The sequence below is a fragment of the Capnocytophaga sp. oral taxon 903 genome (assembly GCF_013394785.1).
In the GTDB taxonomy this organism is placed as follows: Bacteria; Bacteroidota; Bacteroidia; order Flavobacteriales; family Flavobacteriaceae; genus Capnocytophaga; species Capnocytophaga ochracea.
The window spans coordinates 547,501-605,171 of sequence record NZ_JABXYW010000002.1; the positions used below are offsets into that span (position 1 = coordinate 547,501).

The following is a 57,671-nucleotide window of genomic DNA, read 5'->3' on the forward strand; positions in this document are numbered from 1 at the left end:
CTACTCTGGGAATCACTTTTGTTTTCTTCTCCTCCGCCTACTTAGATGTTTCAGTTCAGCGGGTTTGCCCATCTTTACGATGTAGTACATCTTCAATGTACTGGGTTGCCCCATTCGGATATTTGCGTATCAACTCGTATGTGCCAATCCACGCAACTTTTCGCAGCTTATCACGTCCTTCTTCGCCTCTGAGAGCCTAGGCATCCCCCATACGCCCTTACATAACTTTTCGCGCTTGTAGTCCTAGTCAATTGACAATTAACAATTGATAATTGACAATTATCTAGGTACCTCTCGTTCTCTTTGATTCTTTTTAATATTTTTTCGTTAGATTATCAATAAATCCTTATTGATCTCTTATGCTCTTTATCCCAATATGTCAATGTACGGTTTCCTCCCCCTTCCCCTCCCAAGGAGGGGTGTTTGTGGGGAAACTGTTGTGGAGAATAAGGGATTCGAACCCTTGACCCCCTGCGTGCAAGGCAGGTGCTCTAGCCAGCTGAGCTAATTCCCCATTTTCAGGTGTTAGGGGTTAGGGGTTAGGTGTTAGCACCCGTAGCTCTAACTTCTTTTTCTCTGCTTTGTAGTCCCAGGCAGACTCGAACTGCCGACCTCTACATTATCAGTGTAGCGCTCTAACCAGCTGAGCTATGAGACTTTGTTCTAATTAGCAAATTTGTAAATTAGCAAATTTGCAAATTTTATTTTGTTGTCAGCAAGATTTAAAGAATGAGGCTCCTTTTTATCAATTTGCTAATTACCAAATTTTCTAATTTGCTAATTAAATCGGTCGTCTCTAGAAAGGAGGTGTTCCAGCCGCACCTTCCGGTACGGCTACCTTGTTACGACTTAGCCCCAGTCACTAGTTTTACCCTAAACAGCTCCTCGCGGTGACCGTCTTCAGGTACTCCCAGCTTCCATGGCTTGACGGGCGGTGTGTACAAGGCCCGGGAACGTATTCACCGGATCATGGCTGATATCCGATTACTAGCGATTCCAGCTTCACGGAGTCGAGTTGCAGACTCCGATCCGAACTGTGACCGTCTTTATAGATTCGCGCCTGCTCACGCAGTGGCTGCTCTCTGTAACGGCCATTGTAGCACGTGTGTAGCCCAAGATGTAAGGGCCGTGATGATTTGACGTCATCCCCACCTTCCTCACGGTTTGCACCGGCAGTCCCATTAGAGGGCTCGACTTAACTCGTTAGCAACTAATGGCAGGGGTTGCGCTCGTTATAGGACTTAACCTGACACCTCACGGCACGAGCTGACGACAACCATGCAGCACCTTGAAAACTGTCCGAAGAAAAAGGTATCTCTACCCCTGTCAGTCCCCATTTAAACCTTGGTAAGGTTCCTCGCGTATCATCGAATTAAACCACATGCTCCACCGCTTGTGCGGGCCCCCGTCAATTCCTTTGAGTTTCATTCTTGCGAACGTACTCCCCAGGTGGGATACTTATCACTTTCGCTTAGCCACTCAGATTACTCCAAACAGCTAGTATCCATCGTTTACAGCGTGGACTACCAGGGTATCTAATCCTGTTCGCTCCCCACGCTTTCGTCCATCAGCGTCAATTAATTGTTAGTAATATGCCTTCGCTATCGGTGTTCTGTGTAATATCTAAGCATTTCACCGCTACACTACACATTCCAACTACTTCACAACCATTCAAGACCAACAGTTTCAAAGGCAGTTGCTTAGTTGAGCTAAGCGCTTTCACCTCTGACTTACAAGCCCGCCTACAGACCCTTTAAACCCAATGATTCCGGATAACGCTCGCATCCTCCGTATTACCGCGGCTGCTGGCACGGAGTTAGCCGATGCTTATTCATAAGGTACCGTCATCAAACTACGCGTAGCCCTTATTCTTCCCTTACAAAAGCAGTTTACAACCCATAAGGCCGTCATCCTGCACGCGGCATGGCTGGATCAGTCTTCCGACCATTGTCCAATATTCCTCACTGCTGCCTCCCGTAGGAGTCTGGTCCGTATCTCAGTACCAGTGTGGGGGACATCCCTCTCAGAACCCCTATCTATCATAGCCTTGGGGAGCCGTTACCTCTCCAACTAGCTAATAGAACGCATACTCATCTTTCACCACCGTAGCTTTAATAAGTGCACGATGCCGTGCTCTTATACCATAGGGTATTAATCCAAATTTCTTCGGGCTATCCCCCAGTGAAAGGCAGATTGTATACGCGTTACGCACCCGTACGCCGGTCTCAGTCACCCGAAAGTAACTTCCCCCTCGACTTGCATGTGTTAGGCCTGCCGCTAGCGTTCATCCTGAGCCAGGATCAAACTCTTCATCGTTAAAATCTTTTATATCTTCTAACCGATTCTTAAGTTATTGACTTCAGGTTTCACTCAATTCTTTAAATCTTCTTTGTGCTGTACAACATTATGTCAAGGTACGTGTTGTTCTTTCCGCTCCAAAGGCACTACTCTCCTCTTTTGCGGGTGCAAAGGTATAACCTTTTTATTTTCCTACAAAATTTTTATATACTTTTTTTTGAAAAAGTTTTATGTATTTTGGTAAGTGGTTGATTATAAAGTTTATAATTTTTCAACATTTCTTTATTTGTCCTACAAAACCCACCGTTTTTTTCATCGTTATAGCAATTATTGTGGTTGATATTTCCCTTTTTTGTATTGCATCTGTATCACATCTTCTTTACTATCAACCACCCTTTCAGCGCAAAATCCTTCCGCATCACGCTCTATTTTTATATGCTTAGTAACACGTGTCTCCTCTATGGTATAGAAACCTCGCACCTTATGATCTGAAATATGCAATTTGCTACTCATCTCTTTTTTTTCTCCCTCACAAGGAGTTTTTGCAGTTCCTCCCCTCGAAATATCAGCCGTATAAGAAAATATATCAGTGCTTAACACTTTTTGCAACTTCCTCCCTTTAGTAATAAAATAGGTGAGCACCTCCGAGCCCATAGGCTTATTTTTATCGGCATTCGAGAAAAACACCCTCACCTGATAGGCAATCGCTTTCTTCCCCAACAGTGGCGTCTGAGATGCCACTTCCAAACCCTGTAAGCGCCCTCTATCACTGTCTTCCCATTCACCTTCACCTATGTAGTAGTTATCTATCATCTGTTTCTGAAGATTGTACAAAACAACATAAACATCATAAAGCATTTTGTCCTTACTTCTTTTCTTTAAAGGAAAAACCACGAGCTTATGTATCGTATCTTCTTTTAGCCCTCGCTCCGTATAAAGTGCCCAATACACCTGACGTCTGTCGAGCTTAAATTTCGCCTCAATAGCTTTAAAAATAGCACTTTCATTTTGCAATTGTTCTTGTGCTACACCACACATCGGCAGTAATAACAGTAGGTATATAAACTTCTTCATTTTTTAATATTTTATTGATTGCGTCCTTGTTCTTCTGGATACAGTTTATAAACAGGCTCACTCTGCCAATATTCCTTCGTTTCAATATCCATAACCGTAAGGCGTCCTTTGAAGCCCGCCCCTGTATCTACATTTGCTACTCCGTTTATAATAAGAGGTTTATCAGTTCCCAAGCGCGTGGTAGGTGTATGTCCTATATAAATTTCATTATAGAGTTTCAAACGGTTAGGATAGTACTTATCCGTTTTAGGAAGACTAACGCTACAAGCAAGTTCCCAAAGCGTTCTATCCCAATAGTACATCTGTTCGAAATGCTCGTGAGCAATCCCCCGCAAATTAGTAAATCCCGCGTGAAGAAAAAGCCTATTTTTGCTATCCAAGTAGTAATTTTCAAGCGAGTTTATAAAATCAATATGAGCCTTTTTGCGCTCTGCTGAAACATTCCGATAAGCCTTTTCAGTAGCTTTTCCTCCGTGCAAACGCCAAAGAGTATCCATCTCTTTCCCTAAAAGAAACTCACGGCAAAGCGCATCGTGATTCCCTCTGAGGAACAAACAACGCTGTTTCTTTTGGTATCCGATGAGAAAATCCATCACCTCGGGAGTCTCACTCCAACCGTCAGCGTAATCACCAAGGAAAATAAGGTAGTCATCAGCTTGTATATCAGCCCTTTCAAGCACCTGCACCAAAGCGCGTAAAGCACCGTGTATATCGCCTATAACAAGAGTTCGCATAGTGTTTAATTTTGCTATTATTCGTCTGTGAAAAGTTCGGCAAAAGTAGTAATTTTTTTTCAATTATCAGAAAATCTCTAATTTCTCACCCGCCTATCGCGCTATAACCTCACATTACCTCCGTCATTCGTCCCCACATTCCCCCTCATTGAGGTAGCCAGCGACAGCTGGGTATGTGAGAAGGGGGAGGTTATCCCCTAGTGCCTATGGCCTAAGACCTATCACCTCTTCCTATTTCTTTCGCCTCGAAACCCCGTTTTTAACATTTTTAGCCTTGTTGTATTATATTATGAATCAATCACTTATACACCCTTTCTATACCAATCGTCCAAGATTCGTATAAGCTTCCTATAAGCTCTCTATAAGCTAACCCCACCCTCCTAACAGCCTTTTCTCACCAAAATTCCTCTCAACCCTCTTCTGAAATCTTCCGTTATCTTCCGAACCTCTCAATATTCCTCTATTTTCTAATTCTCTCATTTTCTAATTTGCTAATTTTCTCTGCCTGTCGTGCTACGAACTTGCTAATTTGCTAATTATTCCCTATCTTTGCCCCCGTAAACTTAAAAAACCCTTTTATAAAATGAAAAACAGAGATTTTGGACTCCTCGTCCTCCGCCTCACCATAGGCTTGCTTATGCTTCCTCACGGCATCAACAAATTATTACACGCCGATGCCTTTGGATATGTTCAAAGTACCTTAGTAGCCAAAGGTCTTCCCACCTTCATTGCCTATGGGGTATATCTTAGCGAAATCATCGCTCCTATAATGATTGTATTAGGCTTCCGAACCCGTTTAGCTGCTCTTATAATGGTACTCGGCGGAATTAGTACGCTCTTTTTGGCGTATGGAGGCCAAATTACCGCAGTTACGGCTCACGGTGGTTGGGCTCCTGAACTGCCTGGACTATTCCTTTTCGGTGCTTTAGCTTTGTTCTTTACCGGAAGTGGCAAACACGCCATTTCCTCTCGCCACAAATGGGATTAACGAATGTTAGAACAAATCAATCTTACCTACGAGAAAGTAGTACTTGTAGGGATTATCAATCAAACACAAACCGAAGAAAAATCTAAGGAATATTTAGACGAACTCGAATTTCTTACTTACACAGCTGGGGGTGAAGTGCTCAAACGCTTCACCCAAAAGCTTGATGTGCCTAACCCTAAAACCTTCATCGGCACCGGTAAGATGGAGGAAGTACAGCAATTTGTTGAAGAAAATGAGGTAGGTACTGTTATCTTCGACGATGAACTCACCCCTGCTCAACAGAAGAATATCGAGCGTATTCTCAAAGCAAAGATATTAGACCGCACAGGGCTTATTCTCGATATCTTTGCTCAGCGTGCACAAACCAGCTATTCGCGTACACAAGTCGAATTGGCACAATACGAATACCTCTTACCGCGCCTTACGGGTTTATGGACGCACCTCGAACGTCAGCGAGGCGGTATCGGTATGCGTGGTCCTGGTGAAACCGAAATCGAAACCGACCGCCGTATCGTGCGCGACCGTATCGCCCTGCTCAAAAAGAAACTCACCGCTATCGATAAGCAAATGGCTACTCAACGCAGTAATCGCGGAGCATTAGTGCGGGTGGCACTCATCGGATATACCAATGTAGGCAAATCTACCCTAATGAACGTGATAAGCAAAAGCGAAGTCTTTGCCGAAAATAAGCTCTTTGCCACCCTCGATACCACCGTGCGCAAGGTTGTGATTGAAAACCTACCGTTCTTGCTCAGCGATACCGTAGGGTTCATTCGCAAACTGCCTACCCAGCTCATCGAGTCGTTTAAAAGTACCCTCGACGAGGTACGTGAAGCCGATTTGCTCTTGCACGTAGTAGATATTTCGCACCCTAATTTTGAGGAACATATCCAATCAGTAAACCAAATATTAGCCGAAATTCACAGCGCCGATAAACCTACCATTATGGTATTCAATAAAATCGACGCTTATACAAACGAAGAAATTGCCGAAGACGATTTGGCTACCCAGCGCACTACAAAACACTTCACCCTTGAGGAATGGAAACAAACTTGGATGCAGCGAATGGGGCGTGATGTATTGTTTATTTCAGCTCTCAACAAAAACAATCTCGAAGAATTTCGCGAGGTGGTGTACGAAAAAGTTAAAGAGATACACATCACCCGCTTCCCTTTTAATAATTTTTTATATGAAAAAATCGAAGAATAACCTATTTTTACTCCTTTTGTGCCTGTGCTGCACTTCTTTGGCTATTGCTCAAAGTGATGAAAACATTAACACCGATCGCCCCGACCAAAGTGAAGGGGTGTACACGCTACCCAAAGGTCAGTTTCAAATAGAAAACGGATATGTTTTCAGCAAAGAAGATAGCAGTGCGAATCTAATGTTACGCTACGGACTTATCCCTAACACAGAAATCCGTTTAGAAGGCGATTTCGACCTCCGTACCCCCGATTTTAGCAGTACTACCTTCAGCGTAAAACAGCGTTTGTACGAATCCGAACAGCGTTTTATCCCCTCAGTAGGGCTCATTGGCTATGGGCAATACAGCAAAACAGATGCTAAAGCCTATACTTTCGATGCTTGCTTAGCGTTCGAGAGTTCCCTCACCGATGCACTTTCATTAGCTTATTGCGCTAGTAGTTCTGGACAATTTGAAAATTTGGATGTTACCGCCCAAATCAATTATGCTCCCAACAATAAGTTTTGGACTTTTGTAGAATATTACGCCTCCTATAATGGCACGCGTGCTCCTGAGCATAATATCAATGCAGGAATTGCGTACCTCCTAAAACCTAATTTTCAAATAGACCTCAGCGGAGGGCGTACCCTTTGGCAACCAGAAGCTCAATATTTTGTAGGGGTGGGAATAGGATATTTATTCATTTAACAATATGCAAAGTTTCGCCCGAAGTATCGCTTTTGCATCTCTAATTCCCCTCACAGAGAGGGCAGAAAGAGGTTTCTTCATTATTAATCGCTAACCATTAATCATTAACAATTAATCATTAAAAAAATTGCCTAAAATAGGAAACATAGATTTAGGAGATTTCCCTTTATTGCTTGCTCCTATGGAAGATGTAAGCGATCCTCCCTTTCGTCGCCTCTGTAAAATGCACGGAGCTGATATACTTTACAGTGAGTTTATCTCCTCCGAAGGACTCATACGCGACGCCATTAAAAGCCGTCAAAAGTTAGATATTTTCGATTACGAACGCCCCGTAGGCATACAAATTTTTGGAGGTGATGAAGAAGCAATGGCGCTCTCAGCTAAAATCGTTGCCACTGTAAACCCCGATTTAGTAGACATCAACTTTGGTTGTCCTGTAAAGAAGGTTGTAAGCAAAGGCGCAGGAGCGGGGGTTTTGAAAGATATCGATTTGATGGTGCGCCTTACCAAAGCTGTCGTAAACAGTACCCATTTACCTGTAACCGTAAAAACGCGTTTAGGCTGGGACGAGCAAAGTATCAATATAGAAGAAGTAGCCGAACGTCTGCAAGATGTAGGTATCAGCGCACTTACCATTCACGCCCGTACCCGTAGCCAGATGTACAAAGGTCACTCCGATTGGAGCTACATTGCCAAAGTGAAGAACAATCCTCGTATCCATATTCCTATTTTTGGTAACGGCGATATCGATAGTCCTGAAAAAGCCTTAGAATACCGCAATACTTACGGTGTTGACGGCATAATGATAGGTCGTGCAGCCATTGGTTATCCGTGGATATTTAATGAAATAAAGCATTATTTTGCAACGGGAGAGCTTCTCCCCTCCCCTACTATATCCGATCGTGTAGAAGCTGCTAAAAACCATCTGTTATGGTCGGTAGAATGGAAAGGTGAACGACAAGGAGTGTTGGAAATGCGCAGGCATTATGCTAATTATTTCAAGGGGATTCCTAATTTTAAAGAACATCGCCAGCGATTAGTAACGTTAGATTCCTCAGAAGAAATAATAAGAGAACTCGAAGTAGTGAGAGAATTAAAAAGGGAAGTCTAATAATCTAAGCTTTTTTACTTTTTATTTTTAATAAACCATAGGTAAGCATTCCTAAAACAAATGAAGCAGTAATCGCCAAAGTAAAACTCCCTACTAAGTATTGCAACAAATTGTTTTTGATGTATTCCATTGTGGTGAGGTCTCCTTGCGGAAGAATCGTGCCCCCCACAAAAAAAGTACCTATTTTAAGAGAAGTGAAAATAAGCACCGGTATCATTGGAGGAATACTCACATTCGAGCAAATAAAAGCCAATGTTTTGTTCAAATTGAAGAATACCGCCAAAGTAATAGTAAGTATGGTTTGAAATCCCCAAAAAGGCGCAATGCCAAAGAATACACCTAATGCTACCGAACCTGCCTTCACACTATCGCTACTGTCGCTCTCTAATATATCTTCTTTAATAAAACGTTTGAGACTCTTCTTCTTAGCATCTCTAAAAAAATTACGCGGTTTGATATAGAAGAGCGCAATGAGCACCAACACACTATTCAGCACACTGATACGCATAAAATCCCTAAACGGACGAAAATGGGAAACTCGTTCTTCGGGGTCGTACAGCACTTGTATAGGTACATTCTTCAATTGTACCCCATTCCAACTACTGCGCACTAATATCTCTATCTCAAACTCAAACTTTTCGGTGTAATATTTCCTAGGAATGTACTGCAAAGGATATAACCTATATCCTGATTGTGTATCAGGAAGATTGACGCCCGTTTCGAGGTGAAACCAGAAGTTAGAAAATTTATGTCCGAAGCTACTTTTCTTAGGTACCCCGTCTTGGGTCATATTCCTACTACCTACCAATAGAGTAGTTTCGCTTTCCGCTTCGATAGTAGCTATAAATACAGGTATATCTTCAGGGTAATGTTGTCCGTCGGAGTCGATGGTAAGGGCGTAGTCGTAGCCTAAATTGCGGGCTTTGTTAAAGCCTATCCGCAGGGCGTTGCCTTTACCTTTATTCTTAGGAAGATGAATAATAGTGAGCTCAGGGTAACGCGCGAGTATATCGGGAGTAGCATCGGTAGCGCCATCATTCACTATGATAATGTGAGAGGTATAGCGAAGCACTCCATCAATCACACGAGCGAGGGTTTTAGCATTGTTATAAGTAGGAATTAAAACGCAATAGTTCATAGCCCCATTTTCTTTTTCTCTTCATCGTTAAACACTTTCGACTTCTTTACAAACCCAGCTATATACTTTTGTAGTTCACGGGTTTGCTGAGCGTAGTGCGCGAGTATAAAATCCTTATCGGCAGTGATGTCTTTGCGATAGGGTACTACTTTGGGCAAGTGTTCTTGCACACTGAGGCGTATAAGGTGGAGTTCAGCGTTTTGAGGTTGCTGTTTGAGGGCGTTTTCTAACAGCGGTTTGCCCTCTTTGAGCAGGGCAATACGATTACCTCCAAATTTTGCTAATATCATCTTACTCGCGCCTTTATAAGCACTTAACACCACATCGGTAGTAGGAGTATTAGCCATTAGTTCTGCAAAAGCTACAGCGTTTTCTTTGCTATCGGAAGCCGTAGTATAGGCAACGCGTACTTTCTCAAGGCTCTGCGCTTGCAGTGCTCCAAAACTCAAGAATAATATGATGAAGTAGATGTGTTTCATTTACTTGTTAAATATCGCTCTATACAAGTCACTACCATTAGCATATAGCAAAAGGGCTATTAAAATAGCAAAACCTACCATTTGAGCGTGTTCTAATACTTTTTCACTCGGTTTTCTACCCGTTACCATTTCGTAGAGGAGGAATACCACGTGTCCGCCATCTAAGGCTGGGATAGGTAAAATATTCATAAAGGCTAAGGCAATAGATAGGAAGGCAGTAATATGCCAAAAAGCGAGCCAATTCCAAGACGATGGGAAGAGCTTTCCTATAGAACCAAAGCCTCCTACTTCACTCGCACCCTTCTTGGTAAAGATAAATTTAAACTGGGCTACATAGTCGTGTAGCACATTGTAACCGTATGCAATTCCGTGACTGAGGGCTTCTCCTAAACTGTACGTCTTATGGGTAAATTGTACCTCTCCTTCGGTTTGCATACCGCTGATACCTATTTTTTTATTACTGTCAGGCAGAACGCTGAGAGTCATTGGCTCTCCGTTGCGCTCAATAGCAAAGGTGAGAGGAGTGTTCTCAGGAGCCATTGCAAGAGCAGGGGTTACATCGGAGAAATAGTAAATAGGTTCTCCATTGATGCTTAACAGCTTATCGCCCTTTTGTAAACCTGCTTTCTGGGCAGGCATTCCCACTATTACTGTATCGATAACAGGTTTTACTTTTACACTAAAAGGAGTCGTTTCTCCACGTAAATAGAGCATCTTCCCAATAGAATCAGGGAGATATAGAGTACGCACAGTTCCGTCTTGTCCTTTTACGGTAAGCTCACTGGTATTGCGCAATAAGATGTATTTACTTACATCGGCTACGCTTTCTAAGGGTTTGCCATTAATAGCGGTTACAATATCGCCGTTCTGGAACCCATAAGCGCGCATTGTGCGGGTTACTGCAAAACCTTCCTTAATACCTTCGGGTTTGAGCTGGTCTTGCCCCCAAGTGAAGAGTATCATCGCGTAGATAATGAAGCCCAAGAGCAGGTTTACCGTTACACCACCTACCATAATGATAAGGCGTTGCCACGCAGGTTTAGAACGGAACTCCCACGGTTGTGGAGGTTGCGCCATTTGCTCCTTGTCCATACTCTCATCAATCATACCGGCAATCTTCACGTAGCCACCCAACGGTAGCCACCCAATGCCGTATACTGTTTCGCCTATCTTCTTCTTAAAAAGGGCAAACTTCACATCGAAGAAAAGAAAAAACTTTTCTACTCTTGTTTTGAAGAGTTTAGCAGGTATAAAATGTCCTAATTCGTGTAGGACTACTAAAATTGAAAGACTCAGAATCAGCTGAGCCGCTTTTATTAAAAATACTTCCATTCTAATTTAGGTAAAAGATAAAAGGTAAAAGGTAACAAGTGATATGACGCAAATGTTATGCCACCATTCACTTTTCACTATTCACTTTCTTATTTGCTAATTGTCCGCAGGCAGCATCGATGTCTTTACCACGGGAGTGGCGAACGGTAACGGTGATGCCTGCCTCTTCAAGCATTGTTTGGTAAAGTTCAAGCGCCTTAGGGTCGGCTTGTTGAAATGCTCCATCGTCAATAGGGTTGTACTCAATGAGGTTTACCTTAGAAGGGGCAAACTTACAAAACTTTATCAGTGCTTCTACGTCCTTCTTCTGGTCGTTGATACCCTTCCACACCACATATTCGTAGGTGATGCGATTTTTGGTTTTTTGATACCAATACGCTAAGGCTTCGCGTAATTCTTCCAGTGGAAATTGCTCATTGAAAGGCATAATGCCCGTTCGTACACTGCCAATAGCCGAGTGCAAAGATACAGCTAATTTGAATTTTACCTCATCATCAGCCATTTTTTTTATCAATTTGGGGATACCCGAAGTGGATAGCGTAATGCGTTTAGGCGACATTCCTAAGCCCTCAGGCGAAGTAATCTTGTCGATTGCCTTCAATACATTATTATAGTTCATCAGCGGTTCGCCCATTCCCATAAATACTATGTTAGAGAGCGGACGACCAAAGAAAGCGCGACTCTGCTCATCGATTACCTTTACTTGGTCGAATATCTCATCGGGGAGGAGATTGCGCATACGTTTTAAGCGAGCAGTGGCACAAAACGAACAGTTGAGACTACACCCCACCTGACTGGATACGCAAGCGGTGGTGCGGGTATCGGTAGGAATTAGCACCGACTCTACTAATAACCCGTCGTGCAAACGCACAGCGTTTTTAATCGTACCATCGTTACTGCGCTGCATCACATCTACTTTGATATGGTTGATGCTAAAATGTTCAGCGAGCATCTCGCGAGTAGCTTTGGGCAGGGAGGTCATCTGCTCAAAAGTATGCACGCCTTTCTGCCACAACCATTCATATACTTGGTTGCCACGGAAAGGTTTATCGCCATTGCTCTCGAAGAAAGCGCGAAGTTCCTCCTTAGTAAGAGCGCGTATGTCGCGTTTTTGTTGCATATATTTGTGTTAGAGATAAGGCTGTCGCCTTAGAAATCTTACAAATCAATTCAAATCAAACAAAGAAGTAAAAATAAAGCTGTTGGCTTCAACTTTGGCAAAGTTTACGACCCTAATTATAATTTAAAATCCTTTACTACCTCTTCTAACGGCAAGCGCGATTTTGGGCGCAAGTGCAACTGATTGCTGTCCTCAGGGTCACGATAGCCTATCGCCACCGCGAAGAGCGTAGTGTATTGAGGTTCATTCAGAAGCTTGTCGTATTCGGTATTGACAATACATTCCATAGGAGTACTATCGATGCCCATAGAAGCACACGCACTGAGAAAAAATCCTAATGCGATGTACACTTGGTTGTTTATCCACGCATAGAGTCCTACATCACCTTTGGGTTTTTGCACTTTATGATAGAAGTTGAGTCCTGTTTCGGTAGCAGCTTTAGCGAGTTTTTTTTCAAATGAAGGCAAAGCACTATTCGCCATAAACACTACTAAATGACTTGCTTTTTTAACGCGCTCTTCATTGATAAACGACACTTTGGCGAATGCTTCCTTAGTAGCCTCATCACTTATGAAAACAAATTGCCAAGGTTGAGAATTGATAGATGAAGGAGCGAGGCGCAATATTTCTTTGAGTTTAGCGATATCCTCATCGCTCACACGTTTAGAGCTGTAATGTTTAGTAGTATAGCGGGTTTGTGCTAATTTTAAAAAATCCATAGTGTTTTGTTTTTAAGTTTAACTTTTAATTTCAAGGTGCAAAGGTACGGCGTAATTAGCAATTTAACAAATAAGGAAAAAGGTAAAAGGTATGGCAGGTGAAATATAGTTAAAAATCAAGAGGTTATTCGAAGGTTATTCGAATCTAAGGCTACGGTAAGACAAAAAAAGTCCGCTCTCGATGGCTTTCTCAGAGAGGTAAAGGCAACGAAAGCGGAGTTTAACCTAAGAGTAAGAAAAAAGTTAGATTTATTAAATTGATTCTTTTCTTACCATTATTTTGTTATAGACATATAGTGATAGGGCAGCAAAGACCCCTATTCCACAAATAAGATACCACATTTTGTTCGGGTTATAAGTATTCCAAAGCAAATCGGTGATTTGAGACTGACTGAGACCTAACTTCTGACTTGCCAAATCGAAATATTCCTTTTTAGTGAGGTTTTCAGGCATTGTAATGGCTTTATTTGTGAGTTCGGTTTTTAATAAAGTATATTTATCAGACCATTTTTCGTATAAATCACCAGAAATAAGCCCTGCAATATAATTACCTACCGCCACAGGCAAAAAATAAGTGCCTTGATAGAGGGCTTCCTTCCCCTTAGGGGTGATTTGAGCGATAAAAGCTGAAAGCGTAGGGCTAGCAGCCATTTCGCCTATGGAGAAAATCATAGTGCCAATAATGGTAAACCACACATTATTGAACATAAAAGTGAGCGTTACCCCTATGGTTCCGATAATCGTACCGCGAATCATTGCGCTTACGTGAGTCATTTTGGTTACGAAATAGGATACAACTACCTGAAAGAAGATAATCATAAACGAATCGATATTGATGAACCATTCGGCTTTTACTTGTCCTTTTTCGGTGAGGATAGTGCCTAAGAAAGGCAAATGATGGTTAATCCAGGCACTTACTTTGGAGGAATCTACCCAATCTTCGATAAAATTAGGCAGGGTGTAGAACAGCTGGTTAAACATCGTCCAAAAGCCGACCATCAGTATGAGCAATATGGTAAGGCGACGGTCTTTGAGTGCCTCTATAATGTGCATTATAGATTCTTTGATTTCAGTGAGGATAGGTTTGCTGTCGCGTTGTGCCATTTTAGGTTCTTTGAAAAAGAATAAAACTACCAGCAGGTTGATAACCATTACCACCGCAGCTTGCAGGAAGATAATGCGCCAACCGAGGGTAGTGCGTAGGTAAGACGACATTGCAGGACCTAAGAAGCCTCCGACGTTCACCATCATATAGAAGATACCGAAGCCCATTGTACTGGTGCTTTCATCGGTATTGCGGGCAACGGTACCGTTGATAACGGGTTTGAAGAAGCCCCCTCCAACGGCGGCAAAAAGGAACATCATATACATCGACCAATAGGTGTTTACTTCACCCATTAGGTAATAGCCTATCGCCATTATAGTACAAGAAATGACCAAAGAGAGTTTGTAGCCTATACGGTCGGCTATCACGCCAAAGACGAGTGGCAAAAAGTACTGTATAGCGGTTACGTTGCCTATAATACTTCCTTTTTCGGTATGCGAAAGACCTAATCCTCCTTGGTCAGTTGAAGCTACTAAATACAAGGGGAGAAGGGTAAAGATACCGTAGAAGCCCCAACGTTCCATCAGTTGGAGGAAACTTGCTACCCAGAAGTTGGGAGAGAAAGTTTTGAGTGTTTGACCGAAGGATTTTTTATTTTCTGACATAGTTCATTTATTTTTAATATCTGTTTGAAAAGGCTCTGAGATTCTCAAAGTTTGAAACTTTGGTTAAGTGCAGGGTGCATCACTTTTTACCTTTTGATTCATAGTATACTCTGAATTAAAGTGCAAAAATAAGAGCATTTTTGCTTCTATAAAAATAAAAAAGGGGTTTTATACAAAGGAAGTTGGAGATGTTATAAATATAACAATGCTCATAATGCCATTAATACCGAATAATGCCAATAATGCCAATAATACCAAATAATCAACTTTGGCAAAGGTGCGAGTCGCACAGGCAGTGTTGAGTCGCACAGGCAAAATTTAAAGTGTGTGTCGCAAAAAGTGACGCATAGGAGCTTTCGGAAGGAAACGGAAAAGAACGGAAGAGAGTTGAGAGGAGTTTTGGTAAAAAAAGGCTGTAAGGAGGGTGGGGTTAGCTTATAGAGAGCTTATAGGAAGCTTATACGAATCTTGGACGATTGGTATAGAAAGGGTATATAAGTTGTTGATTCATACTGCAATACAACAAGGCTAAAAATGTTAAAAAAGAGGTTTCGAGACGAAAGAAAGAGAATCCTCACCCCGTTCACATACTCTCCTATTCGGAGACTTCTCCCAAGGAGAGGGGGGAGTGTTGTGACGGAAAGGAGAAGGGATAATTAGGGAATTAGCAAATTAGAAAATGAGAAAATGGGGAGGTGTGGGGTCTTAGGGAATAGGCACTAGGGAATAACCTCCCCCTTCTCACATACCCAGCTGTCGCTGGCTACCTCAATGAGGGGGAATGTGGGGACGAATGACGGAGGTAATGTGAGGTTATAGCGCGACGGGACAGTCGTAGCAGGGCTGGTAAATTAATTGGCAAATTTATGTGAGGCATACAGGCGTTTTATTAATAGCAGATGAACAGAAGAGAAGTGACAAAAATAATATAAATAGTGTATAATTCTTTCGTAGATAGCATATTTTTCTTACTTTTGCACCAAAATCTTAAAAACAGATATAGAATGACAGACACTCAACTCACTCCCGAACAATATGAACTTTTCAAAAATGCTGAAAATCGTCTCAAGCAGAAACGATTGTTATATCTTCACTTTTTTGCCTTTGTGTTAGGCTGTATCTTTTTTGTAGTAGCCAATAAGGTATTAGACTACGGAGCGACCTATAATTGGTATTTATGGGCGATACTCTTGTGGCTTTTCATCTGGCTGTGGCACGCTATGAATGTATTTGTATTGCATCGCTTCTTAGGGAAAGAATGGGAAGAAAAGCAACGCGAACAACTGATAGCAGCCCAACAGAAGAAACTCATAAAGATGGAAGCCGCAGTAGAAAAAGAGTTTGCTACACAAAAGGAACAAGCAAAACGGGAATTGGCAGCTGAACAGGCTGAGAAAGATAACGAGCAAACTAATACGCCGCCTACAAACTTTTAACTGTTCACTTTTCACTAAATATGATAACTCTTATAGCTGCTGTTGCCGAGAATAATGCTATTGGCAAAGGTGACCAACTGTTATGGCATTTGCCTGAAGATTTTAAGCATTTTAAACGCCTCACGACGAGACACTGCATTATAATGGGGCGAAAGACTTTCGAGACTTTCCCGAAGCCTTTGCCTAATCGTATACATATTGTTATTACGCGCCAGAAAGGGTATGCGAAAGAGGGAGCTGTGGTGGTTTCTTCACTTGAAGAGGCGATAGAAAAGGCTTTGGCAATAGACCCCAACCCTTACGTGATAGGCGGTGGAGAAATCTATGCGCAAGCCCTCCCCTTTGCCGATGTGATAGAACTCACACGGGTACATCACACTTTTGCCGAAGCTGATGTATTCTTTCCTGAGTTTAACCGTGAAGAATGGGAATTAGTAGCCTCTGAGCGTTTTGAAAAAGACGAACGGCACGCTTATGGGTTTACTTTTGAAAGATACGTCGTAACACGGTCGTAGCACGACGGGTAGCCGTAGCACGGCGGGCAGTCGTAGCACGACAGGCAATTTTGTAGTGATTATAATATACTAATACTGGTAGTGAAATAGAAAATATTACGCGTAAAAGCGAGTTAGTCGTAGCACGACAGGCAATTTTGTAGTGATTATAATATACTAATACTGGTAGTGAAATAGAAAATATTACGCGTAAAAGCGAGTTATAAATAGAATAAAGATGAAAAAATGGATTGGTTCCTTTGCCTTATGGCTAATGGGGTGGAAGATAGAATTGCAAGGTGATTTGAAAACCTTAAACCGCTGTGTGTTAGTAGTAGCACCACATACTACTAATTGGGAGTTTGTTTTGGGAATCTTGGCTTATTGGAAGATGGAAAAACCGATTAAACTCATTATAAAAGATGCGCATACTAAAGCGTGGTACGGCTGGTTAGTGCGCAAGTTAGGAGGGATTGGCATCAATCGTTCACAGCGCAATCACTTGATAGAATTTGTTACTGAACTCTTTAAGAAAGAAGACTTTAGCTTAGTAGTAACCCCCGAGGGCACGCGTTCTAAGGTGAACAAGTGGCGTATGGGCTTCTATCATATAGCACTTTCTGCCCAAGTGCCTATAGTTTTAGGTGCTGGTGATTTCAAGAAGAAAATGATATATATCGGGAAGACCATTAGCATAGAAGACTTACAAACGCTACCGCAAGAGCAAATAATGGAGAAAATACAGAACTTTTATAAGGATATTACTCCTAAATACCCCGAGCAGTGGAACCCTAAAATTTATTGATGTGAAAGCAGTCGTTATAAGGAATTGAATAATATAAAAAGTCAGCTTTTATAGCTGACTTTTTATATTATTGTATCATTTCCCAAAGTTTGTCTTTCAGTTGCTGAATACCTTTGCCCGATACCGACGAGATAAACAAGAAAGGCGTATCACCTAATCCTGTTGCTACTTCTTGCCGAATGGCTTCGGTGAGCTCGTCGTCTAACATATCCGATTTTGAAATGGCTATGAGGCGGTCTTTATCCAGTAGTTCGGGGTTGTATTCTTTGAGTTCATTGAGCAAGATGTGGTATTCGGCTATGATATCCTTGCTGTCGGCGGGAATGAGGAATAGCAATACCGAGTTGCGCTCTATATGTCGCAAGAAGTAATGCCCCAAGCCTTTTCCCTCGGCTGCTCCTTCTATAATCCCAGGTATATCGGCTACTACAAACGATTGGTAATCGCGGTTTTGCACAATACCCAAGTTGGGTTTGAGAGTTGTGAATGGATAGTCGCCTATTTTTGGCTTAGCAGAAGTAATTACCGATAGCAGTGTAGATTTGCCCGCATTGGGAAAGCCTACAAAACCTACATCGGCTAACACTTTTAACTCTAAAAGCAACTCGCGTTCTTCACCAGGCAGACCTGGTTGGGCGTAGCGCGGGGTTTGGTTGGTAGCTGTGCGAAAATGCCAGTTGCCTAACCCTCCTTTGCCTCCGCGGAGTGCGATAATTTCTTGTCCGTCTTCAGTGATTTCAAAGAGTACTTCCTCGGTTTTAGCATCTTTAACAATGGTTCCTAAGGGGACTTCCAAAGTAATATCTTTACCGTCGGCACCAAAACTACGGTTAGCTCCTCCGGCTTCTCCGTGTTCGGCGCGGAAGTGCTGTTGGAACTTGAAGTGTATGAGTGTCCAAAGGTGTTTATTGCCACGCAAGATGATATGCCCCCCTCGACCGCCATCGCCTCCATCAGGGCCTCCTTTGGGTACGAACTTCTCGCGGTGTAGGTGCATAGAGCCTGCGCCTCCTTTGCCAGAGGCGGCGTATATCTTTACGTAGTCGGTAAAATTGCCTTCGGTCATTGGGGATTATTCAGCTTTAATTTTGTCGATAGTCTCAGAAAGGCGGGTGGTAATTTCTTCGATAGTACCTATACCATTAATTGCGTGATATTTCCCTTGTGTTTGATAGAAAGCAATGAGAGGGGCTGTTTTCTCGTTGTATTCGGTGAAACGATTGCGTATTTTCTCTTCGTCTTGGTCGTCGGTGCGACCGCTCACTTTACCGCGCTCTACCAATCGTTTGATGAGCACCTCGTCATCAGCTTCCAAAGCAAGAGTACCGTGAATGCGCATTCCTTTGCTGTCTAAGAAAGCATCGAGGGCTTCGGCTTGTGCGATAGTACGAGGGAAGCCGTCGAAAATAAATCCTTCGGCATTAGGGTTCTTTTCAACTTCCTCTTGTAGCATTTGTATAGTAACTTCATCGGGTACGAGGTCGCCTTTATCCATATACGATTGAGCGAGTTTGCCGAGTTTGGTTTCGTTCTTGATGTTGTAGCGGAAAACATCGCCGGTAGAGATGTGTACTAAGTTGTATTTATCTTTCAAAAAAGCGGCTTGGGTGCCTTTGCCAGCTCCTGGTTTGCCGAAAAGTACTAAATTTGTCATAGTTAATGAAGTGTTTAATTGATATACTTGGGGTAAGTTACGCGCTATCTCGTCAAAATCCAATCCATAGCCCACGATAAATCGGTTAGGGATAGGTTTGCCTACATAGTCTATTTTTAGGTCTTTTTTGTAGGCATCGGGTTTGAAGAATAAGGTAGCCACGCGGAAAGATTTTACCTTTTTGTCTTCGAAAATGCGGTAAATCTCTTCTAAGGTATTACCGGTGTCGATAATGTCTTCCAAGATTACCACATCACGTCCTTCCACTGGGGTAGAAAGCCCAATGAGTTGGTGTATTTTCCCAGTAGACTGGGTACCCTCGTAAGATGCCATTTTTACAAATGATATTTCACATTCGCCTTTGTAGTGCCTTAGAAAGTCGGCAGCGAACATAAAAGAACCGTTGAGTATGGCGATGAAAATAGGGCGTGATTCTTGCAAATCTTGATATACCTCGCTTGCCATTCGTTCGGCAATTTGGTTGAGTTCCTCGGCAGATACGTAAGGCTCAAAGGTCTTATCGTGTATTTTTATCAGTTCCATTGTTTAGTCATTAGTGATTAGGGTTTAAATTCCAAATTCTTTTTTTATTTTCCTTTTTACTTCCTCAATTTAATTGATGCTCCTTTTGCAATTGTTGGCTTGTCTCCTAAAATAAATTGCAAAAGTAATCAATTTTAATGAATGAGCAAAATCTGTTTTTTCTAAATATTGTAAAGAGCAAAGCTATAATAAACGTCGCTTTCCTCATAATTTATACAAAAATAGATTGTCCTATATCTGTTAATATCAGCTCTTTGCCTTTTGCCTTAAAACTCCTCTTTGCTAAATCCTTATCATCTAACTTAATGAGGTTAAAAGTGTCGTAATGATACCCCAACACCTTGTTGCATTTCACAAAGTCCGAAGCCATAATCGCATCTTCCACGTCCATTGTAAAGTTACCTCCAATGGGCAATATAGCTAAGTCCAACTTATAACGCACCGGTATGAGTTGCATATCAAAATACAAAGCCGTAGCCCCCGATACGTATACCGTCTTTTCCAAAGTTTTAATCACAAACCCACAAGCGCACCCGCCGGCAGTGCCATTTTCAAAGGTAGAAGAATGCAACGCTGGTACCATCTTCACCGACCCAAATGGGAAACTGTACAATCCTCCCAAGTCCATAGGGTGTGAATTTTCAATTCCCAAATTAAAAAAGTAATTAGAGATTTCAAAATTCGAAATGATTTGCGCTTTCGTGCGCTTAGCTATCTGCTCCACGTCCGATATATGGTCTTGTTGCGCCGAGGTTATCAAGATGTAATCAGCAGGAATCGTATTGATATCTATATGGCTTGCCAAAGGATTATTAGCAATAAACGGGTCTACAAGCAAATGTGTATCGCCTATTTTAATGCTCACACACGAGTGTCCGTAATAAGTTACCTCCATAGTTATTATGTTTTTTAGTGTATTTATTTAATATATATAACGTCCGTTACTATCTCCTTCTTTCGTTTAACTCTCCTTAAAATATATGTATCAAAATCCCCACAAAAAAGAGTACCGAAAGCAAAAAAGTACTCAGGGCTACTATCTTTAATTCTTTATCAAGCTGTTTGAGTTCCATATTTCGTTTTACAGTGAGCAAATGTCCTATTAAAGGCAGAAAAGCAACTAAGTACAGAAGCTCCCAGCGCATTTGCAAACGCATCACCGAAAAGCCCAACATTGCTACCATCGCCAATATAACTAAATAATAATGATAATATTTAGCCATCGGAATTCCCATTTTCACTACCAATGTATGCTTGCCCGAACGCTTGTCATTCTCATAATCGCGCATATTATTTAGGTTCAGCACTGCTACGCTCAGCAAGCCAATAGCAATAGCGGGCAACCATATAACCTTATTCAAGCTCTCCGTGTATAAGAAATAACTGCCTACCACGCTCACTAACCCGAAGAATACAAACACAAATAGGTCGCCCCAGCCCCGATATCCATAAGCCGATTGCCCCACAGTGTACTTGATAGCCGCTACCACACACAGCACTCCTAAAACAAAAAACACCGAGATATATAACAGATTTTCTCTTCCAAAAGCCCTATAAATAAGCACCACAGCCGAAAGTAACGACAGTAAAGCAGTGATAAGTACAACGTTCTTCATCTGCCTACGCGTAACTTTCCCACTCTGCAAAGCTCTTGTAGGACCTATGCGGTGCTCATTGTCCGTGCCCTTTACCCCATCGCCATAATCATTGGCAAAGTTCGAAAGTACCTGAAACAAAATAGTGGTAAGCAGTGCCCAACCAAAAATCTCCCACCTAAAAGCATAAGGGTCTTCGCGAAATGCCAAAGCACTCCCCGTGATAATCCCCGCAACCGATAAGGGTAAGGTGCGCAACCTCGCTGCTTTCAAAAGAGTTATGATATCCATAGAGCCTGCAAAATTACAAATACTAATGACAAATACAATAATATATTCTAATAATTCTTTTTGCTTTATACTTTTCTCTAAAAATGATTTCAATACCCCTGCTCCAACTTTCAAAGCTCATAGAGATTACTAAAAAAGATATTTATTTCGTTATGAAGATGATTTTTGGAATGTTTTTCTATAAAAATAGTATTTGTGTAGAAATGTATAGATATGGCTATCGTCCAAGATTCGTCCAAGGTTTGTATAAGGTTCGTATAAGATACCTATAACAAGAACTTTTTTCTGTTTTGTTTCTCTATATTATAGTCTATCCGAATTTATGCGCCACACTTTGGCAAAGTTTTAAATTTTGCCAAAGTTGATTGTACTGATAACCAACTACTTTTTCGGTATTCGTAGGGGTGAAGCTTGTGATAGCAGTGTATGTGACGCTATTTGTCCCTCCAAAAAACAAGCCTTTTTATTTGCAATCTATTTTTGTTTGACTATAAAAACACTTGTATTAGCTTAATTCTATATCTTGATTTATCTTTTACCTTTTTAGCTCTTACTGCGTAAAATATATCAATTTCCTTCTATAAATGCTCAACAACTTCGATTTGGAAATAAACCCTACGTACTTACCGTCCTTCACTACGGGCAAGTTCCACGCACCAGTATGCTGAAACTTATCCATTACGGTGCTCATCTTGTCCTTGCCCATTTCTATAACAGCAGGTGGTTTTTGCATTAGTTCTACGGCAGGAATCTTGTCGTAATAGTTCGTTTCAAAAATCAAGTGCCGTATGTCGTCAAGCAGTATCACACCTTGTAGCGTACCTTTTTCGCGGTCGAGTACGGGGTAAATATTGCGGTTCGACTCGCGCACAGCATTGTACACCACCTCACGAAGTTTCATATCGGTATATACGGGGATGAAATTGTGTTCCACCACTTGGTCAAAATCCATTAGAGTGAGTATCGATTGGTCTTTGTTCTGCGAGATGAGTTCTCCTTTTCTGCCTAATTCCATCGTATAAACAGAATATTTATTAAAGTATTTCGCTACCAAAAACGATACCGCAGCAGTGAGCATCGCCGGTACTAAAAGCGAATAACCTCCCGTTACCTCGGCGATGAGAAAAACAGCCGTAAGGGGTGCGTGCAATACCCCCGTCATCAGGGCAGTCATTCCCACCAAAGTGAAGTTCGGTAACTCTGCTTTATAGCCCAAAATAGGAAACTCGTTGATGATGCGCGCCAAGCAGTTCCCCATCACTCCCCCCATAAACAGCATAGGCGAGAAGATACCTCCTACCCCTCCCGCACCAAAGGTGAGCGAGGTGGCAATAACCTTTGCAAAAGTGAGGGCAGCCAAAAGTAGGATAATCACCCACGCATTCGATAAGTCCCAACCAAAAATATTACTACTCAGTGATAGTTCGGGGTGACCTTCTTTCAGGTGATTGATAATCTCGTGTCCTTCACCGTAAAGCGGTGGCATTATGTAAATAAGCAACCCCAAAAGAGCTCCGCCTACTACTATTTTTAGCCAAGGCGAAGTAAGTTTCTTAAAAGTAGCATTCATTTTCTCATAAACATAGGTAAAGTAAGCCGACATCAATCCGCCTACCACGCCTAAAAGAATATAAAAAGGAATGCCTTGCAATGAAAAAGCTCGCGTGATGGTTATGGGTATCAACACTTCACTGCCAAAGAAGAAATACGAAGTGAATACCCCACAAAGGGAAGCGATAAACAGTGGTATGAGTGACGAGAGCGTCAAATCCAACCCAAAAACCTCAATAGCAAACAGTATCGCCGCAATAGGCACTTTAAAAATAGCTGCTAAAGCCGCCGCACAAGCACACGCCAAAAGCAACATCCGGTTCGATTGATTAATGTGAAAAAACCTGCAAATATTGGAACTAATACCTGCCCCCGTTACTACCATCGGACCTTCTAACCCCACCGAACCTCCAAAACCAACGGTAATAGGTGCTGTGAGGATACTGCCATACGCCTGAAAGCGCTTCATTATCCCTTTTTGGTGGGCTACCGCATAAAGAATCGAAGGGATTCCGTGGTTCACATCGTGCCGTATCACGTATTTTTTTACCAAATACACAATGGCAAAGCCTAACATTGGGAGGATAAAGTAAAAACTATAAGTAATAGTTTGAGCGAGCTTATCGTCTAGCAGCCACTGAATAAGATGTGTAAACGAGCGCATTGCCAAGGCAGCCAATCCCGTAGCAATGCCTATTATTCCACTGAGAATAAGGATAAAACGCCTATCCGAAATATGCTTTACACGCCATATCAAAAGGCGTTTGAGAAGATGTTGCTGGTGATGGGTCGTCATTATACTTTTCTTAAAAACGGTGCAAAAATACAAAACAAATCTCAATACACCAATTATTCTTCACCTTACCTTCTCCATAGGTTCAATCATTCTTCGTTCATTTTTCATCTGCCTATGCGGCTCGCACCGTCTTTTATTTCTCTTTCCTCCACTGATTCTTAATCTATTAGTCAGCGTAGACCCACTGTAGACCCACTGTAGACCCACTGTAGACCCACTGTAGAGCCACTCATCGTTCGCCTTATCTTCGCCTTTCCATCGCTACATACTTTGCCAAAGTTGAAAATCACTCAAAAAACCTATCTTATCTTCACCATTAATCATTAACCATTAACCACTAATCATTAATTCTCTTTTTTTGCTATTTCAAAAAAACTTTGTACTTTTGCACTTTACTAAAACAGAATAATTATGTCTTGGTTTAAAAGAACAGCAAAAGGAATACAAACCTCTACTGAGGAAAAGAAAGATATCCCCAAAGGATTATGGTTTAAATCACCCAGCGGTAACATCGTCGAACAGGACGAGTTAGCTTCCAACTTCTATGTAAGTCCCGACGATGGGTATCACGTGCGCATAGGTAGTAAAGAGTACTTCCAGATATTGTTTGATAACAACGAATTTCAAGAACTCGATGCCAATATGAGCTCTAAAGACCCCTTAGACTTTGTCGATACAAAACCCTATACCCAACGTTTGGAAGAAGCTACTCAAAAAACAAACTTAAAAGATGCCGTGCGCACTGCCGTAGGAAGCTCCAAAGGTAAGTCTATCGTGATAGGCTGTATGGATTTCGCTTTCATCGGTGGTTCTATGGGAAGTGTAGTAGGTGAGAAGATTTGTCGTGCGATTGATTATGCTATCAAACACCGATTGCCTTTCTTGATGATTTCTAAATCAGGAGGCGCACGTATGATGGAAGCCGCTCTTTCACTAATGCAAATGGCTAAAACGTCTATTAAACTCGCTCAGTTAGACGAAGCCAAACTACCTTACATCTCGCTTTGTACCGACCCTACAACGGGAGGTATTACTGCATCGTTTGCAATGCTGGGCGACATCAATATAGCCGAACCAGGCGCTCTTATTGGTTTTGCAGGACCTCGCGTAGTGAAAGACACAACAGGGCAAGACCTCCCCGAAGATTTCCAAACAGCAGAGTTCTTACTCGAACACGGCTTCTTGGATTTTATCGTAAACCGCAAAGAACTCAAAGACAAAGTGAATTTGTACATCGATTTGGTGATGAACCGCGCTGTGAGAGCTTAAAATATAGGCGACTTACACCTTTGGCAAAGTTGAATCCCTAAAACCTAACAATGTGAACACACTTATATTAAATAAAAATATCGACTTTGAGCAGTATCAACAAATAGTTGATTACTTTGCTACCATAGGAATTGAGGTAACCAATCCTTACGAATATCCTTCTCTAATAACAAATGAGGATAAACAAGCTATTGCCTTAGCCCGTGAAGACGTCGAAAAAGGCAATTGGATAGACGGAAAAGAATTATTCGATAACATCAGAAAAAGATATGCGAGTAAGGTGGTCGGGTAAAGCTAAGACAGAGCTAGAAAACACTTTAGATTTCTGGAGTGAGAACAATAAATCTGACTCTTATTCTGAAAAGATAGCAATTGAAACTGAAAAAGTTCAGAAAGAAATAGAAGAAGACCCTTATTTTTTAGCTAAATACATAGAGGAAGATAATGTTTATCAGCGAATTTTCTTTAAAGGAAGATTTTTACTCTACTATGAAATTAAGGGAGATAGTGTAATAATTCTCAGATTCAGAAGTACTAAACAAAAACCCTTGTTTTAGTTCTTAGTATTGTAATAAAAACTAAAATAATATGTGTCAGTAGTTTCCTGCTATTGCCTATACCCTAACGCCTATGGACTAAGTCCTATTGCCTAAATATGATTTCTTTCAAAGCACCGAGTAATATAGCCTTAGTAAAGTATTGGGGCAAGAAGGGAGAACAGCTCCCTGCAAACCCTTCTATCAGCTTTACACTCACGCATTGTTATACCGAAACTTCTATTGAATATGAACGTAGGAGTGAGTCTTCTATTGCCTCAGGCGAACCCTTTTCATTCGATTTTAGCTTTGAAGGACAACCCAAACCTTCTTTTCACCCTAAAATCCATACTTTCTTCGAGCGGATTGTAGCTTACTTGCCTTTCTTAAAGGACTATCATTTTAGCATTGCCTCACATAATTCTTTCCCTCATAGCAGTGGTATTGCGTCTTCTGCAAGTGCAATGGCTGCCCTCTCGGTATGCTTAATGCAGATTTCTAAAGAGTTAGGAGAAACTTATGCAGAAGAAACTTTTTGGCAAAAAGCCTCTTTCTTGGCGCGCTTGGGTTCGGGTAGTGCCTGCCGAAGTGTGCGAGGCAGTATAGTAGTATGGGGCGAACACCCTGCCATTATAGGGAGTTCCGATGAATATGGTATACCCTATCCCCTCCCCGTTCACGAAGTTTTTCAAAATTATCAAGATACTATTTTGCTCATCGATAGAGGTCAGAAGCAAGTCAGCAGTACCGTAGGTCATAACCTAATGCACGGTCACCCTTTTGCTGAGGCACGTTTTGCACAAGCCAATGAGAATATCAATAAACTTGTCAGAAGTTTTGCTTCCGGTGATGTAGAGCGTTTCATAGAAGTAGTGGAAAGTGAAGCTCTCACTCTGCACGCAATGATGCAAACCAGTATTCCATACTTTATTCTGATGCGCCCCAATACGTTAGAAGTGATTCAGCGCATATGGCAATACCGTAAAGAAACGAATATCCCGCTTTGTTTTACGCTCGATGCAGGGGCTAATGTACATCTGTTATACCCTAAAACTTCTACTACGGAAGTAAAATGGTTTATAGAAGAGGAATTAGCTCAATTTTGTGAAGGACGACAATATATTCACGACGAAGTAGCTACTTTTTAGCCCGATTTCTTCTCCGTTGGTTTTAGCCCTTTTTTGATAATTCACATATTTGCTAATTGGCAAATTATTCCTACCTTTGCACAAATTTCTTAAACGAATGAACAAAACTGTTCTCATCACTGGTGCTACATCAGGCATAGGCAAAGAAACCGCCTTGCTACTTGCCTCCAAAGGCTTTTTGGTCTATGGAACAGCGCGCAATGTAGAAGGCAAAAACTTGCCTTTTCGTCTCTTGCCAATGGACGTGCGAAACGAAACTTCTATCAAAGAAACGGTACAGCAAATCCTCACCGAAGTAGGTCGCATCGATATACTCATCAATAATGCAGGTGTAGGTATTACGGGTGCCGTAGAAGAACTCCCCACCGAGCAGTTGCACAACGTTTTCGCTACCAATCTCTATGGTGCTATAACTGTGATACAACAAGTCCTCCCAGCAATGCGCTCTCAGGGAAGCGGACGTATCATCAACATTGCCTCTATTGCAGGTTATATGGGCTTGCCTTTTCGTGGGGCTTATTCAGCCAGCAAAGGCGCTCTCCTCCTGATGAGTGAAGCTCTACGTATGGAAGTTAAGTCTTTTGGTATAGAAGTCTGTACCATTTCTCCAGGCGATTACGCTACCGATATTGCCTCTCGCCGTTACCACACCCCTGTAAACGAAGGTTCTCCTTATGCCGAAGTCTATGAAAAACAACTCCGTCTGATGAACGAGCACGTCGATAGTGGTGGCGACCCCAAAGAAATGGCAGACAAAATACTGAAAGTCATCAATACCAAACACCTAAAAGTGCATTATAAGCAAGGCAGTTTCTTACAGAAGTTCTCCATTGTCCTCAAACGACTTTTGCCGAGCAATTCCTACGAGAAAATGCTAATGAAACACTATCAATTAGGTGCAAATCGCACAGGCAATTAACCACTGCGTCACACACTTTGCCAAAGTTGAATAACATTAATTGTCAATTGTCAATTGTCAATTGTCAATTATCAATTATCAATTATAAAATAACATTATGAAATTTTTTATCGATACAGCGAATTTATCGCAAATTCAAGAAGCCCAAGATTTGGGCGTGTTAGACGGCGTAACCACTAATCCGTCGTTAATGGCAAAAGAAGGTATCACCGGCAAAGAGGCGATACTAAAACATTATACTGATATCTGCACTATCGTAGAAGGCGATGTTTCTGCCGAAGTAATCGCCACCGACTATGAAGGCATTGTGCGCGAAGGCGAAGAACTCGCCGCCCTTCACCCTCAAATCGTGGTAAAAGTACCGATGATAAAAGACGGTATCAAAGCCATTAAATATTTCACCGATAAGGGTATCCGTACCAACTGTACGCTGGTATTCTCAGCAGGTCAGGCGCTTTTGGCAGCCAAAGCAGGCGCTACTTATGTGTCGCCTTTCATCGGTAGACTCGACGATATCTCAACCGACGGTCTTTCGCTCATCGAGGACATACGTCTCATTTACGACAACTACAATTTCGAGACTCAAATCCTTGCTGCTTCTGTCCGTCACACAATGCACATCCTCGAATGTGCTAAAATAGGTGCCGATGTGATTACTGCACCTCTTTCGGCTATCACAGGGCTTCTCAAACACCCTCTTACCGACAGTGGCTTAGCGCAGTTTTTAGCTGATGCAAAGAAATTGGGATAATTTAGTTATCAGCACTAACATCTAATAACAAATGAACTGGACAACCGTAAAAGAATACGAAGATATTACATATAAAAAATGTGATGGTGTAGCGCGTATCGCTTTCAATCGCCCCGAAGTGCGCAACGCTTTTCGCCCTAAAACTACCGCCGAACTGCTCGACGCGTTCAAAGATGCCTATGAAGATATCAACATAGGCGCCGTTTTACTCTCTGCCGAAGGTCCCTCTCCCAAAGATGGCGTGTGGAGTTTTTGTAGTGGTGGCGACCAAAAAGCACGTGGTCATCAAGGGTATGTAGGCGACGATGGTTATCACCGTCTCAACATCCTCGAAGTGCAACGCCTCATCCGCTTTATGCCCAAAGTGGTGATTGCAGTAGTACCCGGTTGGGCAGTGGGGGGCGGACACTCATTGCACGTAGTGTGCGACCTTACCCTCGCCAGCAAAGAACACGCTATTTTCAAACAAACCGATGCCGATGTAACGAGTTTTGATGCGGGTTATGGGTCAGCTTATCTCGCCAAAATGGTCGGACAGAAGAAAGCCCGCGAAATCTTCTTCTTAGGGCGCAACTATTCTGCTCAAGAGGCTTTCGAGATGGGAATGGTAAACGCTGTAGTCCCTCACAGTGAGTTAGAAGCTACCGCTTTTGAGTGGGCGCAAGAGATAATGGCTAAATCGCCTACCTCTATCAAAATGCTGAAATTCGCTATGAACCTCACCGATGACGGTATGGTAGGGCAACAAGTATTCGCTGGTGAAGCCACCCGTTTAGCGTATATGACCGATGAAGCCAAAGAAGGACGTGATGCCTTCCTCGAAAAACGCAAACCTAACTTCGAAAAGAAATGGATTCCTTAAGAATTTGCTAATTCAATATTATGACTGAAAAATTTACCTTAAAAGAAGATGCTCAAGGCAATAAAAATCCTATATTGCCAGAGGGAGTGAAAAACTACCTCATCGATATTGATGGTACGGTAGGCGAGGATATCCCCAATGAAGAACCCGAGCGAATGGCTACTGCCGAGGTATTTCCCGATGCCTTAGCACAAGTAAACAAATGGTATGATGAAGGTCACGTGATTTACTTTTTCACCTCACGCACCGAAGCACACCGTAAAGTTACTGAGCAATGGCTCAAAAAGCACGGCTTTAAGTATCACGGCATCATCTTTGGCAAACCTCGAGGTGGCAACTATCATTGGATAGACAATCACATCGTAAAAGCTACCCGTTACAAGGGCAAATTCACCGATTTTGTCCTCAAAGAAGAAACCATAGAAGTGTTTAATGATTAGTGCGAGCTTGTAGCTCGCGCCAAATTGACAAATCGACAAATCGACAAATTACTATGATCCCAACAATGGCAGAACTCTCAGCCCGCGGAGAAATCCCCGAAGTACTCTTCTGGGTAGGCTGTGCTGGTAGTTTTGACGACCGCGTCAAGCGCATTATCAAAGCCTTTGCCCACCTCTTGCAAAAAGCAGGGGTGCGCTTTGCCGTACTCGGCACCGAAGAGAGCTGTACCGGCGACCCTGCCAAGCGTGCAGGTAACGAATTTCTCTTCCAAATGCAAGCAATGACGAATATCAAAGTGCTGAACAGCTACCATATTACTAAGATAGTAACCGCTTGTCCACATTGTTTCAATACTCTTAAAAACGAATATCCTGCCTTAGGCGGACACTATGAAGTCCTCCATCATACCGAATTGCTCAAAGCTTTGGTGCAGGAAGGTAGACTTACCATTGAGGACGGTGCTTTTAAAGGGAAACGCATCGTCTTTCACGACCCTTGTTATTTGGGCAGAGCCAACAAGGTGTACAATGCCCCGCGTGAACTCTTACAAAAACTCGATGCTGATTTGGTAGAGATGAAGAGTTGTAAGGCACGTGCTCTTTGTTGTGGAGCAGGAGGCGCTCAGATGTTCAAAGAAGCTGAAAAAGGCAATAAGGATATCAATGTATTGCGAACTGAACAAGCCCTTGAAGTGCACCCCAATATCATCGCTACCGCTTGTCCGTTTTGTAACACTATGATGACCGATGGTATAAAGACAAAAAACAAAGAAACACAAGTAAAAGTATACGACATCGCAGAATTACTTGACAATAGTGAAAAATGAAGTTCCTTCTGCTCTATGAAATCCTTTACGTCCTACTGATAATCGCTATTTGTTTGCGCATCGTGTGGGACACCCGTTCGGTGAGTAAAGCCTTAGCGTACTTGCTCTTGGTTATCTTTGTGCCTATATTGGGGGCTATCTTTTACTTCTCATTTGGTATCAACTATCGCAAGCATAAAATATACCACAAAAAGCTCACTATTGACCAATCCTTTCGTCAGCGATTAGAACATATCTATCCGCAGATACGTGCCCATCTAAACTCGCTTGATACTGCCTTCATCACTCCCTATGAAAAGAGTTTGCGCTTCCTCTCTAACATAGAAGAACGCCTCTCTATTATCCCTAACGAAGAGGTGAAGGTGATATGCAACGGCGAAAACCTCTTCCCTGAACTACTCGACGCTCTACGCGCAGCAAAGCATCATATTCATATAGAGTATTACATCTACGAGAATGACCACATAGGCAATGCTATTAAAAATATCCTTATTGAGAAAGTGCGGGCAGGGGTAGAAGTGCGTTTTATTTATGATGATTTCGGAAGTCAAGGCATTCGCAAGAATATAGTAAAAGAACTCTTAGCTAATGGCGTGCCTGCTTTCCCTTTTTACAAAATCAACTTTGTAAAGCTCGCTAACCGTATGAACTACCGCAACCACCGCAAGATAGTGGTAGTGGACGGCTATACTGCTTTCGTGGGAGGCATCAACATCAGTGATAAGTACAACAACGATGAACCCAACGCTCTCTATTGGCGGGATACTCACCTAAAAGTACGAGGTTACTCAGCTCACGTATTGCAAGCGGTATTCTTACAAGATTGGAATTTTTGCAGTGAAGAAAACGTAGCTATCGATGCACCTTACTTCCCCATAGTCACACAACCCTACCCTACCGATTATTTTACACAAATCGTCTCTAGCGGTGCAGATTCTGACCTATCTAACATTCTCTACGCTACCGTACAACTCATCTACGCTGCCAAGCGTGAAATCCTGATTACCACTCCTTATTTTATTCCCGACACTTCGCTACAAGAAGCCCTCATCATTGCGGCACTTAGCGGGGTAGAGGTAAAATTACTTGTGCCAAAAGAAGGCGATTCGGTGTTTGTGCATACTGCCAGCGAATCGTTTTTTGAAGAACTACTAAAAGCAGGGGTAGAAATCTACCGATACGAAAAAGGCTTTGTACACGCCAAGACCTTTGTGATAGACGGCGAAGTAGCGTCAGTAGGGACAGCTAACCTCGATGCACGCAGTTTCGACCTTAACTTTGAAGTGAATGCCTTAGTGTACAACAAAGAAGTTGCAAGTGATTTGCGCAGGATTTTCTATAAGGATTTGGAAGACGCAAGTTTGTTAAGGTTAGAAACGTGGGAAAAGCGAAGTAAGTTCAAACAGCTTATAGAACGTATCGTGCGGTTGTTTTCACCCTTCTTGTAAAACAAAAAAGGCTTCCTTATAGGAAGCCTTTTGTTGGTCTACTAGGACTCGAACCTAGAATAACAGAACCAAAATCTGCTGTGTTACCATTACACCATAGACCAATCACATTTCATTTTTGCGGTGCAAAGGTACTGCTATTTTTCTAATCTGCAAATTTTTTAATAGTTTTTTTACGAAAAATCTATTAGAAACAAATAAAACACTTTATAATTAAGCAGTTAATTAGAGTTCTTTCCTAATAGTATTCTATTTTTTAACGAGTAAAAGCACTAATTCCTTCCCGTTCTTCTTTCGTATTCCTTCATCTGAACTACACTCACTAAAAAGCCTCATTGCACAGCAATGAGGCTTTTTTTATAATATTTATCATTATTACCTATTAAAATAAAGTGTTAATATCAGAATTACTAATGAAGTAAAGAATCCTATAAGCCATTGTATAAAGATACGATTCATCTTAGCAAAACCGTCTTTCATTTCATTTTGTAAATCTGCTCTTAATGCTACAATCTCAGTACGCAATTCAGCGATATCTTGTTTGTATTCAGAGCGTAACTCTGCAATATCTTGCTTGAGTTCTGAGCGTAGCTCTGCAATATCTTGCTTGAGTTCTGAGCGTAGCTCTGCAATATCTTGCTTGAGTTCTGAGCGCAACTCTGTTATCTCAGTATGTAACTCTGCAACATCTTGCTTGAGCTCTGAACGCAATTCGGCTATATCCATTCTTATTTCTGCTATTTCTTTATGAAATTCTGTTTTAGTTACTAAGTTATCAATATTTGCCTTTACACGTTCATCAGTAAATTTAGAAAGATAACTGGCTAACGCTGCAGCTCCTTCCTTACCTATTTTTTCACTTACAGTATCGTATAATTGTATGAGTTCAGTTGTCATAATTCTGTGTGTATTATTTTTGGGCAAAGATAATAATTTTTATCTACATAGCAAATGCTAATTATCAATTCGCCACGTTTCTTCTACTTCCCAATTGGCACGGAGCTCTATGAGTTGCGGAAAATACCAGACTCGCTCGGGCTGGCGTTGTTCAAGGAAACTACCTGTGTCCCATTCTCGGTTAGCATTCTTGTCCTCTATTAGCCGTAGGCGGAACTTACTGGGGTTTACGTTCTCGAACAGGTATTGCTCTTGTGGTTTTTCAACATAAAGCTCTCTCACTACCTCGGTAGCTTTTTCGTTGGTGAGTTGCAAAATAACAGGGTATTGCAGGGTCTTCTCATCGGTGTTGAGGTGCAACTTAAAGATGGCTACTTCTTCGAGTTTTTTGGTATGTAGGTTCACTTTTAGGGTATCGTTCGTATGTCCAAAAAAGTCGGTGAGCGCATTAGGGAGTGCTTCTATGCGGTAGGTCTCGTCGTTCTTTTTATCGAATAGCACATAGTATTCTAAGCGATTAGGGGCTAATTGCGTTTTAAACGGAACAGCTACTGCCGTAGAATCTTTGCCTGCAAACACTTTTAGCTTAGTGCTATCGGTCTTTACTATGGGGATATTACTCCTAAAACCAAAGTCTTTGTACATCGGCAAATCACCTGAAAAAAGGTTCTCTATCTGCAAACTGTCGTTTTTCATTTCCTTTATACGGACTTTAAACGTATCAATTTTTTTCTGTTTTGCTACTGTAAATACCAAAGAATCCTTCTGTTTAGGGCTATACCACAAGTTAAGCGTATCTTTCTTGGGGTCTTTGGAGACGATATACTTAAAATCTTTACTCACCGGTGATATGGGCTTGATGTTCACACTATCGGTTTTACCTTCGAAGCCAAACTGTATATGGTTGCCCGCCACTTGTGTAGGGCGATGTGCTTTATAAGGGGGCACTTCTTTGAACAAGCGCAATTTGGGGTAGAACCCCTGTGGATTCCCCTTCAAATCGGCGACGGTGATAGGTTCTTCCATAAAGGCAATTTTGTCGTCTTTGGGATTGAACAGATAGTTGGCACTCTTCTCTTTCAGCGCAATGAGCTTGTATTTGCCTTCTTTAAGGTATTCGAGCACAAAGCTATCGAGACTATCGAGCGTATTGGTGACATAAGTAGGTTGCGTTTTGTACACGAGCGAATCGTTATACTGCTCGTTATAGGGGTAGAGCATCACCGTTACAAAGTTATCGGGTTTAGGGGCAATGGCATCGGCAATATCACCTTCATACCAAAGCGAGTCGAGCGCATCGCCAGTGGAAAACACGTATTTAAAATCAGGCAAAGGATTGCCTTCGTTGTAATCCTGAATACTATTACCGAAGTTCAACACGTAGGTAGTATTGGGTTTTAGGGTATCGATAATGTTTATTTCCAACCATTTCGAAGCTGAAGTAGGCGAAATAGTAGGGAAGGTTTTCATCGGGGGGGAGATGATAAGCTGTTTGCGCACGTCTTTGGTAACCACAAACTCATCGAACTGCAAACGTATTTTCTTGCCGTGGAACTTCATTGCTCCCGACCTTGGCACCGACTGCAAAAGGATAGGTGCAGTAGTATCTTTGGGACCTCCTGTGGGCGAACCACGACGGGCGCACTGCCACAGCAGTAAGGCGATGAATATAGTGAGCAGTATGGGGAATCTATGTTTCATATAATGAGTTACAAGGTAATTTTTTGCAAAAGTAGTAAATAATTAGTGAATTGGCAAATTCAGCAAATAGTGCATTGACAAATCTATCCATTAATAAAAATGTTAATACTTGTTAAATGCTTGCGTTTTTTTCAGATTTAAGAGCTGAGTATCTTAAATATTTTTAAAAACTATAAATATATAATAGTCAATATATTGCCTTTATTTTTATATTTTACTTTTTAGCTACTTTAACCGAAGGTAAGACGAACCTAAGGCGAATCTAAACCGAAGCTAAGGCGAAGGAAAGGCGTTAGAAAACTGAATATCAGATGGGTAAAAAAGACTGATTTTTTTTGAACAAAATGCAGGTAAAAGTGGTTTTTTAACAAAAAAAACGCAAAGTATTTCATCTGCAAATTGTCTATTCTGTTAATTAGAAATTATTCTTACCTTGTTCCTCACAAGCTTTTCATTATTCAAATATTCAGTTTTACCTTTTAACTATGACGCTTTTGCCTTTAGAAAAACACTTTATTAAATATGTTTTTGATAAAACTGAACAAATAGCCAATCTCTGCTTATTAACAAGAAAAACCTCAAAAAGAAAGTGAGACTTGTAAGTAAAATTAGGGAGAAAATTATTTGTCGTTAGAAGAGTTCCACTAAAACCTGATAGTTAAACCCTAACCTCTTTTCTTCAACATTCCTTTTAAAAAACTGAACAACAAATAGAAGAATAACATTGGTACAATCAGTTCGCCGAGTGACACTAAACTAATAGTAGCGTTTTTGTCCCATAAACTTTTGAGGAAATGATATAAGTTCTGTGGAAAGTTTAATATAGAATGTGGGTTTTTAAAGAGTACGTAATACACAAACAGTACAATAAAACTATAGCTTACTAAACCGTAGACTAATAAAAGAAAATCTATTTTCGTCCATCGTACTTTTTCTCCTTTAAGTATTTTGTAGATATCGCCTATCTTTCGCAAAGAGTGTTGCAAGAGGTTAGGTTTGTTAGTAATATCTGAGAGTATCCAATAGCCATCACTCCTAAGAAATGGATTGAGGTTAAAAAAAGTATGTAAGCAAACGATAATAGCAATGAGAGTTAGACTCATTTGTCCTGATAGAACACCTATAACCGACAAGATAGTGCAAAAGATGATTTCAAAATACATTCCTGCACAATTCACTACCACCCGTTGCCATTTCTTGAGTCGCCATACATCAGTAACATCGGCAAAATAGACAGGAGTAAACAGGTAGAAACCACCACCTATACCTCCGTGTTCTGCACCAAAATGACTGGCTGCGGTAGCGTGCCCCAATTCGTGAAAAGTAACACTTATAGCCATTACCACCAAAAAGAAAACGACACTTTCCTGCACTTTAAAACTTTTATACCCCTCTAATAACCAATAAAGTTCTGTTCCTATCATCACTGCGCATAATATCAAAAGAGGAAAAGCTATTTTCTTACGAAAAAGAAAATGTAGTGAAGGGGTGATTTTAGCAATAAAACGCTTGCTAAAAATAATAAAACTCAGCTTGAGATAGGAAGGCTTTTGATAAGGTTTTATTTGTTCTTCTTCGCCTACTAAGAGTCCATACTTTGAGAGTTTGTCGTAAAGAAGAAAGTGCAGAGCGTTTACCGTAAGTTTCTTTTGAGATTGCTGGTTATGTAGTTCACATATCTCTTGAAGAGGGCGCTCATTGTCTATGAGTGAAAGGAGGTCATAAGTATCTTTATTGATTTTCAAATAATGCTTATGCAGGGTATTACAGAGAATAAACTCTTTATCATTGAGTTTATTGAAAGTAATAGAGGGATTAATATGTGGAATTTTGTTTTGCATTAGAAGCAAAGGGCTTTAAGGGCGTAAGCAGTAGTGAGCGTCTCGCTTTTATAAGGTTCGTACGCTTTAGGTTTGATAAAGTTCATAGCTTCCCACCCTCCTGAGGTATTTTGAGTAGCAAGCAATTGTTTTTGTAGGATTATAGCAGTTTCATCAGTGTTGAGCCCCACTGTTTTTAAAGTGAGTAAAGCCAATACCATAGAAAGGGGTTCAGTAGGTATATAGTTTTTGATATAATTGACAGCACGCTGTATCTGGTTTGTATATTGCTCACCAAAGCATTGCAACAAGCGCACACAAACGTAGGTACCGTAATAATTGCCGTAATACCAACGACTCTCCCAATAACCTTCTTCTTTTTGTTGAGAGAATAAATAACTAATTCCTTTTTGGATAACAGACAAATAGGTTTTTGGGTCATAAAGATAGAGCGCATACAAGAAGTTAGCTATTACCTCCACATCGGGACCTGTCCCCCATTTGCTTTCGTTGAAATACTGTTGCTTTTGCTGTAGAGGTGTTAGGTTGTGCTTGGGGAGTATCCACGTTTCAATGCCTCCATTTACACAACTTCTACTATTAATAGCCGTATCAATGGCTTTTTGACAGTGTTTAGCAATCTCATCTTTTTTGCCAATATGAATAAAGAACTGCATTATTTGCGCTAAATCGTCAATATCAGGAGCTATTTCTTGTACGGTGGGGAAGTATTGCCAAGCGCCTACTTCAGGATTGATACGCTCCATAAAGTAATGGTATTCCTCCTCAAAGAAAGATGTAATGGGCAACTGGTATCTTTGAGCAATAGTGTAAAAGCAATCGTCTAATAGTGCACGTTGGAAAGTATCGGAGGTATGTACCTGACAAGTGTTCTCAAAGCCTTCGGCATTACCTAAGTACATAGTATGTTTCAGCTCAGCGTAATACTGACGAAAATCTCGTGCTATAAAAGCTAATCCTCTGTGGATAGCCTGCTCTTTTACAGAAGAAAAATCAAAGAAAGGCGCGATGTTTTGTTCCTTTTTAAGAGCAAGAGTAGTTTTTAGCACAGCCAAATAACCTTCGGTAGTTTCCAAATAGCCTTTGATAGTGGTGATCATCTGCTCAATAGTTTGCAACCACCCGTTGGGAATATTCAGCTCAGTTACTAAAGCTTTTGCCTTTTCAAACTGCGCAATAGCTTCTTTTAGCAAGTCTTGCCCCACGCCTTTTACAAACAAATATTTATGAAGGGTATTAGGCTCGTGTTGTGCTTCTGCAAAATCTACTTTTTGTTGTAACTGATAGACTGCCCAATTGAACTGCCCACGGCGTACATCACGTGCAAAATCCTTTACATCGTCATAGAGCTGAAACCCTACTGAAAAATAGCGATGTGACAATAATAATTTTTCGTACACAGCCTTGTTTCGAGAGTTGCTTTGTACCCAAAGGCTATCTATAGCTATTTTGCCAAAAGCCGACTTATTATCTGCTAAGTTACTATATTGTTCAAACGATACCATAGGGGTAGTAAGCAGGCGTTTTTCGGTTTGTATAGCCTTAAAGTACTCCGCTTTACGCTGTTGCCAGAGTCCCCAAAAGGGCGATTCATAACCGTAAATACTCGTGAGAATTTTAATTGTTTCCTCTTGCAAGGCAAGCATCTCTACCAATGCTTTTGTATCGCCCTCATCTACTAAGGCGTCTAAACAAAGCACCGCATTATAGTAGGCATAGCCCGCTTTACAGAGCAAATGTAAGGTTTCAGCACTTACAGTAGGAAAATAAGTGTGAAACAAAGCGGGGTAATGCTTGTAAAATTCTGGAGATTTCTCAGTGGTAGGCATAAGGCTATTGGTTTATAAAATCTTGTTCTTCTTTGGTAAGTAAAAACTTGGCTTCACCTTGTTTATGAGGGGTAATATATTCAAAGAAAGGCTTTTCTACATCTATTCTGTCATTCTTTTTTATTTGTCCTTTTGTTACACCCGTACGCAAAAAAGATTGCTCTATATAACCTTTCTCTTTTCTACCCTCATACTCAAATGTGACATTTGATTTTACAAAGAATGAACTAAACAAAAGTTTATTTTTATAAGGAGTGAATGTAAGTTCCCAAGAAGCCTTTTCAGTAGTTGATTTATAAGGAAGCTTTTTTCTTTTAGAGATTCCTTCACTTGTTGAAGGTTTTTGAGCAAATATAATACGTTTAATAGCATTAGTATTATTATCAAAATAGACAACAGAGTTGATAAGTGTGAGAATAGATTTCTTATTGAGAACAATATCAGCATCAAAAGTAACAATGGTATACTCTTTATCTTTTTCTACCTTCTTAATTTCGATATTTTCGGCGTGATGGTATAAAAATGTTAAATAGGGGTTCAGGTGAAGATTTTGCAAAATAAAAGCAGGCTCTAAAAAAGCGGAATTACTTCCCTCGTCTAAGTTTGAAATTTTTGAGTAGTCAGTATTTTTAAGGTGTATTTGTAGATTTTCATTAAGTGTTTTTTTAAATTGAAACACATAATTCTTGCTCCACCAGTCCAATTGAACTTGATAAAGACGTGTTAAGGTATCGTTTCTTATAAATTTCTCTCTATAAGTACACTCTAATATCTTAGCCTTAGTATCATACAGTTTGAAGTAATTATCCATTACATACTTTATTTTTTTCTTTAAATCAAAATTATACAGTACTACTTCGTCAAGCTGTATTTCTTGCGGGCTAAGGTAAACTGTTGCTTCTGCAAAGGTCTTATCTGTAAAAATCTTCTTAGTCTCATAACCTATATGGCTTAAGGTAAGCGTATCATTTTCTACAGTAATGCGTAACTTACCTTCATCATTGGTAATAGTACCGTTAAGTGTGTTGTCGTAATATACCTCAACATTGGAGATAGGCTGTTTTGTAGAGGCATCGAGTAAGGTAAGCTCAGCTACTTGGGCTCGCAAGATAGATGCAAAGAATAATAGAACATAGAATAATTGTTTCATTCCTACATTAAGTTTTAAAATACAGGGTAATTAAGATGTTTTAATTACCCTGTACTTTCGTTAAAAAATCTTAGCTTTACAACCAAATTTACAAGTGTTTTCACCTTTAAAATCGGTGTCCATTTCTGCTTCGAAATCAAGGCTTTTAACCCACCCCATTTCATAGCGTTTTTCAAGTTCTTCAACTTCAAACGCATTTACTAAGGCTTTTTCGTCAAGTTCGCAAACTTGCTCTTTGTTGAATTTTGTTTCCATAACTATTTATATTTTAATACTGGAAATCAAACCTTCTTTGGGTAAGGCATCGGTTACTTCCTTTTTATAGCGCAAAGATATAAAAAAAAAAACGTGTCAATAGGTAAGTGCAATTTTAACAAAACTTTAACTATGCTAACGTTATAAATCAATACGTTACAATCTTTGTACTACAATTCCTTTTTTAAACTGTTAATTTTTTTAAGATGATTGAGGTATTGAGAATTGCTTTTTGCTTATTGAAGCTTTAGTATTCTAATAGTTAAAAATTAGAAATTACACGGTATTCTTTCTGGTTATTGGACAAGGTTATTGGTTTATAAAATCTTGTTCTTCTTTGGTAAGTAAAAACTTGGCTTCACCTTGTTTGTGAGGGGTAACGTATTCGTGAAAAGACTTTTGAATGTCTATTCTATCTTCTTTTTTAATATGTTTGTTCTGTACTCCTGTACGCAAAAAACTATGCTCTAAAAAGAGTTTATCTCTTTTTCCTTTGTATTCAATAGCTCCTATGAGTCTTACATAATAAGAACTAAACAATAACTTGCCTTTATAGTCAGTTAAAGTAAGTTCCAAATGATAGTTATCTGTAATAGACTTATAAGGAACTTTACTTTTCTCAGAAACTTTATCACTTATACCTTGATGTATGTCGTTAAAAACAACTTTTCTCACAGCATTGGTAGTATTGTCAAACACCAATACCGAGTTTTCAAGTTTTAGATTTAGCTTTTTATTGATAACAATATCAGCGTAAAAAGTTACTTTAGTAACATCTTTACTTTTCTCTACTTTTTTGATATCAATATTTTCACCAAATTGATTTATGAGAGATAAATAAGTATTCAGAAAAAGATACATAAACATTGGTTTTCTTTCTAAGTGAACAGAACGAGCCGCGACTTCTTCTTCACTTAACATTTTAGAGTAGTCGATATTTTTAAGTTGGATTTGTAATAGTTTTTCTAAAGGTTGCTTGAAAGAAGTATAACGATAACTTTTGCTCCACCAATCTAACTGCACTTGGTAGAGCCTTGTTAAGGTATCATTTCTTATCATCTTTTCTCGATAGGTACACTCCAATATCTTAGCCTTAGTGTCATACAATTTGAAGTAATTATCTAAAACATACTTTACTTTTTTCTTCAAATCAAAATTGTACAGTACTACTTCGTCAAGTTGTATTTCTTGCGGGCTAAGGTAAACAGTTGCTTTAGTAAAGGTTTTATCAGTAAAAATCTTTTTGGTAGCATAGCCTATATGGCTTAAGGTAAGTGTATCATTTTCTACGGTAATTTTTGCTTTACCTTCCTCGTTAGTAATAGAGCCGTTAAGCGTGTTAGTATAATACACTTCGGCATTGGGAATAGCTTTATGAGTAGTAGCGTCGAACAGGGTAAGCTCAGCTACTTGGGCGGGTAAGGCAGTAGTTGTGAACAATAGGATAAAGAATAGTGTTTTCATTTTATTATATTTTTGCGCCAAAGATAGTAATAATTAGTTAATAATATACTCTTGCACGACAAGCTTTTGCTAAATATCCCTATACCCTAAAAACTATGGTCTATGCTTTATTAAACTTGTCCAATGCAAATCTCTTTCCCTTTACTACCGAAAAACAAATGGTATAAAGTTACGAACTCACCAAGCAGAAAGATTTTCCCGAGTTTCTCAAAACCCAAAGTCATAAACTGTTTACCGTACTACGGTTGCCCGTGTGGCTCGCACTGTCTACCGTACTACGATCTACGGCTTAAATAAGAAAAAAGCTCCTATAAAAGGAGCTTTTTCTGAAAGAACTTTCAAACACAAATACAATGTAAAATCTAACTAATATGTGAATTCTATTGTTTTTACTTCTTTACCGTTTTCCTTTACAGTAGCTTTAAGAGGGTATTCAGTTTTAAAGTAACTATAAGAGGTTTCTTGCTCGTAACTACGTCCTGTTGCACCAGAATCCTTTACCGTTTTCTTGGTAATGTTATTTCTAGCGTATTGTTCATTTAAGAACACTTCGGGGTAAGTAGCTCTATAAGACAAATGCAAAAACCAAGGATTGGTTCTACCATCATACTGGTAGGTTGTTACCGAAGTTTTATTACCTGCTGTGTGTGTGTGTTCTCTTACCGTTTCGTTGTAGTTCAACACATAAGTATCTGTAGCAGTAGTAGTAGCGGTACTCTTCACTCCACTCGTTTCAGTGTATTCGCTTGTTACAGCCTTTATCTCATTGAGTACTTCACGGTTGTAGACTACCACTGTATACTTAGTTACATTAGCCGATAACTTTTCACTTTTAGTATGTTTTTTTAACCTGCCACCATCATACTCATACTCATCTACGGTTGGTAAACTCTCTTTGCCTACGACAGTAGTTGTTTTCTTAAGCAAGCGTCCTCTTTCACTGCTATACTTGTCATACACAACTTCCTCTTTTTTCACATTGCCTTCTGTGTAAACCGTTTTGATAGGAAAAGTCCCGTCATACGAAGTCTCGTACAATTTTTCCACAGTTCTACCGGTGCCATCTATCACTTTTATTGTGTGTTTGCGTACCAATCCTAATACATTTTGTAGATACTCAAAAAGTTGCTCAGTAGTTTGTGTTTGGGTACCTTGTGCAGGTAGGGTCGTCTCCACTATCTTATCTGCAAAATAGATAGGATCTGAAGGTGGTAAATCGTCGCCTTTATCACAAGCTGTGAATAAGCCAACTGTCGAAAGTAATAAAATAACTCTTTTCATTGTATATAATTATTTTGAAGATTATCTATGTTTGTAATGCTCGTACTTTCTAAAATCCGTGCGAGTCTTTCCAAGCCAAAGACTTATATGCTACTTTTAATGTGTGTGCCGTGTTACACTCCTTATAAAATAACTTTTGTGCTAAAACACTGCAAGACACACTTGTTTACATCATATTTATACTAATTCTACTATCAAAAATCTTGCCATAAAGTACTTTTCCTCCTAAAAATACCCCCTTTTTAACATTTATTCGGTATACCCCAAGCCTTCTTTCATCGTTTTTTAGTAATTCCTGCAATTTCTACCTCTTTTTACCTTTTACTCACATACCCAGCTGTGAGCCCTCGCTGACTTTACCTTTCCTTTTACGCCTGTGCAGCTCGCACCTTTTACCTACTCATACGGCTCACTCTGCCCGTCGTGCTACAATCGTCCGTGTGACTCGCTCTGCCCGTCGGCTAGAATCGCCCGTGTGGCTCAAACCTGCCTGTGCGGCTCGCACCTGAGAATAGGCGCCTTCACCCCTTCTCCAAAGCAAATATCCCCCGTAAATACAACCGCTTCATCCCATAAACCTTCGTCGATAAACTGTTGCAGTGTATAAGCCCCCCCTTCCACAATCATACTTTGTAAATTCATTTCATACAGTTTAGCACAAATTTGTTCCAAAGGTTTATGCTTAAAATCTATCGTGAAAAAATCAGTGTGTATCATCTCCGGAACAGACGTCTCTTCAGTAAAAAACAAAGTAGTCGTACGGTCGTTCCATACCGCAAATTCCTTCGGACTACGTAACTTTGGGTCAATTATTATCCTCACAGGATTGCGCCCATACCAGCTACGGCTGTCCAACGAAGGATTATCCGCCAATACCGTTCCTACTCCCACCACTATACCTTGTTCCTCAGTGCGCATTTGGTGCGCTGTCTGGCGCGCATAAACGTCGCTAATCCACTGCGGAGCAACCTCCTCTTTATGCAGGGGAGCTATAAACCCATCGCGCGTTTCAGCCCATTTCAGGATAATATAAGGGCGATGTTTTTCGTGAAAAGTAAAAAACCGCTTGTTCAGTTCCCTACATTCAGCTTCACACACCCCCACCTTCACCTCACAACCCGCATTGCGCAGTTTTTCAATTCCTTTGCCGTGCACTTTCGCAAAAGGGTCGGTAGTGCCAATCACCACCCGTCCTATCTTGTGAGCAATGATAAGGTCAGCACACGGGGGCGTTTTCCCAAAATGGCAACAGGGCTCTAAACTCACGTAAATCGTACTTTTTGGTAGCAGACTCTTATCTTTCACTTGGCTAATCGCCCGTACCTCAGCGTGTTCCTCACCCGCTTTCTGGTGCCACCCCTCCCCTATGATACGCCCTTCGTATACGATAACACTACCTACCATAGGGTTCGGATAGGTACTTCCTAAGCCATTATAAGCCAACTGAATGCACCTACGCATATACCACTCATCAATAGTTAATTCTGAGGTTGTCATAAGAAAAAAATAACTTTTGGCGCAAAGATAATAAAATAACCGCTAAGTATAAAAACGACAAAATGTTTTATACAATTTTAACAATTCATAACCCATTGAAAATAAACTATCTATATAGCATTTCTATATCTATCTTCCAAGATTCGTATAAGCTTCCTATAAGCTTTCTATAAGCTAAGAGCACTTTTTTCATAGTTTTCTTTCATCTCGGTATTTTCCGATATTATACTAATACCCTTCGATATCTTCCGAAACCCCAATATCTTTTTTGCAGTATATGCTACTTTTCAAATGATAAAACTAACGCTTCACAAATTAAGATAAATCTATACAAACTAAATAAAACCTTTCTTGTTTGATTTTGTTGTAATCTGTTCTATTTCTCTCCCGAAGGGAGATTTTCTTTTAATTTTGAAACCAATTTGTTTTAAATTTCTGCACCATCAGGTGCTCTTCCACTAAAAGAAATTTTTGTACTACGACCTTTGCCAAAGTTGATTATCAGTATTATTGGCATTGTTGGCATTAATCAGTATTATTGGCATTATTGGCATTTTTTGGCATTAAAAAATAATTTCGTACCTTTGCCTCCTCATTAACCATTAACCGCTAACCACTAATCATTAAAAGCAATATGCCCCATTATTTCTCTTCCGATTTTACACTCGGAATCCTTGGCGGAGGTCAGTTAGGCAAGATGCTCCTTACCGAAACCCGCAAGTTCGATATCACCACCAAGGTGCTCGACCCCTCCCCCGATGCTCCTTGTCGCATTGCCTGCAACACCTTTGTGCAAGGCAACCTTACCGACTTTAATACCGTGTATAACTTTGGTAAAGACGTAGAAGTACTCACCATTGAAATCGAAAACGTAAACGTAGAAGCCTTAGAGAAACTACAAACCGAAGGGGTAAAAGTATATCCCAGCCCTCAAACTATCAAGAATATCCAAAATAAAGCCACTCAAAAACAGTTTTATGCCACTCACGGTATCCCTACCGCTCCTTTTCAAGTCTTTCAAAATACCGAAAGTCTGAAAAAGGCAATCAATGAACAACAGCTCACTTTACCTTTCGTGTGGAAGTCAGCACGCTTCGGGTACGACGGTAATGGCGTGAAAATTGTCCGCCAGCTCACCGACCTAAATCTTTTACCTAACGACCAGTGCATTGCCGAAAGCTTAGTGCCTTTCAAAAAGGAATTGGCAGTAATCGTAGCTCGTAATGCAAAGGGTCAGGTGCGCACCTACCCTGTGGTAGAAATGGAGTTCCACCCCGAAGCCAATCAGGTGGAGTATGTGCTTTGTCCTGCGCGTATTGAAGAGGCTGTCGCTCAAAAAGCACGTACTATTGCAATACAAGTAGCCCAAGCTTTTGAAGTAGTAGGACTCTTAGCCGTCGAGCTCTTTCAAACAGAAAACGATGAGATTTTGGTAAACGAAGTCGCTCCTCGCCCACATAACTCAGGGCATTACAGTATCGAGGCAGCTTATACCAATCAGTTTGAGCAACACCTGCGTGCTATCTTAAACCTGCCCTTAGGAAGTACTGAAAGTAAGGTCGCAGGCGTAATGGTGAATCTTGTAGGAGCAGAAGGCTATCAAGGAAAGGTAGTGTATGAAAACATCGAACAGATAATGGCAATGGAAGGCGTAACCCCCCATATCTACGGCAAAAAAGAAACACGCCCTTTTAGGAAAATGGGACACGTAACCATTGTAAACCCCAATATCAACAAAGCACGCCAAATAGCCGAACAAGTAAAAAACACCATACGCGTAATCGCCTAATTTTTCTCTATTCACTCAATCTATGGGAAGCAAAAACAAACTCAAACGCTTTGAAGAAAATAAAACCTTTGCCAATGTAATCCAACCTTCACGCGAAGAGCTCCTTAACGGTGCTTTTGTCTATAAAGGTCGGTGGAAGGAACTCTTTTTTAAGAACAATCACCCTATTGTCTTAGAATTGGGTTGTGGTAAAGGCGAATACTCAGTGGGCTTAGCCAAACGCTACCCTCAGAAGAATTTTATAGGTATCGATATCAAAGGAGCACGCTTTTGGCGAGGTGCTAAAACTGCTACTGACGAAAATATTACCAATGTAGCCTTCTTGCGCACCCAAATAGAACTCATCGAATGTTGTTTTGCCCCTGAGGAAGTAAGCGAAATATGGATTACCTTCCCCGACCCTCAAATCAAATACAAGCGCACCAAGCACCGCCTTACAAACGCCGATTTTCTAACGCGGTATCAGCATATCCTTGCACCAGAGGGTTATATCCACCTAAAAACCGATAGTGAGTTTATGCACGGCTATACGCTGGGATTGTTACACGGAGCAGGACATAAAGTACTCTATGCCAATCACAACATCTATAACAGCGACGGTGTACCCGAAGAAGTAACCGAAATTAAAACCTTTTATGAGCAGTTCTATTTGGAGCAAAACAAACCTATTACCTACATTCGCTTTCAGATAAAAAAAGATAATAATTAACATTAAAACCTCTAAAAAGTCTCTTTTGCATCGTACTTCCCCCTCTTTGAGGGGGTTAGGGGGAGGTTCTCCCTGAAGGGCTGAGTATGTGACGAACCTCAACCGAAGGAATCATCAAACAACCATTAACCATTAATCATTAACCATTAATTATATTATCCAATGAAAAAACTCTTTTTCCTTACATATCCCTATCTCATCATTGCGATATGCTTCGCAATCATCTCTTGTGATAAGCATAATAATACTGAGGAGATTCCGCAAAAAGAAAACCCCAAAAAGGAAGAACCTAAAAAAGGAGACAGTTCTTTATTAGCTTATTCCAAGCCTTTCTATCTCTTTACTGAAACTAAGGCTTATGAAATGACTAAGCAAGAAAAAGACCCTTACTTAAAGAAACTCTATTACCAAATAGCCGCTACTCCCACAGCTGAATGGTTCGAAGGCGTAAAAGCCTTCGACGATAGTACCTTAAAACGCCTCATCGAAGGCGCAAAGGCACAACAAAAAACACCTATCATTACACTCTACGGTATTCCTTATAGAGATTGTGGTTCGTATTCAACCGGAGGTCATAAAACGGCTGCTTCTTATAAGGCGTGGATAGATCGCACCAGTGCTATTATTGGCAAAACCCCTATAATAGTGATTGTAGAACCCGATGCCCATAACTTTTGTTTAAAGAAAGGCTGGAAATACAACGATGCAAAATACAAAGAACGCGCTGAACTCCTCACTTATGTAGGAAAAACCTTTGCTGATAACAACCCGAATGCGTTGTTGTATTTGCATATTGGCGGAACAGAACTCAAACAAGAAGAAGCTGCCCAAGCGGTAATAGATGGCGGTATCCGGTATATGCGTGGCTTTGTTACCAACGTCGCCGACCATAGAGGGACTCCTCGGGCTGAAAAGTGGAGCGAAGAGTTTGTACAAACGCTCCAAAAGAAAAACTTAGGCACAAAATACTACGTGATAGACACCTCCCGCAATGGTATTGATAGCCCTAAACAAACCAATAAGGCTTATTATTACAGTTGTAACAATTTCAACGCTGCTTTAGGAGTACGCCCTACCACCAAAACCTCTGCTCCTCACGCCGACGCTTATTTGTGGATTAAACATCCTGGCTTATCCGATGGTACTTGTGCCAATGACGATCCTGAGGCAGGCTCTTGGTTTCCCGCAGTAGCAAAATCATTAGTGCAAAAAGCTATTGAAAAAGGAATTATAGAAGAGTGGAAAATCCCTAACAACTTTTAAATTATCTTACTAAATAACTATGTTACATTCTCAAATTATAGGCGAAGGCACTCCCTTCATTATCCTGCACGGCTTTTTGGGTATGTCAGATAACTGGCGTACTTTGGGGCTCAAATATGCCGAAGCGGGCTTTCAAGTGCATTTAGTAGACCAACGCAATCACGGTCGTAGTTTTCACAGCCCCGATTTCAGCTATCCTCTAATGGCACAAGATTTGCTTGCTTATGCTGATGCTCACGGATTAAAAGTCTTTCACCTGATGGGGCATTCTATGGGAGGCAAAACAGCAATGCTTTTCGCTACCGAACACCCCGATAGAGTGCTTTCTCTCATCGTTGCTGATATGTCGCCTAAATACTTTCCTGAGCATCACGGAGCTTGTTTACAAGGTTTAGCGTCCTTAAATTTCGATGTGATACATTCACGTGCCGAAGCCGATGAAGCGCTCTCGGCTTATGTAAGTGATATAGGAGTGCGACAGTTCCTACTGAAAAACCTTTATTGGGAAACCAAAGACCGATTGGGCTTGCGCCTGAATCTCCCTGCTTTAATTGAGAATGAAAGCGAGATAGGTGCTGAACTCCCCGATAGTAACGTGTTCGAAGGTAAAACACTCTTCTTAAAAGGAGAGTATTCTGAGTATGTGATGCCCGAAGACGAAGCCCTTATTCACACTCACTTCCCGCACGCTATTATCGATACGGTGAGCAAGGCAGGACACTGGTTACACGCTCAAAACCCTACTGAATTTTACAATAAAACCATACATTTTCTATGCGATACTTTATAAGCTTATTCATCTCCGCAACCCTTGTTTTTGTATTGGGCTACCTAAATATGGGGGCTCATATCGAGAACTTCTTCACAGCACTCGTGGTAGCCTTTGTACTCTCACTTCTCAATGGTATTGTACGCCCTATATTAGAGTTCATTGCTTTCCCTATTACCTTTATGACTTTTGGGCTCTTTTTATTTATCATCAACACTGTAATTGTGCTCCTGGCAAGCAAATTAGTAGGTGGCTTTGTAGTACACGGCTTCTGGGGCGGACTGATGTTCAGCACTTGCCTTTCGTTAGCTCAGGCATTAGCTCTTGCTCCTCTTGGGAAAGTAAGAAACTAATTATTGCCAAAGTTGAAGTCACTCAAAAAACTCATCTTTCTTCAACTCTTAATTCTTAACCAAAATCCTCGTCTTTAAACCCTACCAAGTAGACCCTTTCTTTAGCACGAGTGATAGCCGTATAAAGCCATCGCAAGTAACCTTCATCTATGGTATCATCAGGTAAGTAAGGTTTCTCCACAAACACGGCGTCCCATTGCCCTCCTTGACTCTTATGACAGGTAATCGCATACGAGAACTTCACCTGCAAAGCATTGAAATAAGGGTTTTCTTTCACTTTCTGATACCTTTTATAAGCCGTAGGTTCATCAGCGTAATCAGCGAGTACTTCTTCATAAAGCTGATTGCTTTGAGCTGGTGATAAGGCAGGAGCTTCACTGTTTAAGGTGTCTAATAATATAACCGTATCAAACGGAGGTACTTCGGGATAATCAATAAGCTGAGCCGATACCTCAGCAAAGCGGAAACCATAGGCTTCTGTGAAGTCATAAAGCTGTAATACCTCTATAGTATCACCATTGGCAATAAAACTCACTTGCGAATTATCCTTACACCAAAAGTAATTATTCTTAACCACCATTAGCAAGTCACCCGCGGCTATTTCGTCTTCAACGTCTAAAATCACCCTGCGTATTTGGTTGTTCCAAGCCACAGCGCGTTTATTGGAGCGTACTATTACCGCAGTTTCTTCTGAACCATAATCGTCATACGCCTCACTAATAGCGTCTTGTATTTCAGCCCCGTCAGTAAGTCGTATTATATCAGGGTGATGATTTATCTTAAAAGCGAACTGTTTTTCAGCAAGCGAAGAGAAGATATGTTTGCGCAAACGGGTAGCATTGCGCAAAATCCCCGACTTCCGTCGCTGACGTACTACCTCAGTAAGCGTAACCGTGAGTACTTCTTTTTGAAACTGATATTCTAAATAAGGAATATTCAGCGCAGGACTTTCGAGAGTATTAATAGGAGGCAATTGCGCAGTATCGCCTATAAGTAATAGTTTGCAGTTTTTCCCTGAATACACAAAGCGCATTAAGTCGTTTAATAATGAAGGGCGCTCAAAGAGTTGATAGTCGTTATCAGCAATCATCGATGCCTCATCTACTATAAATAAAGTATTTTGGAGCTTATTGGCACGTAGTTTGAAGGATACATCAGTACCATCAGCTTTGGAGTAATAAATATATTTGTGAATAGTGAAAGCCTGCCTTTGGGTGAAATAGGTCATCACTTTGGCTGCCCTACCGGTAGGTGCTAATAACACCGATTGGTGGTTTATGAGCGGTAAAGTACGGATAAGACAGTTGGTGATAGAAGTTTTTCCGGTTCCAGCAAAACCTTTTAGTAAAAAAAGTTTATCAGAAGCATTCGCCGAGAATAGATATTCTGTAATCTTTTGTAAAGCAATATCTTGCGAAGGAGTAGGCTCGTGTTTAAAGGCACTAATAAGGGCGCTAAAAAAGGCTTTTTCGTTCATAATAAAAACAGTTCTGAGAGCAAAATTATAAAAAAAAGTTAAAATAATTTTTTTGTTTCAAAAAAAGATTGTAGTTTTGCGCAATACCAGTCAAGAAAGTTATTATTAATTTATAGAATTAAAACGATGAAAAAAATTGTAACTATTGCATTTTGGGCATTAGGTTTAGTATTTTGCTACCTAATTTACAGGTCTATCACAGGCCCTATTGAGTTCAAAAAAATTAAGGAGGAACGCTACACCGAGGTAATTAAGAAACTGAAAGATATCCGTGCAGCGCAAGATGCTTATTTGAGACTCAACGGCAAATATGCCGATAATTTTGATGAGCTTACTAAGTTTATCGAAACTGCACAATTTACTATTACTTCACAACGTGACACAAGCTGGAATGCTTTCGATGAGACTTTTAAAATTACGGTAATGCGCCAAGGTGTAGTTATTGATACTTTGGGGCACGTATCAGTAAAAGATTCATTGTTTAAAAACGATAATCGTTATTTGCATTTGCGCGATTTACCTCCTATCAAAGGTAAAATTCCTGGTCAGTTTATAATGAAAACAGGAGAAATTACCGACAAGAACAATGTAAAATCTTCCGTTTTTGAAGCGTATGTGCCTAAGAGAGTGGTGCTACAAGGTCTTGATGAAGACTTAGTAGAAAAAGAAATTGCAAAAACATCAGTAGAAGATGTAAGAGGTCCTAATATTAAAGTAGGTTCACTCGAAGAGCTTACTGTAAACGGTAACTGGCCAACTTCTTATGACGCAAAAATTGCAAAGCAATAATCAGTTTAAAACGTACTTTAAGGAATTGTCCATTCAAATAAACTTGGATGGACTTTCTTTTTGTGTGTTTAACCCTGTGCTCCTGTGTGTAGAGGCTATTTATAATTTTCCTATCAACTTCAGCTATAAGAGCAAAGAAGATATCGATAGGCAAATCTATTTTGTGATACAAAGTGAAGACGACCTCCGCCAAGATTTCGATACTATTAAGGTTTTACACAATACTCCTTCCTTTGCTTTTATTCCACAGTCTCTTTACGGCGGAAAAGACGAAATGCTGGAATACCTCAAATACAGTATAGATGTATCAGAGGCGGAACCCTATACCGTGGAAATTGATAGAATCATATCTATTGAAACGGTGAATGCTTATTTGCCCAATACAATAGTAAATAATTCACTACTTTCTTATTACGGTAGGTTCGACTACCAACACTTTGCTACCTCACTACTACGTATGTTCCTCAAACACTACTCTTCGCACGCTTTCGAAGTAATGTATATCTATGCCGAAGTAGGCTCTTTTTACTTTGTAGTGTTTAGAGGTAAAAAACTGTATTACTTCAATAGGTTCAGTTATGAAACTATTGAAGACTTCTTGTATTACATTCTTTTCTCTATTGAACAATTGGATATCGATACTGAACAAGTGCCTCTTTATATCACAGGGGAAGTAGAACCCACAGCACTGTTTTATAATAAGGTGAGGCGTTATGTGAGGTATATTTACCTCCTGAAATACCATAAGGAACATTTTGCTGCGGGAATGGACGAAGAGCTCATTCGTCGGAATTTTGTGCTCACCCAATCTTTTTAACCTATTGCTATGAAATTTTTGAACATATTGCGCAATACTTTTAAACTATACCAAAGTACTTTCGGAGTGCACCTTTTGGGCTCTCTTATTTTATTTACAGTAGTGTTTTTAGTTTACGCTTCTCTTATTACTACTATCTTCGGAATGCCTTTAGAGGATATCATAGCTCTGCAAAGCAACCCCGAAAAGCTCATCGCTTTAGTCAGTAGCCGGAGTTTTGTTATTAAATTTTGGTTCTTCTCGTTGCTTATAGATGGCATCATTACCCCTTTTACAGCAGGTATTTACAAGAACTACACGACGGTAATCCAAGGGGAACGCGCTACTTTGAGCAACCTATTCACTTATTATCGTGCTCCTGAAACAAGTGCTATTTTAAGCCACGTTATTCTGCAAATGTGCCTTAAAACTTTTATATTAGTAGGCTTTTCTGCCATAGGAATGTACTCGTTAGGACTTGCCTTTAACACTATCATCTCGTTAGTATTTGTGCTCACTATCCCAATTATTATTTTGGAAAGCAAACCTCTTTTGAAGGCTATGGGAGAGAGTTATAGAAGAATAATGCTCGCACCTTTCACTGCTCTTATCATTACCTTTTTGGGTTGTGTTTTTGTATTAGCAGGCTTCTTTTCTTTTGGTATAGGCATTGTGATTACCTTCCCGATACTTTTTGCGAGCATTTTCAGTATATACCTTTCAATAAATAAAAGGTAAATAATAATTTTCTGCTACTATTTACGCTACTTATACAGATGAAATAAGAAAAAGACAGTTAAAAATTAATAAAACAAATATATGAAAAAAGTAATGCTTTTGGGGCTCTTAACAATGGGCTCTTTTACTCTGAACAGTTGCGACGAATTGCAACAAGTTATGGGCAACACTACCCAAGGTGGTAGCGGATTTAATGTAGCCAGCGGACTCAAACAAGCCCTTGAAATGGGGGTAAGTAGTGGGGTGGATTTGCTGAGCAAAGACGGTGGTTATTTTAAAGACCAAGCGGTGCGGATTCTCTTACCTGAAGAACTCCAGAAGGTAGATAAAACTTTGCGTTCGGTGGGGTTAGGTTCTTTGGCTGACCAAGGACTAAAAGTACTAAATGAAGCAGCTGAAAATGCTGTGAGCCAGGCGAAGCCTATCTTTTTATCGGCGATACGAAATATGACCTTTACCGATGCGATGAACATCTTAAAAGGCGACAATACCGCAGCGACTACCTACCTAAAAAACAGCACTTATAGTTCTTTGGAGACTGCTTTTGCTCCCAAAGTGCAAGCCTCACTTAGTGAAGTAGGTGCCGATAAGGTATGGGAGAACATTATCAACAAATATAACCAAATACCTTTGGTAAAGCCCGTTGAACCGAACCTTACTAAATACGTTACCCAACAGGCTATCAATGGGTTGTTTGTGAAGGTGGGCGATAAGGAGAAGGAAATACGCACGAACATAGCGGCGCGCACTACCCCTCTACTAAAATCGGTGTTTGCGATGCAGGATAATAAATAATAGCAAATCCCTTATAATAATCGCCGTGCGGTATGAATACCGCACGGCGATTTTGTATTCCTATATACGCCGAACCTATACCGAGCTCATAGTGGCTTTACAGTGGCTCTACAGTGGCTCTACAGTGGGTCTACAGTGGGTCTACACCGAACAATAATAGGTATTAAACTGAATAGCAGACGAATACATTTGCTACTTCATTTAATTTCTTATAGCTTTGCACCACTAATCGACAAATTGACATATTGGTTAATTGATAAATTATGCTTATCTTTGCACTTCACATAAAAAGCATTAGCCGTTTGTACTAATGACTAAAAACTAACATCTAATATCTTACATTATGAGTTTTTTGAAAAAACTTTTCAATTTACATCAGGGGGAAGAGAAAAAGGAAAAAGTGATTGAAGATATCCTTAGCAATATCTCTTTTCGTGGCGCTAATCTATGGATTTTGGCTTGTGCTATCCTGATTGCTTCTATTGGGTTAAACGTGAATTCTACTGCTGTAATCATTGGGGCGATGCTTATATCCCCTTTGATGGGACCTATCGTGGGGGCAGGATTTGCGCTAGCTACTTACGATTTCGACCTGTTGAAGAAAACGGGCAAGAGTTTGCTCATCGCTACTGTGGTGAGTCTTATAGTATCGTTTATCTACTTCTATATCAGTCCGTTTAAAGATGTACAGTCAGAGCTTTTGGCACGTACTTCGCCTACCATTTATGATGTGCTTATCGCCTTTGTAGGTGGGTTGGTAGGAGCTATCTCCCTCACCCGTCAAGACAGAGGGAACCCCATACCAGGGGTGGCAATTGCTACTGCTTTGATGCCACCGCTTTGTACAGCTGGATTTGGCTTGGCTACGGGCAATATTAGTTTTTTTTTAGGAGCTTTCTATCTATATAGCATCAACTGTTTCTTCATTGGGATTGCTACTTTCCTCATCATCAAATACCTGAAATACACTCCTAAAAATACGGGTAACGAAGCGCTCAACAAGCGTTTGCGCGTTGTTATCACCACATTGGTAATCCTTATTGTTACCCCCAGTTTGTATTTGGCATATAGCCTTTTGAAAGAGAAGGAATTCCACGAAAACGTAGCTCATTATATCACTGCCGAGTTTGAAAACAGCGGTTATACCATTATTTACAAGAAAATACACTACAATGCCTCGCCTAAAACCATTGAATTGGCTTTTTTAGACAAGAAATTCACCGATGAGGAAGTAAAAACACTACAAAGCAACCTCAAAAACTTCAAATTACACAATACCGAACTCATCATTAGGCAAAAAGAGTCGGATATTGACAAAGAGATACTATCGGAAATCAACAAAAACAAGGCGTCGCTCTCTAATAAAGACATAAAGATAAATCAGCTAAAAGAAGAGTTGGCGCAATACAAATATACCGACCCTACTTTTGCCAAAGAAATAAAAGTATTGTTCCCTAATATTGAGAGTTTTTATTTTGGAAAACTGACGGATTTTTCGGGAAAAGGCAACTCTTCTCTCACTACGGTGATGCTCTACACGCCTAAAAAAGAGACCGTAAAAGGCAAAGAGGTCGCCAAAGAAGTGGATCGCCAAAAGTTGCAACAATGGCTCGCTGAGAAGTTTGGCGACAAGAAAGTGATTTGCCGAGTAGCAGATTAAGTCGTAGCACGACAAGCAAGTCGTAGGACGACAAGCTGTAATAAAACTCCCCGTGGTGCGAGCCACATAGGCAGTTGTTACGGGGATTTTTTAATTGATATATTGACTAATTATTACTATCTTTGTCCCCATAGAGAAAATTCAATCGTTATAGGGGTATAATATTAAATTTAAAAATATATGAAAGATTTTGTATTGATTTTTCGTTTGAACAACATTGCTGATTTCAAACCTACTCCCGAGCAAATGCAAGAACGTATGAACTGGCTCGCAGGAATCGCTTCACAAAACAAATTGGCTGACAAGGGCAATACTCTTTTGCCTATTGCTGGCAGTGCCAAAACTATCAAAGCTGATAAGGTAGTAACCGATGGCCCTTTTACCGAAATTAAAGAGTTTATCAGTGGTTATGTGGTAGTGAAAGCTGAAAACATTGATGAAGCAGTAGAAATGGCAAAAGCTAATCCTATCTTTGAACAAGTAGGTGGTAGTATTGAAGTGCGTGAAGTGCTAAAAAGAGATTAAAATGACTCACTCACAACTTTTATCTGATTTATTTCGGAAAGAATACGCTAAAATGGTGGCAGTACTATGTCGCCATTTTGGCTTTTCTCATTTGGAAATTGCTGAAGATATTGCGAGTGATACTTTCTTAAAAGCCTATGAATTATGGGAAATACAGCCCTTGCCTGCTAACCCTACTGCGTGGCTTTACACCGTCGCCAAAAACAAAGCTAAAGACTATGAAAAACACGTAGCTATATTTGAAGATAAAGTAAAAAAGGCACTTACACCTACTGAGAAAAGCGAAGAACTTACCTTTGAAACTTCTGAAATAAACGACAGTCAGTTAGAAATGCTTTTCAATATCTGTGACCCTTCTATTTCGGTAGAATCACAAATAAGTTTGGCTTTGCAAATACTCTGTGGTTTTACAGTAGAAGAGATTGCCAATGCCCTACTCACCCATACCGAAACTATAAAAAAACGACTTCTTAGAGCTAAAAGCAAACTCAGAGAGCATCATTTTCAAATCAAAACCGTAAGCCCAGCCAATATACAAGCCCGATTAGAAACTGTACTACGCTGTTTGTACTTATTTTTCAATGAAGGCTATTTTTCAGAAACTAACAATCAGTTCATACGAAAGGAGTTCTGCAAAGAAGCCTTACGCCTTACGCTCTTACTTGCCGAGCACCCTCAAACTGATACACCACAAGTGAATGCTCTTTTATCGCTGATGTGCTTCCAAAGTTCCAGACTTGAAGCTCGTATCAATACCACTGGTGAAAACACCCTTTATGAACAACAAGATAAAAGCAAATGGGATAAAGAACTTATACACAGAGGCAACTATTACTTAGTAAAAGCCTGCGAAGACTCTCAAATCTCTAAATATCACTTAGAAGCTGGTATTGCCTATTGGCATACTACCCCTACCGATGAAAACAAGTGGGAGTATATTCTCCGCCTATATAACCAACTCATTATCATTGAATATTCTTCTGTAATAGCCTTAAATAGGACTTTTGCTTACGGCAAGGTGTACGGCAAAGAAAAAGCTATTGTAGAGGCTGAAAAATTAGGATTGCAAAACAATCGTTACTACCACGAGTTATTAGGATATTTATATACTGATATCAATAACCAAAAAGCAATTGCTCACTACCAAAAAGCAATTGCTCTTTCTAAATCGGCTAACGAGCACGCTACACTGCAAAAACAGATAGAACAATTAGTGAAATAAGATTTGAAGAACTCAAAATGCACTCCTTTTGGAATTACTCAAAAAAAGGAAAATGAAACGGTGTCAAATTGTCACCAGTTAAAATTAAAAGTCGCTAATGGTGGAATGGGCGTTGATACAAAAGCTATAAGTATTAGTAGGCTAAGTAAAAATAATATATACTTTTGCACATTATACCATCTAAAGGTAGCCGCCGTCTACCTTTGAATGCAAAAAAGAATATATCTCATCTGTATCAGCAGTGAAAAGCTGGAAACCCACCGCAAACTAAACGAACTTACCCTTAATTTCTTTGAAAAACATTTATAATAATTAACGTGAGTTCGACATAAGAAAAGTGTAGCTTACGCTACAGAAATCTTACAAATCTTTAAAAAATTAAACAAATAGGTAGCAAGCTACCTTTAGACACATACTCTGCTATGCCAGCTCGCAGACTACACACAGATTATGATACAAACATAGGTGTGACTTTGGTAGTTTTAAAAACTTTTAAATGGCTTTTGGTAAAGCAGTGACTAACTAATTCCTTTAACGCAATAACTGGTATAAAGTAGTGATGCTTTATAGCCAACGCTAAATAAGTAGTATAAATTATAAGAACATTCGCTGCAATGCCAGAGGCATTGCAGCGAATGTTTGTTTATAAGATAGTTTAGATTTCTATTAATAATAACCAGGGTTCTGGTCTTCACTTTTTATTAAAGCAGAGTTGGAATTAAATGCTTCTTCAGGGATAGGTAATTGCCAACGATAATCACCTGCAGGAAGGGTTACCCAGCCTGCTGCTGGAGGGGTACCTGTACCATCAGCAAGAGCTCCTTTAGTTGCATTCCGTTGTATAGGGAGTCCAAGTCTTTTCAAGGTAAAGAAGCGATCGCCTTCAAATGCTAATTCTAAACGGCGCTCCAA

At 40.4% G+C, this 57,671-nt stretch carries 53 protein-coding genes, 3 tRNA genes and 2 rRNA genes (2 of these 58 only partly in view); 29 read left to right on the forward strand and 29 right to left on the reverse strand.

The features are described from left to right. The 6 genes from HW279_RS02205 to HW279_RS02230 all read right to left on the reverse strand — a co-directional run. A 23S ribosomal RNA gene (locus tag HW279_RS02205) occupies positions 1 to 232 on the reverse strand; it reaches 2,612 nt to the left of the window's first position. Between the two features lie 208 nt (positions 233 to 440). After that, positions 441 to 514: transfer RNA gene (locus HW279_RS02210), tRNA-Ala, on the reverse strand. 70 nt (positions 515 to 584) lie between these two features. Next, positions 585 to 658: transfer RNA gene (locus HW279_RS02215), tRNA-Ile, on the reverse strand. Between the two features lie 142 nt (positions 659 to 800). Next, positions 801 to 2,316 (reverse strand): 16S ribosomal RNA (locus HW279_RS02220). Together the 16S and 23S rRNA genes with 2 tRNA genes alongside form the textbook arrangement of a ribosomal RNA operon. Before the next feature lie 309 nt (positions 2,317 to 2,625). Then, complete coding sequence (locus tag HW279_RS02225) at positions 2,626 to 3,372, reverse strand: hypothetical protein (RefSeq protein ID WP_178957796.1); 747 nt, start codon at positions 3,370 to 3,372, stop codon at positions 2,626 to 2,628. Positions 3,373 to 3,383: 11 nt separating this feature from the next. Continuing rightward, positions 3,384 to 4,106, reverse strand: coding sequence for a metallophosphoesterase (locus tag HW279_RS02230; RefSeq protein WP_009420296.1), 723 nt, complete (start codon positions 4,104 to 4,106; stop codon positions 3,384 to 3,386). A gap of 583 nt (positions 4,107 to 4,689) precedes the next feature. On the opposite strand from HW279_RS02230, the gene HW279_RS02235 reads away from it, so the two are divergent. The 4 genes from HW279_RS02235 (at position 4,690) to dusB (ending at position 8,096) form a co-directional block, all read left to right on the forward strand. Continuing rightward, entirely contained in the window at positions 4,690 to 5,094 is a 405-nt protein-coding gene (locus tag HW279_RS02235; protein ID WP_178957797.1) for a DoxX family protein, read from the forward strand. A gap of 3 nt (positions 5,095 to 5,097) precedes the next feature. Continuing rightward, positions 5,098 to 6,303, forward strand: a complete 1,206-nt coding sequence (gene hflX / locus HW279_RS02240; protein ID WP_178957798.1) for a GTPase HflX — start codon at positions 5,098 to 5,100, stop codon at positions 6,301 to 6,303. After that, entirely contained in the window at positions 6,284 to 6,985 is a 702-nt protein-coding gene (locus HW279_RS02245; protein WP_178957799.1) for a transporter, read from the forward strand. The genes hflX and HW279_RS02245 overlap by 20 nt, the downstream gene beginning before the upstream one ends. Before the next feature lie 127 nt (positions 6,986 to 7,112). Next, positions 7,113 to 8,096: a tRNA dihydrouridine synthase DusB gene (gene dusB / locus HW279_RS02250; RefSeq protein ID WP_178957800.1), complete on the forward strand. Its 984-nt coding sequence runs from the start codon at positions 7,113 to 7,115 to the stop codon at positions 8,094 to 8,096. Positions 8,097 to 8,100: 4 nt separating this feature from the next. On the opposite strand, the gene HW279_RS02255 is transcribed toward dusB, so the two are convergent. From HW279_RS02255 to HW279_RS02280, 6 genes are all read right to left on the reverse strand, one after another. Next, positions 8,101 to 9,234 (reverse strand): DUF2062 domain-containing protein, encoded by a 1,134-nt coding sequence (locus tag HW279_RS02255; RefSeq protein ID WP_178957801.1) that lies wholly within the window; start codon positions 9,232 to 9,234, stop codon positions 8,101 to 8,103. Continuing rightward, complete coding sequence (locus HW279_RS02260) at positions 9,231 to 9,713, reverse strand: hypothetical protein (RefSeq protein ID WP_178957802.1); 483 nt, start codon at positions 9,711 to 9,713, stop codon at positions 9,231 to 9,233. The genes HW279_RS02255 and HW279_RS02260 overlap by 4 nt, the downstream gene beginning before the upstream one ends. Continuing rightward, entirely contained in the window at positions 9,714 to 11,045 is a 1,332-nt protein-coding gene (rseP, locus tag HW279_RS02265; RefSeq protein ID WP_178957803.1) for an RIP metalloprotease RseP, read from the reverse strand. 67 nt (positions 11,046 to 11,112) lie between these two features. Continuing rightward, on the reverse strand, positions 11,113 to 12,165 hold the full coding sequence (gene rlmN, locus HW279_RS02270; RefSeq protein ID WP_178957804.1) for a 23S rRNA (adenine(2503)-C(2))-methyltransferase RlmN: 1,053 nt from the start codon (positions 12,163 to 12,165) through the stop codon (positions 11,113 to 11,115). Between the two features lie 116 nt (positions 12,166 to 12,281). Then, positions 12,282 to 12,884, reverse strand: coding sequence for a nitroreductase family protein (locus HW279_RS02275; protein ID WP_178957805.1), 603 nt, complete (start codon positions 12,882 to 12,884; stop codon positions 12,282 to 12,284). 252 nt (positions 12,885 to 13,136) lie between these two features. After that, positions 13,137 to 14,594 (reverse strand): MFS transporter, encoded by a 1,458-nt coding sequence (locus tag HW279_RS02280; protein WP_178957806.1) that lies wholly within the window; start codon positions 14,592 to 14,594, stop codon positions 13,137 to 13,139. 1,004 nt (positions 14,595 to 15,598) lie between these two features. Here HW279_RS02280 and HW279_RS02285 point away from each other — a divergent pair. From HW279_RS02285 to HW279_RS02295, 3 genes are all read left to right on the forward strand, one after another. Beyond that, on the forward strand, positions 15,599 to 16,030 hold the full coding sequence (locus HW279_RS02285) for a 2TM domain-containing protein (RefSeq protein ID WP_178957807.1): 432 nt from the start codon (positions 15,599 to 15,601) through the stop codon (positions 16,028 to 16,030). Between the two features lie 20 nt (positions 16,031 to 16,050). Next, the gene (locus tag HW279_RS02290; protein WP_178957808.1) at positions 16,051 to 16,545 is read left to right on the forward strand and encodes a dihydrofolate reductase; all 495 of its coding nucleotides are present in this window, start codon (positions 16,051 to 16,053) and stop codon (positions 16,543 to 16,545) included. A gap of 217 nt (positions 16,546 to 16,762) precedes the next feature. Then, complete coding sequence (locus HW279_RS02295; RefSeq protein WP_178957809.1) at positions 16,763 to 17,329, forward strand: 1-acyl-sn-glycerol-3-phosphate acyltransferase; 567 nt, start codon at positions 16,763 to 16,765, stop codon at positions 17,327 to 17,329. Between the two features lie 67 nt (positions 17,330 to 17,396). Here the strand turns inward: HW279_RS02295 and obgE are convergent, their stop codons facing one another. The 5 genes from obgE to HW279_RS02320 all read right to left on the reverse strand — a co-directional run bounded on the left by obgE (position 17,397) and on the right by HW279_RS02320 (position 23,759). Next, positions 17,397 to 18,395, reverse strand: a complete 999-nt coding sequence (gene obgE / locus HW279_RS02300) for a GTPase ObgE (RefSeq protein WP_178957810.1) — start codon at positions 18,393 to 18,395, stop codon at positions 17,397 to 17,399. Between the two features lie 6 nt (positions 18,396 to 18,401). Beyond that, entirely contained in the window at positions 18,402 to 19,526 is a 1,125-nt protein-coding gene (locus HW279_RS02305) for an adenylate kinase (protein WP_178957811.1), read from the reverse strand. A 211-nt stretch (positions 19,527 to 19,737) separates the two neighbouring features. Then, on the reverse strand, positions 19,738 to 20,421 hold the full coding sequence (locus HW279_RS02310) for a metal-dependent hydrolase (RefSeq protein ID WP_002673809.1): 684 nt from the start codon (positions 20,419 to 20,421) through the stop codon (positions 19,738 to 19,740). Positions 20,422 to 20,497: 76 nt separating this feature from the next. Continuing rightward, positions 20,498 to 21,526 carry a 1,4-dihydroxy-2-naphthoate octaprenyltransferase gene (gene menA, locus HW279_RS02315; protein ID WP_178957812.1) on the reverse strand — a complete coding sequence of 343 codons (1,029 nt, stop codon included), beginning with the start codon at positions 21,524 to 21,526 and terminating at the stop codon, positions 20,498 to 20,500. Between the two features lie 436 nt (positions 21,527 to 21,962). Then, entirely contained in the window at positions 21,963 to 23,759 is a 1,797-nt protein-coding gene (locus HW279_RS02320; protein WP_178957813.1) for a chloride channel protein, read from the reverse strand. A gap of 411 nt (positions 23,760 to 24,170) precedes the next feature. On the opposite strand from HW279_RS02320, the gene accD reads away from it, so the two are divergent. The 10 genes from accD to cls all read left to right on the forward strand — a co-directional run bounded on the left by accD (position 24,171) and on the right by cls (position 31,959). Next, complete coding sequence (gene accD, locus HW279_RS02325; RefSeq protein WP_178957814.1) at positions 24,171 to 25,028, forward strand: acetyl-CoA carboxylase, carboxyltransferase subunit beta; 858 nt, start codon at positions 24,171 to 24,173, stop codon at positions 25,026 to 25,028. A 52-nt stretch (positions 25,029 to 25,080) separates the two neighbouring features. Then, on the forward strand, positions 25,081 to 25,320 hold the full coding sequence (locus tag HW279_RS02330) for a hypothetical protein (protein WP_009417173.1): 240 nt from the start codon (positions 25,081 to 25,083) through the stop codon (positions 25,318 to 25,320). Next, positions 25,298 to 25,585 carry a type II toxin-antitoxin system RelE/ParE family toxin gene (locus HW279_RS02335; RefSeq protein ID WP_009417180.1) on the forward strand — a complete coding sequence of 96 codons (288 nt, stop codon included), beginning with the start codon at positions 25,298 to 25,300 and terminating at the stop codon, positions 25,583 to 25,585. Before HW279_RS02330 ends, HW279_RS02335 begins: the two co-directional genes overlap by 23 nt. Positions 25,586 to 25,683: 98 nt before the next feature. Continuing rightward, positions 25,684 to 26,712 carry a diphosphomevalonate/mevalonate 3,5-bisphosphate decarboxylase family protein gene (locus tag HW279_RS02340; RefSeq protein ID WP_178957815.1) on the forward strand — a complete coding sequence of 343 codons (1,029 nt, stop codon included), beginning with the start codon at positions 25,684 to 25,686 and terminating at the stop codon, positions 26,710 to 26,712. Positions 26,713 to 26,809: 97 nt separating this feature from the next. Beyond that, positions 26,810 to 27,631 carry an SDR family oxidoreductase gene (locus HW279_RS02345; RefSeq protein ID WP_178957816.1) on the forward strand — a complete coding sequence of 274 codons (822 nt, stop codon included), beginning with the start codon at positions 26,810 to 26,812 and terminating at the stop codon, positions 27,629 to 27,631. 97 nt (positions 27,632 to 27,728) lie between these two features. After that, entirely contained in the window at positions 27,729 to 28,382 is a 654-nt protein-coding gene (fsa, locus tag HW279_RS02350) for a fructose-6-phosphate aldolase (RefSeq protein ID WP_178957817.1), read from the forward strand. 31 nt (positions 28,383 to 28,413) lie between these two features. Next, positions 28,414 to 29,244 (forward strand): 1,4-dihydroxy-2-naphthoyl-CoA synthase, encoded by an 831-nt coding sequence (locus tag HW279_RS02355; RefSeq protein WP_178957818.1) that lies wholly within the window; start codon positions 28,414 to 28,416, stop codon positions 29,242 to 29,244. Positions 29,245 to 29,264: 20 nt separating this feature from the next. Next, positions 29,265 to 29,684, forward strand: coding sequence for a phosphoheptose isomerase (locus HW279_RS02360; RefSeq protein WP_178957819.1), 420 nt, complete (start codon positions 29,265 to 29,267; stop codon positions 29,682 to 29,684). Between the two features lie 53 nt (positions 29,685 to 29,737). Then, positions 29,738 to 30,511, forward strand: a complete 774-nt coding sequence (locus tag HW279_RS02365; protein WP_178957820.1) for a (Fe-S)-binding protein — start codon at positions 29,738 to 29,740, stop codon at positions 30,509 to 30,511. Then, positions 30,508 to 31,959, forward strand: a complete 1,452-nt coding sequence (gene cls, locus HW279_RS02370; protein ID WP_178957821.1) for a cardiolipin synthase — start codon at positions 30,508 to 30,510, stop codon at positions 31,957 to 31,959. Before HW279_RS02365 ends, cls begins: the two co-directional genes overlap by 4 nt. A gap of 33 nt (positions 31,960 to 31,992) precedes the next feature. Here cls and HW279_RS02375 read toward each other — a convergent pair. The 10 genes from HW279_RS02375 to ribD form a co-directional block, all read right to left on the reverse strand. Continuing rightward, positions 31,993 to 32,063, reverse strand: a tRNA-Gln gene (locus HW279_RS02375). A 271-nt stretch (positions 32,064 to 32,334) separates the two neighbouring features. After that, positions 32,335 to 32,856, reverse strand: coding sequence for a coiled-coil domain-containing protein (locus HW279_RS02380; RefSeq protein WP_053581110.1), 522 nt, complete (start codon positions 32,854 to 32,856; stop codon positions 32,335 to 32,337). A 57-nt stretch (positions 32,857 to 32,913) separates the two neighbouring features. Further along, the gene (locus HW279_RS02385) at positions 32,914 to 34,557 is read right to left on the reverse strand and encodes an Ig-like domain-containing protein (protein ID WP_178957822.1); all 1,644 of its coding nucleotides are present in this window, start codon (positions 34,555 to 34,557) and stop codon (positions 32,914 to 32,916) included. A 665-nt stretch (positions 34,558 to 35,222) separates the two neighbouring features. Further along, positions 35,223 to 36,398, reverse strand: a complete 1,176-nt coding sequence (locus tag HW279_RS02390; RefSeq protein WP_178957823.1) for a site-2 protease family protein — start codon at positions 36,396 to 36,398, stop codon at positions 35,223 to 35,225. Further along, positions 36,398 to 38,227: a prenyltransferase/squalene oxidase repeat-containing protein gene (locus HW279_RS02395; protein WP_178957824.1), complete on the reverse strand. Its 1,830-nt coding sequence runs from the start codon at positions 38,225 to 38,227 to the stop codon at positions 36,398 to 36,400. The genes HW279_RS02390 and HW279_RS02395 overlap by 1 nt, the downstream gene beginning before the upstream one ends. 4 nt (positions 38,228 to 38,231) lie before the next feature. Further along, positions 38,232 to 39,377, reverse strand: coding sequence for a carboxypeptidase-like regulatory domain-containing protein (locus HW279_RS02400; protein WP_178957825.1), 1,146 nt, complete (start codon positions 39,375 to 39,377; stop codon positions 38,232 to 38,234). Positions 39,378 to 39,437: 60 nt separating this feature from the next. Then, on the reverse strand, positions 39,438 to 39,632 hold the full coding sequence (locus tag HW279_RS02405; RefSeq protein WP_178957493.1) for a hypothetical protein: 195 nt from the start codon (positions 39,630 to 39,632) through the stop codon (positions 39,438 to 39,440). A 309-nt stretch (positions 39,633 to 39,941) separates the two neighbouring features. Then, a complete protein-coding gene (locus tag HW279_RS02410; protein ID WP_178957826.1) occupies positions 39,942 to 41,096 on the reverse strand; it encodes a carboxypeptidase-like regulatory domain-containing protein in 1,155 nt (384 codons plus the stop codon). 366 nt (positions 41,097 to 41,462) lie between these two features. Beyond that, positions 41,463 to 42,377: a hypothetical protein gene (locus tag HW279_RS02415; protein ID WP_178957827.1), complete on the reverse strand. Its 915-nt coding sequence runs from the start codon at positions 42,375 to 42,377 to the stop codon at positions 41,463 to 41,465. 480 nt (positions 42,378 to 42,857) lie between these two features. Then, positions 42,858 to 43,874, reverse strand: a complete 1,017-nt coding sequence (ribD, locus tag HW279_RS02420; RefSeq protein ID WP_178957828.1) for a bifunctional diaminohydroxyphosphoribosylaminopyrimidine deaminase/5-amino-6-(5-phosphoribosylamino)uracil reductase RibD — start codon at positions 43,872 to 43,874, stop codon at positions 42,858 to 42,860. Positions 43,875 to 44,508: 634 nt separating this feature from the next. On the opposite strand from ribD, the gene HW279_RS02425 reads away from it, so the two are divergent. From HW279_RS02425 to HW279_RS02445, 5 genes are all read left to right on the forward strand, one after another. After that, positions 44,509 to 45,663, forward strand: a complete 1,155-nt coding sequence (locus tag HW279_RS02425; protein WP_178957829.1) for a 5-(carboxyamino)imidazole ribonucleotide synthase — start codon at positions 44,509 to 44,511, stop codon at positions 45,661 to 45,663. Between the two features lie 22 nt (positions 45,664 to 45,685). Next, the gene (gene trmB / locus HW279_RS02430; protein ID WP_053581100.1) at positions 45,686 to 46,372 is read left to right on the forward strand and encodes a tRNA (guanosine(46)-N7)-methyltransferase TrmB; all 687 of its coding nucleotides are present in this window, start codon (positions 45,686 to 45,688) and stop codon (positions 46,370 to 46,372) included. Positions 46,373 to 46,534: 162 nt separating this feature from the next. Further along, positions 46,535 to 47,635 (forward strand): glycoside hydrolase family 6 protein, encoded by a 1,101-nt coding sequence (locus HW279_RS02435; RefSeq protein ID WP_178957830.1) that lies wholly within the window; start codon positions 46,535 to 46,537, stop codon positions 47,633 to 47,635. A 19-nt stretch (positions 47,636 to 47,654) separates the two neighbouring features. After that, positions 47,655 to 48,425, forward strand: a complete 771-nt coding sequence (locus HW279_RS02440; RefSeq protein WP_016479897.1) for an alpha/beta fold hydrolase — start codon at positions 47,655 to 47,657, stop codon at positions 48,423 to 48,425. Further along, the gene (locus HW279_RS02445; protein ID WP_009418951.1) at positions 48,410 to 48,757 is read left to right on the forward strand and encodes a phage holin family protein; all 348 of its coding nucleotides are present in this window, start codon (positions 48,410 to 48,412) and stop codon (positions 48,755 to 48,757) included. The genes HW279_RS02440 and HW279_RS02445 overlap by 16 nt, the downstream gene beginning before the upstream one ends. A 55-nt stretch (positions 48,758 to 48,812) precedes the next feature. Here HW279_RS02445 and HW279_RS02450 read toward each other — a convergent pair whose 3' ends face one another. Further along, positions 48,813 to 50,234: an ATP-dependent RecD-like DNA helicase gene (locus HW279_RS02450; protein WP_178957831.1), complete on the reverse strand. Its 1,422-nt coding sequence runs from the start codon at positions 50,232 to 50,234 to the stop codon at positions 48,813 to 48,815. A gap of 126 nt (positions 50,235 to 50,360) precedes the next feature. Between HW279_RS02450 and HW279_RS02455 the strand changes: the two genes are divergently transcribed. The 7 genes from HW279_RS02455 (at position 50,361) to HW279_RS02485 (ending at position 56,759) form a co-directional block, all read left to right on the forward strand. Beyond that, positions 50,361 to 51,023, forward strand: a complete 663-nt coding sequence (locus HW279_RS02455; protein WP_002673865.1) for a hypothetical protein — start codon at positions 50,361 to 50,363, stop codon at positions 51,021 to 51,023. Beyond that, complete coding sequence (locus tag HW279_RS02460) at positions 50,998 to 51,840, forward strand: DUF3822 family protein (protein WP_009410305.1); 843 nt, start codon at positions 50,998 to 51,000, stop codon at positions 51,838 to 51,840. The genes HW279_RS02455 and HW279_RS02460 overlap by 26 nt, the downstream gene beginning before the upstream one ends. Before the next feature lie 9 nt (positions 51,841 to 51,849). Continuing rightward, positions 51,850 to 52,557, forward strand: coding sequence for a beta-carotene 15,15'-monooxygenase (locus HW279_RS02465; RefSeq protein ID WP_178957832.1), 708 nt, complete (start codon positions 51,850 to 51,852; stop codon positions 52,555 to 52,557). Between the two features lie 81 nt (positions 52,558 to 52,638). Continuing rightward, a complete protein-coding gene (locus HW279_RS02470; RefSeq protein ID WP_002673868.1) occupies positions 52,639 to 53,352 on the forward strand; it encodes a DUF4197 domain-containing protein in 714 nt (237 codons plus the stop codon). Positions 53,353 to 53,695: 343 nt separating this feature from the next. Continuing rightward, the gene (locus HW279_RS02475; protein ID WP_178957833.1) at positions 53,696 to 55,012 is read left to right on the forward strand and encodes a DUF389 domain-containing protein; all 1,317 of its coding nucleotides are present in this window, start codon (positions 53,696 to 53,698) and stop codon (positions 55,010 to 55,012) included. A gap of 180 nt (positions 55,013 to 55,192) precedes the next feature. After that, positions 55,193 to 55,537: a YciI family protein gene (locus tag HW279_RS02480; protein ID WP_002666814.1), complete on the forward strand. Its 345-nt coding sequence runs from the start codon at positions 55,193 to 55,195 to the stop codon at positions 55,535 to 55,537. 1 nt (position 55,538) lies between these two features. Beyond that, the gene (locus HW279_RS02485) at positions 55,539 to 56,759 is read left to right on the forward strand and encodes an RNA polymerase sigma factor (RefSeq protein WP_178957834.1); all 1,221 of its coding nucleotides are present in this window, start codon (positions 55,539 to 55,541) and stop codon (positions 56,757 to 56,759) included. A gap of 666 nt (positions 56,760 to 57,425) precedes the next feature. Here the strand turns inward: HW279_RS02485 and HW279_RS02490 are convergent. Beyond that, positions 57,426 to 57,671, reverse strand: partial view of a RagB/SusD family nutrient uptake outer membrane protein gene (locus HW279_RS02490; RefSeq protein WP_178957835.1) — the 3' end only. Its footprint extends 1,221 nt past the window's final position; 246 of the gene's 1,467 nt are visible here — the last part of the coding sequence; its start codon lies beyond the right edge, outside the window; it ends in the stop codon at positions 57,426 to 57,428.

What these genes read in the sequence shown, in the direction of transcription:
- HW279_RS02225 (WP_178957796.1), bottom strand. Translation starts at nt 3,372, where the DNA reads ATGAAGAAGTTTATATACCTACTGTTATTACTGCCGATGTGTGGTGTA.
- HW279_RS02230 (WP_009420296.1), bottom strand. Translation starts at nt 4,106, where the DNA reads ATGCGAACTCTTGTTATAGGCGATATACACGGTGCTTTACGCGCTTTG.
- HW279_RS02235 (WP_178957797.1), top strand. Translation starts at nt 4,690, where the DNA reads ATGAAAAACAGAGATTTTGGACTCCTCGTCCTCCGCCTCACCATAGGC.
- hflX (WP_178957798.1), top strand. Translation starts at nt 5,098, where the DNA reads ATGTTAGAACAAATCAATCTTACCTACGAGAAAGTAGTACTTGTAGGG.
- HW279_RS02245 (WP_178957799.1), top strand. Translation starts at nt 6,284, where the DNA reads ATGAAAAAATCGAAGAATAACCTATTTTTACTCCTTTTGTGCCTGTGC.
- HW279_RS02255 (WP_178957801.1), bottom strand. Translation starts at nt 9,234, where the DNA reads ATGAACTATTGCGTTTTAATTCCTACTTATAACAATGCTAAAACCCTC.
- HW279_RS02260 (WP_178957802.1), bottom strand. Translation starts at nt 9,713, where the DNA reads ATGAAACACATCTACTTCATCATATTATTCTTGAGTTTTGGAGCACTG.
- rseP (WP_178957803.1), bottom strand. Translation starts at nt 11,045, where the DNA reads ATGGAAGTATTTTTAATAAAAGCGGCTCAGCTGATTCTGAGTCTTTCA.
- rlmN (WP_178957804.1), bottom strand. Translation starts at nt 12,165, where the DNA reads ATGCAACAAAAACGCGACATACGCGCTCTTACTAAGGAGGAACTTCGC.
- HW279_RS02275 (WP_178957805.1), bottom strand. Translation starts at nt 12,884, where the DNA reads ATGGATTTTTTAAAATTAGCACAAACCCGCTATACTACTAAACATTAC.
- HW279_RS02280 (WP_178957806.1), bottom strand. Translation starts at nt 14,594, where the DNA reads ATGTCAGAAAATAAAAAATCCTTCGGTCAAACACTCAAAACTTTCTCT.
- HW279_RS02285 (WP_178957807.1), top strand. Translation starts at nt 15,599, where the DNA reads ATGACAGACACTCAACTCACTCCCGAACAATATGAACTTTTCAAAAAT.
- HW279_RS02290 (WP_178957808.1), top strand. Translation starts at nt 16,051, where the DNA reads ATGATAACTCTTATAGCTGCTGTTGCCGAGAATAATGCTATTGGCAAA.
- HW279_RS02295 (WP_178957809.1), top strand. Translation starts at nt 16,763, where the DNA reads ATGAAAAAATGGATTGGTTCCTTTGCCTTATGGCTAATGGGGTGGAAG.
- obgE (WP_178957810.1), bottom strand. Translation starts at nt 18,395, where the DNA reads ATGACCGAAGGCAATTTTACCGACTACGTAAAGATATACGCCGCCTCT.
- HW279_RS02305 (WP_178957811.1), bottom strand. Translation starts at nt 19,526, where the DNA reads ATGGAACTGATAAAAATACACGATAAGACCTTTGAGCCTTACGTATCT.
- HW279_RS02310 (WP_002673809.1), bottom strand. Translation starts at nt 20,421, where the DNA reads ATGGAGGTAACTTATTACGGACACTCGTGTGTGAGCATTAAAATAGGC.
- HW279_RS02320 (WP_178957813.1), bottom strand. Translation starts at nt 23,759, where the DNA reads ATGACGACCCATCACCAGCAACATCTTCTCAAACGCCTTTTGATATGG.
- accD (WP_178957814.1), top strand. Translation starts at nt 24,171, where the DNA reads ATGTCTTGGTTTAAAAGAACAGCAAAAGGAATACAAACCTCTACTGAG.
- HW279_RS02335 (WP_009417180.1), top strand. Translation starts at nt 25,298, where the DNA reads ATGCGAGTAAGGTGGTCGGGTAAAGCTAAGACAGAGCTAGAAAACACT.
- HW279_RS02340 (WP_178957815.1), top strand. Translation starts at nt 25,684, where the DNA reads ATGATTTCTTTCAAAGCACCGAGTAATATAGCCTTAGTAAAGTATTGG.
- HW279_RS02345 (WP_178957816.1), top strand. Translation starts at nt 26,810, where the DNA reads ATGAACAAAACTGTTCTCATCACTGGTGCTACATCAGGCATAGGCAAA.
- fsa (WP_178957817.1), top strand. Translation starts at nt 27,729, where the DNA reads ATGAAATTTTTTATCGATACAGCGAATTTATCGCAAATTCAAGAAGCC.
- HW279_RS02355 (WP_178957818.1), top strand. Translation starts at nt 28,414, where the DNA reads ATGAACTGGACAACCGTAAAAGAATACGAAGATATTACATATAAAAAA.
- HW279_RS02360 (WP_178957819.1), top strand. Translation starts at nt 29,265, where the DNA reads ATGACTGAAAAATTTACCTTAAAAGAAGATGCTCAAGGCAATAAAAAT.
- HW279_RS02365 (WP_178957820.1), top strand. Translation starts at nt 29,738, where the DNA reads ATGATCCCAACAATGGCAGAACTCTCAGCCCGCGGAGAAATCCCCGAA.
- cls (WP_178957821.1), top strand. Translation starts at nt 30,508, where the DNA reads ATGAAGTTCCTTCTGCTCTATGAAATCCTTTACGTCCTACTGATAATC.
- HW279_RS02380 (WP_053581110.1), bottom strand. Translation starts at nt 32,856, where the DNA reads ATGACAACTGAACTCATACAATTATACGATACTGTAAGTGAAAAAATA.
- HW279_RS02385 (WP_178957822.1), bottom strand. Translation starts at nt 34,557, where the DNA reads ATGAAACATAGATTCCCCATACTGCTCACTATATTCATCGCCTTACTG.
- HW279_RS02390 (WP_178957823.1), bottom strand. Translation starts at nt 36,398, where the DNA reads ATGCAAAACAAAATTCCACATATTAATCCCTCTATTACTTTCAATAAA.
- HW279_RS02395 (WP_178957824.1), bottom strand. Translation starts at nt 38,227, where the DNA reads ATGCCTACCACTGAGAAATCTCCAGAATTTTACAAGCATTACCCCGCT.
- HW279_RS02400 (WP_178957825.1), bottom strand. Translation starts at nt 39,377, where the DNA reads ATGAAACAATTATTCTATGTTCTATTATTCTTTGCATCTATCTTGCGA.
- HW279_RS02405 (WP_178957493.1), bottom strand. Translation starts at nt 39,632, where the DNA reads ATGGAAACAAAATTCAACAAAGAGCAAGTTTGCGAACTTGACGAAAAA.
- HW279_RS02410 (WP_178957826.1), bottom strand. Translation starts at nt 41,096, where the DNA reads ATGAAAACACTATTCTTTATCCTATTGTTCACAACTACTGCCTTACCC.
- HW279_RS02415 (WP_178957827.1), bottom strand. Translation starts at nt 42,377, where the DNA reads ATGAAAAGAGTTATTTTATTACTTTCGACAGTTGGCTTATTCACAGCT.
- ribD (WP_178957828.1), bottom strand. Translation starts at nt 43,874, where the DNA reads ATGACAACCTCAGAATTAACTATTGATGAGTGGTATATGCGTAGGTGC.
- HW279_RS02425 (WP_178957829.1), top strand. Translation starts at nt 44,509, where the DNA reads ATGCCCCATTATTTCTCTTCCGATTTTACACTCGGAATCCTTGGCGGA.
- trmB (WP_053581100.1), top strand. Translation starts at nt 45,686, where the DNA reads ATGGGAAGCAAAAACAAACTCAAACGCTTTGAAGAAAATAAAACCTTT.
- HW279_RS02435 (WP_178957830.1), top strand. Translation starts at nt 46,535, where the DNA reads ATGAAAAAACTCTTTTTCCTTACATATCCCTATCTCATCATTGCGATA.
- HW279_RS02440 (WP_016479897.1), top strand. Translation starts at nt 47,655, where the DNA reads ATGTTACATTCTCAAATTATAGGCGAAGGCACTCCCTTCATTATCCTG.
- HW279_RS02445 (WP_009418951.1), top strand. Translation starts at nt 48,410, where the DNA reads ATGCGATACTTTATAAGCTTATTCATCTCCGCAACCCTTGTTTTTGTA.
- HW279_RS02450 (WP_178957831.1), bottom strand. Translation starts at nt 50,234, where the DNA reads ATGAACGAAAAAGCCTTTTTTAGCGCCCTTATTAGTGCCTTTAAACAC.
- HW279_RS02455 (WP_002673865.1), top strand. Translation starts at nt 50,361, where the DNA reads ATGAAAAAAATTGTAACTATTGCATTTTGGGCATTAGGTTTAGTATTT.
- HW279_RS02460 (WP_009410305.1), top strand. Translation starts at nt 50,998, where the DNA reads ATGACGCAAAAATTGCAAAGCAATAATCAGTTTAAAACGTACTTTAAG.
- HW279_RS02465 (WP_178957832.1), top strand. Translation starts at nt 51,850, where the DNA reads ATGAAATTTTTGAACATATTGCGCAATACTTTTAAACTATACCAAAGT.
- HW279_RS02470 (WP_002673868.1), top strand. Translation starts at nt 52,639, where the DNA reads ATGAAAAAAGTAATGCTTTTGGGGCTCTTAACAATGGGCTCTTTTACT.
- HW279_RS02475 (WP_178957833.1), top strand. Translation starts at nt 53,696, where the DNA reads ATGAGTTTTTTGAAAAAACTTTTCAATTTACATCAGGGGGAAGAGAAA.
- HW279_RS02480 (WP_002666814.1), top strand. Translation starts at nt 55,193, where the DNA reads ATGAAAGATTTTGTATTGATTTTTCGTTTGAACAACATTGCTGATTTC.
- HW279_RS02485 (WP_178957834.1), top strand. Translation starts at nt 55,539, where the DNA reads ATGACTCACTCACAACTTTTATCTGATTTATTTCGGAAAGAATACGCT.